The 55690-nt window shown below is 71.9% G+C and carries 58 protein-coding genes and 1 pseudogene (2 of these 59 running past the window's edge); 29 read left to right on the top strand and 30 right to left on the bottom strand.

The features are described from left to right. Both EDD30_RS39740 and EDD30_RS03740 read right to left on the bottom strand, forming a co-directional pair. A protein-coding gene (locus tag EDD30_RS39740) for a hypothetical protein (RefSeq protein ID WP_211277856.1) crosses the window boundary here: on the bottom strand, window positions 1-115 show its start. Its footprint begins 362 nt before the window's first position; the window shows 115 of its 477 coding nt (coding positions 1-115); the start codon lies at window positions 113-115; its stop codon lies beyond the left edge, outside the window. A gap of 204 nt (window positions 116-319) precedes the next feature. Then, the gene (locus EDD30_RS03740; RefSeq protein WP_071806725.1) at window positions 320-1381 is read right to left on the bottom strand and encodes an FAD-dependent oxidoreductase; all 1062 of its coding nucleotides are present in this window, start codon (window positions 1379-1381) and stop codon (window positions 320-322) included. Window positions 1382-1436: 55 nt separating this feature from the next. Here EDD30_RS03740 and EDD30_RS03735 point away from each other — a divergent pair, with 55 nt between their 5' ends. The 3 genes from EDD30_RS03735 (at window position 1437) to EDD30_RS03725 (ending at window position 3698) form a co-directional block, all read left to right on the top strand. Continuing rightward, window positions 1437-2012 carry a TetR/AcrR family transcriptional regulator gene (locus EDD30_RS03735; RefSeq protein ID WP_071806726.1) on the top strand — a complete coding sequence of 192 codons (576 nt, stop codon included), beginning with the start codon at window positions 1437-1439 and terminating at the stop codon, window positions 2010-2012. A gap of 282 nt (window positions 2013-2294) precedes the next feature. Next, window positions 2295-2948, top strand: a complete 654-nt coding sequence (locus EDD30_RS03730; protein ID WP_071806727.1) for a class I SAM-dependent methyltransferase — start codon at window positions 2295-2297, stop codon at window positions 2946-2948. Window positions 2949-3062: 114 nt separating this feature from the next. Then, on the top strand, window positions 3063-3698 hold the full coding sequence (locus EDD30_RS03725) for an RICIN domain-containing protein (protein WP_170047401.1): 636 nt from the start codon (window positions 3063-3065) through the stop codon (window positions 3696-3698). Between the two features lie 6 nt (window positions 3699-3704). On the opposite strand, the gene EDD30_RS03720 is transcribed toward EDD30_RS03725, so the two are convergent. From EDD30_RS03720 to EDD30_RS03700, 5 genes are read right to left on the bottom strand one after another with little or no spacing between them, the layout of a single operon-like run. After that, window positions 3705-4775: an acyl-CoA dehydrogenase family protein gene (locus EDD30_RS03720; protein WP_071806732.1), complete on the bottom strand. Its 1071-nt coding sequence runs from the start codon at window positions 4773-4775 to the stop codon at window positions 3705-3707. An 8-nt stretch (window positions 4776-4783) separates the two neighbouring features. Continuing rightward, window positions 4784-5776: an acyl-CoA dehydrogenase family protein gene (locus EDD30_RS03715; RefSeq protein ID WP_123678051.1), complete on the bottom strand. Its 993-nt coding sequence runs from the start codon at window positions 5774-5776 to the stop codon at window positions 4784-4786. Beyond that, window positions 5773-6900: an acyl-CoA dehydrogenase family protein gene (locus EDD30_RS03710; protein ID WP_123678050.1), complete on the bottom strand. Its 1128-nt coding sequence runs from the start codon at window positions 6898-6900 to the stop codon at window positions 5773-5775. The genes EDD30_RS03715 and EDD30_RS03710 overlap by 4 nt, the downstream gene beginning before the upstream one ends. Beyond that, a complete protein-coding gene (locus EDD30_RS03705) occupies window positions 6897-7733 on the bottom strand; it encodes an enoyl-CoA hydratase (protein ID WP_071810340.1) in 837 nt (278 codons plus the stop codon). The genes EDD30_RS03710 and EDD30_RS03705 overlap by 4 nt, the downstream gene beginning before the upstream one ends. A 24-nt stretch (window positions 7734-7757) precedes the next feature. Next, window positions 7758-9311 (bottom strand): FadD3 family acyl-CoA ligase, encoded by a 1554-nt coding sequence (locus EDD30_RS03700; protein ID WP_071810341.1) that lies wholly within the window; start codon window positions 9309-9311, stop codon window positions 7758-7760. An 82-nt stretch (window positions 9312-9393) separates the two neighbouring features. Here EDD30_RS03700 and EDD30_RS03695 point away from each other — a divergent pair, with 82 nt between their 5' ends. Further along, window positions 9394-10551 (top strand): acyl-CoA dehydrogenase family protein, encoded by a 1158-nt coding sequence (locus EDD30_RS03695; protein WP_394328337.1) that lies wholly within the window; start codon window positions 9394-9396, stop codon window positions 10549-10551. Then, window positions 10548-11318: an SDR family oxidoreductase gene (locus EDD30_RS03690; RefSeq protein WP_123678049.1), complete on the top strand. Its 771-nt coding sequence runs from the start codon at window positions 10548-10550 to the stop codon at window positions 11316-11318. Before EDD30_RS03695 ends, EDD30_RS03690 begins: the two co-directional genes overlap by 4 nt. Before the next feature lie 105 nt (window positions 11319-11423). Here EDD30_RS03690 and EDD30_RS03685 read toward each other — a convergent pair whose 3' ends face one another. After that, on the bottom strand, window positions 11424-12587 hold the full coding sequence (locus EDD30_RS03685; protein ID WP_123678048.1) for a steroid 3-ketoacyl-CoA thiolase: 1164 nt from the start codon (window positions 12585-12587) through the stop codon (window positions 11424-11426). Window positions 12588-12698: 111 nt separating this feature from the next. Between EDD30_RS03685 and EDD30_RS03680 the strand changes: the two genes are divergently transcribed. Then, window positions 12699-13931 carry a cytochrome P450 gene (locus EDD30_RS03680; RefSeq protein WP_071806499.1) on the top strand — a complete coding sequence of 411 codons (1233 nt, stop codon included), beginning with the start codon at window positions 12699-12701 and terminating at the stop codon, window positions 13929-13931. Here the strand turns inward: EDD30_RS03680 and EDD30_RS03675 are convergent. The 3 genes from EDD30_RS03675 to EDD30_RS03665 are packed head-to-tail and all read right to left on the bottom strand — an operon-like array spanning window position 13922 to window position 17108. Beyond that, entirely contained in the window at window positions 13922-15094 is a 1173-nt protein-coding gene (locus EDD30_RS03675; protein WP_071806497.1) for a thiolase domain-containing protein, read from the bottom strand. The genes EDD30_RS03680 and EDD30_RS03675 overlap by 10 nt on opposite strands. Beyond that, window positions 15091-16149, bottom strand: a complete 1059-nt coding sequence (locus EDD30_RS03670; RefSeq protein WP_071806496.1) for a thiolase domain-containing protein — start codon at window positions 16147-16149, stop codon at window positions 15091-15093. The genes EDD30_RS03675 and EDD30_RS03670 overlap by 4 nt, the downstream gene beginning before the upstream one ends. Further along, a complete protein-coding gene (locus EDD30_RS03665; RefSeq protein ID WP_071806495.1) occupies window positions 16146-17108 on the bottom strand; it encodes a Zn-ribbon domain-containing OB-fold protein in 963 nt (320 codons plus the stop codon). The genes EDD30_RS03670 and EDD30_RS03665 overlap by 4 nt, the downstream gene beginning before the upstream one ends. An 88-nt stretch (window positions 17109-17196) precedes the next feature. On the opposite strand from EDD30_RS03665, the gene EDD30_RS03660 reads away from it, so the two are divergent. Then, window positions 17197-18744 (top strand): acyl-CoA synthetase, encoded by a 1548-nt coding sequence (locus EDD30_RS03660; protein ID WP_071806494.1) that lies wholly within the window; start codon window positions 17197-17199, stop codon window positions 18742-18744. On the opposite strand, the gene EDD30_RS03655 is transcribed toward EDD30_RS03660, so the two are convergent. Continuing rightward, window positions 18745-19545: a crotonase/enoyl-CoA hydratase family protein gene (locus tag EDD30_RS03655; RefSeq protein ID WP_123678047.1), complete on the bottom strand. Its 801-nt coding sequence runs from the start codon at window positions 19543-19545 to the stop codon at window positions 18745-18747. Window positions 19546-19610: 65 nt separating this feature from the next. Here EDD30_RS03655 and EDD30_RS03650 point away from each other — a divergent pair, with 65 nt between their 5' ends. Together EDD30_RS03650 and EDD30_RS03645 are read left to right on the top strand one after the other, a co-directional pair. Beyond that, complete coding sequence (locus EDD30_RS03650; RefSeq protein WP_071806492.1) at window positions 19611-21230, top strand: acyl-CoA synthetase; 1620 nt, start codon at window positions 19611-19613, stop codon at window positions 21228-21230. Further along, window positions 21220-22314 carry an NAD(P)H-dependent flavin oxidoreductase gene (locus tag EDD30_RS03645; protein ID WP_071806491.1) on the top strand — a complete coding sequence of 365 codons (1095 nt, stop codon included), beginning with the start codon at window positions 21220-21222 and terminating at the stop codon, window positions 22312-22314. Before EDD30_RS03650 ends, EDD30_RS03645 begins: the two co-directional genes overlap by 11 nt. Window positions 22315-22339: 25 nt before the next feature. Here EDD30_RS03645 and EDD30_RS03640 read toward each other — a convergent pair whose 3' ends face one another. Both EDD30_RS03640 and EDD30_RS03635 read right to left on the bottom strand, forming a co-directional pair. Beyond that, window positions 22340-24169, bottom strand: coding sequence for a hypothetical protein (locus EDD30_RS03640; RefSeq protein ID WP_071806490.1), 1830 nt, complete (start codon window positions 24167-24169; stop codon window positions 22340-22342). Between the two features lie 134 nt (window positions 24170-24303). Then, entirely contained in the window at window positions 24304-25356 is a 1053-nt protein-coding gene (locus EDD30_RS03635; protein ID WP_244945099.1) for an alcohol dehydrogenase catalytic domain-containing protein, read from the bottom strand. Between the two features lie 89 nt (window positions 25357-25445). On the opposite strand from EDD30_RS03635, the gene EDD30_RS03630 reads away from it, so the two are divergent. The 3 genes from EDD30_RS03630 (at window position 25446) to EDD30_RS03620 (ending at window position 28629) form a co-directional block, all read left to right on the top strand. Next, window positions 25446-26603 (top strand): hypothetical protein, encoded by a 1158-nt coding sequence (locus EDD30_RS03630; protein ID WP_071803672.1) that lies wholly within the window; start codon window positions 25446-25448, stop codon window positions 26601-26603. A gap of 61 nt (window positions 26604-26664) precedes the next feature. Beyond that, window positions 26665-27435 (top strand): SDR family oxidoreductase, encoded by a 771-nt coding sequence (locus tag EDD30_RS03625; protein WP_394328217.1) that lies wholly within the window; start codon window positions 26665-26667, stop codon window positions 27433-27435. A gap of 15 nt (window positions 27436-27450) precedes the next feature. Further along, window positions 27451-28629, top strand: coding sequence for a sulfotransferase family protein (locus tag EDD30_RS03620; RefSeq protein ID WP_071803673.1), 1179 nt, complete (start codon window positions 27451-27453; stop codon window positions 28627-28629). On the opposite strand, the gene EDD30_RS03615 is transcribed toward EDD30_RS03620, so the two are convergent. The 3 genes from EDD30_RS03615 to EDD30_RS03605 are packed head-to-tail and all read right to left on the bottom strand — an operon-like array spanning window position 28610 to window position 31702. Beyond that, window positions 28610-29482, bottom strand: a complete 873-nt coding sequence (locus EDD30_RS03615) for a TIGR03619 family F420-dependent LLM class oxidoreductase (RefSeq protein WP_071803674.1) — start codon at window positions 29480-29482, stop codon at window positions 28610-28612. The two genes, EDD30_RS03620 and EDD30_RS03615, sit on opposite strands and share 20 nt — an antisense overlap. Next, a complete protein-coding gene (locus tag EDD30_RS03610; protein WP_071803675.1) occupies window positions 29479-30513 on the bottom strand; it encodes an acyl-CoA dehydrogenase family protein in 1035 nt (344 codons plus the stop codon). Before EDD30_RS03610 ends, EDD30_RS03615 begins: the two co-directional genes overlap by 4 nt. A gap of 10 nt (window positions 30514-30523) precedes the next feature. Beyond that, window positions 30524-31702 (bottom strand): acyl-CoA dehydrogenase family protein, encoded by a 1179-nt coding sequence (locus EDD30_RS03605; protein ID WP_071803676.1) that lies wholly within the window; start codon window positions 31700-31702, stop codon window positions 30524-30526. A 66-nt stretch (window positions 31703-31768) separates the two neighbouring features. Here EDD30_RS03605 and EDD30_RS03600 point away from each other — a divergent pair, with 66 nt between their 5' ends. Beyond that, complete coding sequence (locus EDD30_RS03600; protein WP_244945098.1) at window positions 31769-32899, top strand: acetyl-CoA C-acetyltransferase; 1131 nt, start codon at window positions 31769-31771, stop codon at window positions 32897-32899. Here EDD30_RS03600 and EDD30_RS03595 read toward each other — a convergent pair. From EDD30_RS03595 to EDD30_RS03580, 4 genes are read right to left on the bottom strand one after another with little or no spacing between them, the layout of a single operon-like run. Beyond that, window positions 32883-33932 carry an NAD(P)H-dependent flavin oxidoreductase gene (locus EDD30_RS03595; RefSeq protein ID WP_071803678.1) on the bottom strand — a complete coding sequence of 350 codons (1050 nt, stop codon included), beginning with the start codon at window positions 33930-33932 and terminating at the stop codon, window positions 32883-32885. The two genes, EDD30_RS03600 and EDD30_RS03595, sit on opposite strands and share 17 nt — an antisense overlap. Next, window positions 33929-34657, bottom strand: coding sequence for a CoA-transferase subunit beta (locus EDD30_RS03590; protein ID WP_071803679.1), 729 nt, complete (start codon window positions 34655-34657; stop codon window positions 33929-33931). Before EDD30_RS03590 ends, EDD30_RS03595 begins: the two co-directional genes overlap by 4 nt. Beyond that, the gene (locus tag EDD30_RS03585; protein ID WP_071803704.1) at window positions 34654-35487 is read right to left on the bottom strand and encodes a CoA transferase subunit A; all 834 of its coding nucleotides are present in this window, start codon (window positions 35485-35487) and stop codon (window positions 34654-34656) included. Before EDD30_RS03585 ends, EDD30_RS03590 begins: the two co-directional genes overlap by 4 nt. A 15-nt stretch (window positions 35488-35502) precedes the next feature. Continuing rightward, entirely contained in the window at window positions 35503-36240 is a 738-nt protein-coding gene (locus EDD30_RS03580; protein ID WP_071803680.1) for an enoyl-CoA hydratase family protein, read from the bottom strand. 46 nt (window positions 36241-36286) lie between these two features. On the opposite strand from EDD30_RS03580, the gene EDD30_RS03575 reads away from it, so the two are divergent. After that, entirely contained in the window at window positions 36287-37060 is a 774-nt protein-coding gene (locus tag EDD30_RS03575; RefSeq protein ID WP_071803681.1) for an SDR family oxidoreductase, read from the top strand. 34 nt (window positions 37061-37094) lie between these two features. Continuing rightward, window positions 37095-38603, top strand: a complete 1509-nt coding sequence (locus EDD30_RS03570) for an aldehyde dehydrogenase family protein (RefSeq protein ID WP_071803682.1) — start codon at window positions 37095-37097, stop codon at window positions 38601-38603. On the opposite strand, the gene EDD30_RS03565 is transcribed toward EDD30_RS03570, so the two are convergent. From EDD30_RS03565 to EDD30_RS03550, 4 genes are all read right to left on the bottom strand, one after another. Beyond that, a complete protein-coding gene (locus tag EDD30_RS03565) occupies window positions 38596-39066 on the bottom strand; it encodes a pyridoxamine 5'-phosphate oxidase family protein (RefSeq protein WP_071803683.1) in 471 nt (156 codons plus the stop codon). The two genes, EDD30_RS03570 and EDD30_RS03565, sit on opposite strands and share 8 nt — an antisense overlap. Before the next feature lie 40 nt (window positions 39067-39106). Continuing rightward, window positions 39107-40027 (bottom strand): SDR family NAD(P)-dependent oxidoreductase, encoded by a 921-nt coding sequence (locus EDD30_RS03560; protein ID WP_071803684.1) that lies wholly within the window; start codon window positions 40025-40027, stop codon window positions 39107-39109. Between the two features lie 89 nt (window positions 40028-40116). Then, window positions 40117-40878 (bottom strand): glucose 1-dehydrogenase, encoded by a 762-nt coding sequence (locus EDD30_RS03555; RefSeq protein WP_071803685.1) that lies wholly within the window; start codon window positions 40876-40878, stop codon window positions 40117-40119. A 77-nt stretch (window positions 40879-40955) separates the two neighbouring features. Beyond that, window positions 40956-41564, bottom strand: coding sequence for a TetR/AcrR family transcriptional regulator (locus EDD30_RS03550; protein WP_071803686.1), 609 nt, complete (start codon window positions 41562-41564; stop codon window positions 40956-40958). 101 nt (window positions 41565-41665) lie between these two features. On the opposite strand from EDD30_RS03550, the gene EDD30_RS03545 reads away from it, so the two are divergent. The 7 genes from EDD30_RS03545 (at window position 41666) to EDD30_RS03515 (ending at window position 48685) form a co-directional block, all read left to right on the top strand. After that, window positions 41666-42757, top strand: coding sequence for a Zn-dependent alcohol dehydrogenase (locus EDD30_RS03545; protein WP_071803687.1), 1092 nt, complete (start codon window positions 41666-41668; stop codon window positions 42755-42757). 3 nt (window positions 42758-42760) lie between these two features. Further along, window positions 42761-43819, top strand: a complete 1059-nt coding sequence (locus EDD30_RS03540; RefSeq protein WP_071803688.1) for an LLM class F420-dependent oxidoreductase — start codon at window positions 42761-42763, stop codon at window positions 43817-43819. A 401-nt stretch (window positions 43820-44220) separates the two neighbouring features. After that, window positions 44221-45372 (top strand): serine hydrolase domain-containing protein, encoded by a 1152-nt coding sequence (locus tag EDD30_RS03535; protein ID WP_244945097.1) that lies wholly within the window; start codon window positions 44221-44223, stop codon window positions 45370-45372. Between the two features lie 416 nt (window positions 45373-45788). Then, on the top strand, window positions 45789-46283 hold the full coding sequence (locus EDD30_RS03530; RefSeq protein ID WP_071803691.1) for an SLATT domain-containing protein: 495 nt from the start codon (window positions 45789-45791) through the stop codon (window positions 46281-46283). Between the two features lie 874 nt (window positions 46284-47157). Further along, on the top strand, window positions 47158-47370 hold the full coding sequence (locus EDD30_RS03525) for a hypothetical protein (RefSeq protein ID WP_071803692.1): 213 nt from the start codon (window positions 47158-47160) through the stop codon (window positions 47368-47370). After that, window positions 47282-47839 carry a DUF4262 domain-containing protein gene (locus EDD30_RS41925; protein ID WP_084556169.1) on the top strand — a complete coding sequence of 186 codons (558 nt, stop codon included), beginning with the start codon at window positions 47282-47284 and terminating at the stop codon, window positions 47837-47839. Before EDD30_RS03525 ends, EDD30_RS41925 begins: the two co-directional genes overlap by 89 nt. 33 nt (window positions 47840-47872) lie before the next feature. Continuing rightward, window positions 47873-48685, top strand: coding sequence for an arylamine N-acetyltransferase family protein (locus EDD30_RS03515; RefSeq protein WP_071803694.1), 813 nt, complete (start codon window positions 47873-47875; stop codon window positions 48683-48685). Between the two features lie 164 nt (window positions 48686-48849). Here the strand turns inward: EDD30_RS03515 and EDD30_RS03510 are convergent. Then, window positions 48850-49046: pseudogene (locus EDD30_RS03510) on the bottom strand (IS3-like element ISAar45 family transposase); the annotation flags it as partial. Between the two features lie 161 nt (window positions 49047-49207). Between EDD30_RS03510 and EDD30_RS03505 the strand changes: the two are divergent. Beyond that, window positions 49208-49720, top strand: coding sequence for a DUF3995 domain-containing protein (locus EDD30_RS03505; RefSeq protein WP_084556170.1), 513 nt, complete (start codon window positions 49208-49210; stop codon window positions 49718-49720). A gap of 241 nt (window positions 49721-49961) precedes the next feature. On the opposite strand, the gene EDD30_RS03500 is transcribed toward EDD30_RS03505, so the two are convergent. The 3 genes from EDD30_RS03500 to EDD30_RS38140 form a co-directional block, all read right to left on the bottom strand. Beyond that, window positions 49962-50471: a 2'-5' RNA ligase family protein gene (locus EDD30_RS03500; protein ID WP_084556171.1), complete on the bottom strand. Its 510-nt coding sequence runs from the start codon at window positions 50469-50471 to the stop codon at window positions 49962-49964. Continuing rightward, window positions 50465-50764 (bottom strand): NUDIX domain-containing protein, encoded by a 300-nt coding sequence (locus tag EDD30_RS03495; protein ID WP_071803705.1) that lies wholly within the window; start codon window positions 50762-50764, stop codon window positions 50465-50467. Before EDD30_RS03495 ends, EDD30_RS03500 begins: the two co-directional genes overlap by 7 nt. A 112-nt stretch (window positions 50765-50876) precedes the next feature. After that, complete coding sequence (locus EDD30_RS38140) at window positions 50877-51842, bottom strand: hypothetical protein (RefSeq protein ID WP_143162578.1); 966 nt, start codon at window positions 51840-51842, stop codon at window positions 50877-50879. Between the two features lie 253 nt (window positions 51843-52095). Here EDD30_RS38140 and EDD30_RS03485 point away from each other — a divergent pair, with 253 nt between their 5' ends. From EDD30_RS03485 to EDD30_RS03475, 3 genes are all read left to right on the top strand, one after another. Continuing rightward, on the top strand, window positions 52096-52614 hold the full coding sequence (locus EDD30_RS03485; RefSeq protein ID WP_071803697.1) for a hypothetical protein: 519 nt from the start codon (window positions 52096-52098) through the stop codon (window positions 52612-52614). 173 nt (window positions 52615-52787) lie between these two features. Beyond that, window positions 52788-53126 (top strand): hypothetical protein, encoded by a 339-nt coding sequence (locus EDD30_RS03480; protein WP_084556173.1) that lies wholly within the window; start codon window positions 52788-52790, stop codon window positions 53124-53126. Between the two features lie 105 nt (window positions 53127-53231). Further along, complete coding sequence (locus EDD30_RS03475) at window positions 53232-53717, top strand: hypothetical protein (RefSeq protein ID WP_071803698.1); 486 nt, start codon at window positions 53232-53234, stop codon at window positions 53715-53717. A gap of 132 nt (window positions 53718-53849) precedes the next feature. On the opposite strand, the gene EDD30_RS03470 is transcribed toward EDD30_RS03475, so the two are convergent. Then, complete coding sequence (locus EDD30_RS03470; RefSeq protein ID WP_071803699.1) at window positions 53850-54431, bottom strand: hypothetical protein; 582 nt, start codon at window positions 54429-54431, stop codon at window positions 53850-53852. A 731-nt stretch (window positions 54432-55162) separates the two neighbouring features. Between EDD30_RS03470 and EDD30_RS03465 the strand changes: the two genes are divergently transcribed. The 3 genes in view from EDD30_RS03465 to EDD30_RS39735 are tightly spaced (at most 14 nt apart) and all read left to right on the top strand, a layout consistent with a single transcriptional unit that may run on beyond the window. Continuing rightward, window positions 55163-55417: a radical SAM protein gene (locus EDD30_RS03465; protein ID WP_342353755.1), complete on the top strand. Its 255-nt coding sequence runs from the start codon at window positions 55163-55165 to the stop codon at window positions 55415-55417. Between the two features lie 14 nt (window positions 55418-55431). Next, window positions 55432-55680, top strand: a complete 249-nt coding sequence (locus EDD30_RS03460) for a hypothetical protein (RefSeq protein ID WP_071803701.1) — start codon at window positions 55432-55434, stop codon at window positions 55678-55680. Then, window positions 55656-55690, top strand: partial view of a hypothetical protein gene (locus EDD30_RS39735; RefSeq protein WP_211353738.1) — the 5' portion only. It continues 112 nt past the right edge of the window; only the first 35 of its 147 coding nucleotides appear in the window; its start codon is at window positions 55656-55658; the stop codon falls past the right edge of the window. The genes EDD30_RS03460 and EDD30_RS39735 overlap by 25 nt, the downstream gene beginning before the upstream one ends.

Genomic DNA, 55690 nt, shown 5'->3' with positions numbered 1-55690 from the left:
CCGTCGTCGCCTTCAGCGCCAGATCGGACCCGAGCTCAGCGGCCAGCTCTTCGTACGTCTGAGTCAGGGCGGGCAGCGAGGGATCGCTGTAGAGCCGGGCCTCGGCGTCAACCACCGGGCGATGCTACGAGCCGATGATCGCACCAGCAAGCCGCACTGTTCTGGCCGCAGACAACGCGCGCTTGGTCCCGTCTCGGCCCGCACCCGGCGCGCCAGCCGGCACTCGCTGTAGTCGCTGCTGATGACGCAGCGGCTGGTCCGTGGCGGCACTGTGCTGAAACCGGAGGTTAAACGACAAGCCAAAATGTCCGAGCACGTCTCAGCCGGGCGGTCCGCCGGCCAGGCTTGCGCGTAGCAGCAGGTCACGCAGGCCTACGGCGTGCCGGACGTGAACCAGTCGCGCCGCGGTCGAGGCCACCCGGGCCAGCCGCTGCGCCGGCCGCCGTCGGGCGCGGTCGTAGGCCCGCAGGCCCTGCGGGACCGTCGAGGCCGCTGCCAGGCAGTCGGCGAGCGCGACGGCGTCGATCAGGGCCTCGCAGGCGCCGCGGCCGAGGTCTGGTGTCATGGCATGGGCGGCGTCGCCGATCAGGGCCACGTTGCCGTGGACGAATGTGGGCAGCGGCGGCGTCACGTAGACGTCATGGCGGAGCACGTCTGCCTCTTCGAGAGCATCGAGAACGGTTCCGACCGGCGCCGCCCACATGCCGAAGATCCGTCGGAGGTTTGCCAACTCGGCATCCGGGGCGAAGTCCCGCTCGGTGGCTCTGATGGTGGCGTACCAGTTCGTCCTGCCCCCCTCCTGTGGCGTGACGCCGAACTTGGCCCCCGCTCCCCAGGTCTCGACGAAGGCGTCGGTCGGCATGTTGTCGACGTAGCCGCGCCACGCAGTGCTGCCGGTGAACCGTGCCTGGTACCTGGCCCCGAACAGCCGTTGCCGGGTGGTGCTGAACACTCCGTCGGCGGCAACGACGACGTCCTGGTCCCCGAGTTCGGCGACATCGTTGATCGGGGACCCGAAACGCAGGTCGGTCTGCTCCGCTGCCTGGCGGAGCAGACCGAGCAGGGCCGGCCGGGACAGCAGGTACACCGCGTCCCCGGTACGCCGCTGCATCCTGGCGGTGTCCATGACGCCGATGGTCGAGCCGTCGGGCCGCCGGAACTCCCCGCCTTGCTGGGGCCGGCCCCGGCTGCGGACGTCGTTGCCGATACCCAGGGAGTCCAGCGCGCGCAGGGCCGAGGGCCACATGCCCAAGGCGGTACCCGTACCGGGGATTGAGGCGTCCCGCTCGTGCACGGTGACCTGCCAGCCGAACCGGTGGAGCGCGATGGCGGTGGCGAGTCCGCCGATGCCGCCACCGATGATCGCTGCTGTGCCTCTCATGGCCGCGACCGTACTACAGGAGTAGTTAATTTACTACTGGTGTAGTCTCGCTGTCGTGGCCTCCCGACAGGATCTCCTTCTCGACGCCGCGATCCAGGTACTCGGCAGCCAGGGAATCCGACAGCTCACCCACCGGGCGGTCGACGCAGCAGCCGGCGTGCCGTCCGGATCGACGTCCAACCACTTCCGGACGCGCGACGCCTTGCTGGCCGCCGTCGTGGAACGGTTCGTCGCACGCGAGCGTCACGGCTGGGAAGCGATCGCCCACCTGGTGCAGCCGCGGACACCGGCGGAACTAGCGGCAGCCCTGGCGGCGTTCGTACGCCGGGCCACCGGGCCGGACCGCGTCATGACGATCGCCCGCTACACCCTGTTCGTCGAAGGCGCGTTGCGCCCAGCACTACGCCGGCAGCTCGCCGAGACGGCGACCGCCATCCGCCGGTGGGGTGCCGAATGGCTGGCTGCGCTCGGCGCGACCGAGCCGGAAGGAGCGTGTCAGCTCCTGCTCGACCAACTCGACGGCATCATGCTGCACGAGCTGGTGGCACCCGGTACCACGCGCGACGTAGAACGACGACTCACCGAACTGATCGCCGCCATTCTGCCGGAACGACCGACGCAAGCCACATGACGCAAGCGAGACAGGCGCAAGGCCCACCTCCAGGCTGTTTCACAGGCCTGGTTGCCGGCTGAGATCACAGCCGGGATGTCCGGCGCGCCGAAGCGTACGGGCGGCAATGTGTACGGGAAAGCTGCACGGGGACGGTGGTAGCGACACGCTGCTCGCCTGGCCCCGTCACACCGACTGGATCTGACGGTTGTTGCCAGAACGGCAAGATAGTTTGTGATCCTCATCAGCAATGCGGACGCTATTGGGCACAAGGTCGCCCCAGCACGGGAAGGAAGCCGCCTGATGAGTGAACACAGCCACCAGCCCACCGAGGAAGAAGTGGCTCGCATGTTCGAGCCGGAGGGCTGGGAGGAGCGGTATTCCGGCGAGGAGAAGGTCTGGAGCGGAGACCCCAACCCGCAGCTCGTCGCCGAGGCCGCCCGGCTCACCCCGGGCACCGCGCTCGACGTCGGCTGCGGCGAGGGCGGTGACGTGATCTGGCTGGCCCGCCAGGGCTGGACGGTGACCGGCGCCGACTTCTCCGCCAACGGCCTGGCCCGCGCCGCCCGGCACGCCGAGCAGGCCGGAGTGGCCGACCGCACCGACTGGTGGCAGATCGACGCGCGGGCCTTCGAGCCGGGCGGACGCTCCTTCGACCTGGTCACCAGCCACTTCCTGCATCCACCGGACGGCCGGATGGTGGAGGTGACCCGCCGCCTGGCCGGCGCCGTCGCGCCCGGCGGGCACCTGCTCGTCGTCGGCCATGCGCCGTCCGAGGTGTTCGCCCACCTCAGCGCCGCCCAGCACAAGGCGATGTTCCTCGCCGAGGAGCTGCTGCCCGGCCTGCCGGAGGACTTCAAGGTCCTCGTGGCCGAGCAGCGCCCGCGGACGATCACCCGCGGCGAGAGGACGATGGACGTGGAGGACGCCACGCTTCTCGCCCGCCGCCGGCCCTAAGACGGCGCTCCCGGACCGCCCTCACGATGTGTTTCGACGATGCTCGAAAGTCTCCGTCCCGGCGACCGTCCGGCGTCGAGGCTGACGGGAGTCGATACAGAGGGGTTGGTCAATGTGAATCGCAAGGGCTCACTCAAGCTGGCCGCGGGCGCCGTCGCCGCGCTCCTCGTGGCGTCCCTCGCCGTGGCGACGCCCGCCGCGGCGGCACCGAGCGCGGAGAAGGTCACCCACGTCTCCAGCCTCGCCGACTACATGCGGGCACGTGCCGCCGGCACCGCGGCCGACGTCGTGACGCTGGTGTACGGCTCCGTGCACAGCCGCGGCCCCAACGGACAGGAAAGCCACGTCCTCGACGTCAAGAACTGGGGAACCGCGGACCGCTCCGTCGTGCATCTGTGGGAGTACCGGACCTCCGGCAACGTCGACAACCAGCGGTGGGACCTCCTCGACGCCGGAACCTCGGGCGGTGACCCGCTCGTCGCGCTGTCCGACCGCAACTCGACGAACAAGTGCCTCGACGAGTCACGCGACCACCAGGCGGGCAACGGCACCGCCGTGTACATCTACGAATGCCACTTCGCGGCGAACCAGTTGTGGCGTCTGCAGCCGCATCCGCTCGGCGGGGGCTACGTCTGGATCAGGAACCTCTACGACGGGCGGTGCCTGGACGTGAGGCAATACAACTACACCAACGGCGCGACCATCCAGGTCTGGGACTGCCACGGCAACTGGAACCAGGCCTGGGCCTGACCGCGGTCAGGACCCCGGCGCACCCGGCAGCACGAGTTCGGCAAGCCGGCCGACGTGCCGGCCGGGTGCGCCGAAGAGCTGGGCCGAGGCGTACGCGCGGCGTACGTACAGATGGGCGTCGTGTTCCCAGGTGATGGCGATGCCCCCGTGCATCTGGACCATCTCGGCGGCGATCGCCTGCAGGGACTCCGTGCAGGTGACCTTGGCGACCGCGGCCAGCAGCGGGGCGTCGGCGGCGGCGGACACCAGGGCGTCGGCGGCGGCCGCGGACGCCGAGCGGGCGGCCTCCAGCCGGACGTGGGCCTCGGCCAGCCGGTGTTGCAGGGCCTGGAAGGTGCCGATCGGGCGACCGAACTGCTCCCGGACCTGCACGTACTCGACGGTGGCCGCGAGCGCCTGTGAGGCGACGCCGGCCTGTTCGGCGCTCAGCGCCACGCAGGCCACATCCCGCAGTTCCTCGAGGGAGGGACCGACGCCCAGGCGGCGGGCGGGCGCGTCATCCAGCCGGAGCACCCCCAGCCGGCGGGTCGGGTCCAGCGGGACCGTCGCGTGGCGGGCGACGCCGGGAGCCGTCGCGTCCACCTCGTACAGTGCCGTGCCGGTCCCGGCGCGGGCCGGGACCAGCAGGGTGTCGGCGGACGCCAGGTCGAGGACGTGGGGCACCTCGCCGGTGAGCCGGCCGGCCGCCGTGGCGGTGCAGGGCAGGTCGTCCGGATCCCCGCCCCACGCGAGGGTGGCGAGGTCGTCGCCGGCGCAGATGCCGGGCAGCAGACGTACGCAGGCGTCCGTGTCGCCGGAGCGCAGCAGTGCCTGTGTGGCCAGGACGGCGCAGCCGAGCATGGGGCCCGGCGTGAGCGTGCGGCCCAGCTCGTCGAGCACGATCAGGGACTCGCGCAGGGTGGCGCCCTCGCCGCCGTACGCCTCGGGCACGGCCAGGCCGGCGACGCCGATCTCCTTGCACAGCCGGGCCCAGAGGCCGGTGTCGTAGCCGGCCGGCGTGTCGATCGCCGCCCGCGTCGAGGATCCGGCCAGCAGGCCGCGCAGGGCGTCGCGCAGCGCCTTCCGTTCCGCGGTCAGGTCCATGGTCACCTCGTCAGCTCCGCCATCACCCGCGCCCGGTGCTGCGCCGCCGTGCCCCATGTCAGCGTCAGCACCCGGACCTTCGTCAGCCACCGGCCCAGCCCGTGCTCGCGGGTGTAGCCGATGGCGCCGTGCACCTGCAGCGCCGCGCGGGCGGCCTGGTGCGCGGCGCTGCCGCAGGCCACCTTCGCCGCCGAGACGTCCCTGGCGGCTGTGTCCGCGCTGCCGACCGTCACTGCGGCCGCGTGCAGCAGCGGGCGGGCGAACTCCAGCGCGACCGCCACCTCGGCGAGCTTGTGCTGGACCGCCTGGAACCGGCCGATCGGGCGGCCGAACTGGACCCGGGTCCGGGCGTGCGCCACGGCGGCCTCGAGCAGCGCGCACCCGGCGCCCAGCAGTTGCGCGGCGGCGGCGAGCACGCCCAGGTCGAGGGCGCGGGCCACCGCCGCGGCCGCGTCGGGTCCCGTGGCGAGAACGCCGCCGGGGGACACCTCGAACAGCCGCCGGGTGTAGTCCATCGAGGCGTGCGCCGCCCCGGTCCGGGCCAGCCGGACGGCGTCGTCCCCGGCGAGCAGGACCAGGTCGGCGGCGTGCGCGTCGGTCGCGTACGGCAGCCAGGGCGGCGCGGCGAGCGCGGCGACCACCCGCCCGGCGGCCAGCTCGGGCAGCCATTTGTCGCACAGCCGGTCGTCACCGAGGGCGAGGAGCAGGGCCGGGACGGCAGCCAGGGTCTCGGCCACCGGTCCGGGCACCGCGTGGTGGCCCAGCTCCTCGGCGGCGATGACGAGGTCGGCCGCCCCGGCGTCCGTGCCGCCCCAGCGTTCCGGCACGGCGAGCCCGGCGACCCCGGCGTCGGCCAGCCGCGACCAGACGGCCCGGCCCGGCGCGGCGTCGCCCTGCGCCCAGCGCTCCGCCACTGCGGGCACGTCGGCGGCGCTGAGCAGGTCGTGCAGGACCGCCGCGAACCGGTCCTGCTCCGCCGTGGGCACCAGCCTCATCGCGCCACCTCGCGGGGCAGGCCCAGCATCCGTTCCGCGACGATGCCGCGGTGGACCTCGTTGGTCCCCGCGTAGATCGGGCCGGCCAGCGCGAACAGATAGCCGTCGGTCCAGGCGGCGTCCGTCTCGGCGCGCGCGCCGAGCACGTCGAGGGCGGTCTCGTGCAGGGCCACGTCCAACTCGGACCAGAACAGCTTGGTGGCGCTGGCGGCGAACGGCCCCGCGGGCGCGTCCAGCGCGGCGAAGGTGTGCATGCGGTACGCCTGCGCGCCGATCCACGCGTCCACCACCCGGTTCCGCGTCGCCGCGTCGCGCCCGTCGCCGGAGCGCCAGAGCGCCACGAGCCGCTCGGCGGCCGCCAGGAACCGGCCCGGACTGCGCAGCGTCTGCCCGCGTTCGTGGCCGGCCGTGCTCATCGCCACCCGCCAGCCGTCGCCGGGCTCGCCGATCACGTCGGAGTCCGGCACGAACACGTCGTCCAGGAAGATCTCCGCGAAGCCGGGGTCGCCGTCGAGCTGGCGGATCGGGCGTACGGTCACGCCGGGCGCGCGCAGGTCGAACATCACACAGGTGAGGCCGCGATGGCGCGACGCCTGCGGGTCGGTGCGGAACAGCCCGAACGCGCGGTCCGCCACGGCCGCCCGCGAGCTCCACGTCTTCTGCCCGGACAGCAGCCAGCCGCCGTCCGTACGCCGGCCGCGGGAGCGGATCGCGGCCAGGTCGCTGCCCGCCTCCGGCTCGGACCAGGCCTGCGCCCACACCTCATCGGCGCGGACCATCGGGGGCAGGATCCGGTCGCGCTGCGCGGGTGTGCCGTGCCGCAACAGCGTCGGGGCGAGCAGGAACAGGCCGTTCTGGCCGATGCGGGCCGGTGCCCCGGCGGCGTGGTACTCCTCCTCGAACAGCAGCGCGTGCAGCGGCGGGACCGCCCGCCCGCCGTACTCGAGAGGCCAGGACACGACGGCGAGGCCGGCGTCGGCGAGCCGGCGCTCCCAGGCCCGGTGGGCGGCGTCGCCCTGCGGCGTGTCCACGCTGGGCAGCCGGCCGGCGGGGACGTTCGCCGCGAGCCAGTCGCGGACCTCGTCCCGGAAGGCGCACGCGGCCGCGTCGAGGTCGAGGTTCACGGTGCGGCCCGCTTCATCGCCGCCGGATCGAGCCCGGCGAGCGGGTCCTTGCTGACCTCGACGTTGTGGGCGTGCGCGACGTGGTGCAGTCCGAAGACGGAGTCCATCCCCGCGCGCATGCCCATCTCGTCCTCGCACTGGTTCACCGCGCGCTTGGCCAGGGCCAGCCCGAACGCCGGCATCTCGGCGATCCGGGCGGCCAGGGCGAAGGTCGCCGGCTCCAGCTCGGCGCGGGGCACGACGCGGTTCACCATGCCGATTTCGTACGCCCGCCGCGCATCGAACCGGTCGCCGGTGAACAACACCTCGCGGGCGAACCGGGGTCCGAGCACCCACGGGTGGGCGAAGTACTCGACGCCGGGAATGCCCATCCGCAGCACCGGATCGGCGAAGAACGCGTCCTCGGCCGCCACGATCAGGTCGCAGACCCAGGCCAGCATGAGGCCGCCGGCGACGCAGGCGCCCTGCACCATGGCGACGGCCGGCTTGGGCATCTCCCGCCACCGCCGGCACATGCCGAGGTAGACCTCCAGCTCCCGGGAGTAGCGCCGGTCGGCGCCGGCCTTGCCGGTGTGGTCCCACCAGAGCGCCGCCCGCCGGGGGAACGACGTGTCGGCGTCGCGCTCCGGGGTGCCGATGTCGTGCCCGGCCGAGAAGTGGTCGCCGGCGCCGGCCAGCACGATCACCGCGACGTCGTCGTCGTCCACGGCCCGGGTGAACGCCGCGTCGAGGGCGTACGTCACCGCCGAGTTCTGCGCGTTGCGGTAGCGGGGACGGTTCACGGTGACCAGGGCGACCCGCTCGCGGCGCTCGTACAGGACGACTTCAGTCATCGTTTCCTCCCGGAGTGGATACAGTCATCCGTTCTCCTCCCGGAGCAGATACTTGAGGACCTTGCCCGAGGCGTTGCGGGGCAGCTCGGCGCGCAGCTCGACCGCGCGCGGCACCTTGTAGGCCGCGAGCCGGCCCCGGCAGAACTCGATCACCTGATCGCCGGTGAGCTCGTACCCCGGCCGCGGGATGACGTAGGCCTTGCCGACCTCGCCGAGGCGCGGATCGGCCACCCCGACGACCGCGGAGTCGGCGACCCCGGGCAGGTCGGCCAGGGCCCGCTCCACCTCGGCCGGGTAGACGTTGAAGCCGCCGCAGATGAACATGTCCTTGAGCCGGTCGGTGATGCTCAGGTAGCCGCGCTCGTCCAGCCGGCCGATGTCGCCGGTGTGCAGCCAGCCGTCGGCGTCGATCGCCGCGGCGGTGGCGTCCTTGTCGTCGAGGTAGCCGAGCATGACGTTCGGGCCGCGCAGCAGCACCTCGCCGGTGGGCTCGCCGATCGCGACCTCGAAACCGGCGGCGGCCCGGCCGCAGGTGTACGCCACGGTCCGGTCGTCGTCGCCCGGCCGGCACATCGTGGCCACCACCGCCTCGGTCAACCCGTACGCCGTCAGCACGGTCCGCACGCCCAGCTCCGCGCGCATGCGCGCGATCAGCGCGGGCGGCACCGTGGCCGCCCCGGTCACCGCGAGGCGCAGCGAGGACAGGTCGTGCCGAGACCGCTCGGGATGGTCGAGCAGGCTGATGTAGAGGGTGGGCGGTCCGGGAAGCACGGTGATGCGCTCGGCGGCGATCAGCGCCATGGCAGACCCTGCGTCGAAGACCGCCTGAGGCACCACTGTGGCGCCGCTGACCAGGCAGGCGAGCAGGCCGGCCTTGAGCCCGAAGCTGTGGAAGAACGGGTTGACGACCAGGTAGCGGTCGTCCGGGACGAGCCCGCCGATGCCGGCCCACGCGGCGGCCACGTCCAGCGACTGCCGGTGCGCGCTCATCGCGCCCTTGCTGCGTCCGGTGGTGCCCGAGGTGAAGAGGATGTCGCTCACGTCGCCCGGCGTGACGGCGTCGGCGCGGGCATCGGCCGCCCGTGGCGGCACGTCGGCGGCGCGGCTGAGGAAGTCCGGCCACTCGAGCACATAGGGCTCGGGTGGGACCGGAACGTCGGTGGGCGTCCGGACGACGAGGTGGGGCAGGGGCAGACCGGCGTGGCCGGCGGCGGCCTGCAGCGCGGCGAGCCGGTCTTCGCCGAGGAACGGGCCGGTGACGACCAGGCCGCGGGCGTCGCTGCGGTGCATCACGTCCAGCGCCTCGACGGCGGTGAACCGGGTGTTCACCGGCACGAGGGTGGCGCCGGCGTAGCTCGCGCCCAGCGCGGCCAGCACCCAGTGGGAGGTGTTCGGTGCCCAGACGGCGAGCCTGTCGCCCGGGCGCAGGCCCTCGGCGATCAGCGCGCGGGCCATGATGCGCACCTGGGTCAGCAGCTCCGCGAAGCTCAACCGTTCCCCGCCCGGCTCCACCAGGGCCGGTGCCGGCCCGAAGGAGCGGGCCGCGCTCACCACGGCCGCCGGGATGGTCGGTTCCACGGTGACCTCCCGCGCGACGACGTAGCGTACCAAGCAAGTGCTTGGTAGGGTGACTTTACCCGCGGCCCGGGAGGTGGCGCCAGTGGACGGTGACGAGGAGTTCCGGCGCGAGGTCCGGGACTGGCTCGCGGCAAACGTGACGGACGAGCTGCGCGGCGTGGGCGGCCCGGGCCGGGAGAACGAGGCCTATCGGCAGCGTCTCGCCTTCACCCGCCGCCTGGCCGCGGCGGGGTGGACCACGCTCGCCTGGCCGGTGGCGCACGGCGGCCGCGGTGCGTCGCTCGGGCGGCAGATCATCTTCCACGAGGAGTACGCCCGGTCCGGCGCGCCGTCCCGCGTCGACCACATCGGCACCACCATGGTCGGGCCGACCCTCATGGCGCTGGGGACCGAGCGGCAGCGCCACCGGTTCCTGCCCGGTATCGCCGCGGTCGACGAGCTGTGGTGCCAGGGCTACTCCGAGCCGGGCGCCGGCTCCGACCTGGCCGGCGTCACCACCCGCGCCCGCCTCCACGGCGACCACTGGGTGATCACCGGGCAGAAGGTGTGGACCTCGCTCGCGCAGGTGGCCGACTGGTGCTTCATGCTGGCCCGCACCGAGCCGGTCCCCGACGGTGGCCCGCGGCACGCCGGGCTGTCCTATCTGCTGGTGCCGATGCGCGCGCCCGGCATCACGGTGCGCCCGATCCGGCAGCTCACCGGCGACAGCGAGTTCAACGAGGTCTTCTTCGACGACGCCCGCGCCGACCGCGACCTCGTGGTCGGCGAGCCCGGGCAGGGCTGGAGGGTGGCGATGGCCACGCTGGGCTTCGAGCGGGGCGCCGCCACGGTCGGTCAGCAGATCGGATTCCAGCAGGACCTGGAGGAGCTGATCGAGCTGGCCCGGCGCACCGGCGCGATCGCCGACCCGATGCTGCGCGAGCGGCTCACCCGGGCCTGGATCGACCTGTCCGTGCTGCGCTCACACACCCGGCGCGCCCTGAGCGAGCCGGCCTCGACCGGGACCGCCTCGGTGATCAAGCTGCTCTGGTCGCGGTGGCGGCAGGGCCTCGGCGAGCTCGCCATGGCGGTGCTCGGGCCGGCCGGCGCCGCGGCCGGCCCCGGCGACCGCGACGTCGAGCGCTGGTGGCGGCTCTTCCTCTTCAGCCGGGCGGACACGATCTACGGCGGCTCCAACGAGATCCAGCGCGGCATCGTGGCCGAACGGGTGCTCGGGCTGCCCCGCCAGAACCGCCGATGACGGCGCCGGCCGGACACGGCCTGCTGGCCGGCAAGGCGGTGGTGGTCACGGCGGCCGCCGGCACCGGGATCGGCTCCGCCGTCGCCCGGCGGTGCCTCGACGAGGGCGCCCGGGTGGTGCTCAGCGACAGCCACCGGCGCCGGCTCGGCGAGGCCCAGGAAGACCTGGCCGCAGCGTATCCGGGCCGGGTGTGGTCCGTGCCCTGCGACGTCACCGACGAGGCGGACGTCCAGGCGCTGGTCGGCGCCGCGACCGTCCACTGCGGGCGGATCGACGTCATGGTGAACAACGCCGGGCTGGGCGGCACCCGGCCGGTGACCGAGATGACCGACGACGAGTGGCGGCGGGTCCTGGACGTCACGCTGACCGGCACCTTCCGCTGCACCCGGGCGGCGCTGCGGCAGATGATCGCGCAGGGCGGCGGCGGTGCGGTGGTCAACAACGCCTCGGTGCTGGGCTGGCGCGCCCAGGCCGGGCAGGCGCACTACGCCGCCGCCAAGGCCGGGGTGATGGCGTTCACCCGGTGCGCCGCGATGGACGTGGCCGGACACGGCATCCGGGTCAACGCGGTGGCGCCGAGCCTGGCGACACACCCGTTCCTGGCGAAGGTGATCGCCGAGCAGGAGTTGGCCGGCCTCGCGCTGCGGGAGGCCTTCGGTCGGGCCGCCCAACCGTGGGAAGTGGCGACCGTGGTGGCGTTCCTGGCCAGCGACTACGCCTCGTACCTCACCGGAGAGGTGATCTCGGTCAGCAGCCAGCACCCGTGAGTGCCGGCGACCCCGCGGGCGCGGTGGTCCGACGGTCGGTCAAGATTGCCGGGTGCTGATGTCCGTCGGGAGATTCGCTCCCCGGATGCGCCGTAGGACGGGCACTCAGATCCGTTCGAGGATGCTCGCGGTGGCCATCGCGCCGCCTGCGCACATCGTGACGAGGGCGGTGCCTTGCCCGGTGCGTTCCAGCTCGTGCAGCGCGGTGACGAGTAGCCGGGATCCGGTGCTGCCGACCGGGTGGCCCAGCGCGATCGCGCCGCCGTTGACGTTGACCCGGTCCGGGTCCGCGCGGTGCACGCCCAGCCAGGACAGCACCACGCTGGCGAACGCCTCGTTCACCTCGCACCGGTCGACGTCGTCGATCTTCATGCCCGTACGCGCCAGCACCCGCTCGGTGGCCGCGATCGGACCGTCCAGATGGTAGTAGGGCTCGGCGCCGACCAGGCACTGGGCGAGGATCCGGGCACGCGGCCGCAGGCCCAGCTTCTGCGCCCGGTCGGCGTCCATGAGCAGCAGGGCCGCGGCGCCGTCGGAGATCTGCGAGGCGGTGCCGGCCGTGTGCAGGCCGCCGTCGAGGACGGGGCGCAGGCCGGCCAGGCCCGCCGCGGTCGTCTCGCGCAGGCCCTGGTCCCGCTCGACGGTGCGGATCTCGCCGGTGGGCCGGCCGTCGGCGTCGAGCACCGGAGCGTCGACCGGCGTCACCTCGGCCGCGAAGCGCCCCTCGTCCCAGGCCCGGGCGGCGTGCCGCTGCGAGCGTACGCCGAAGCGGTCGAGGTCGGCGCGGGTCAGTCCGCGCCGGGCCGCGATGCGGTCCGCGGCCACGTACTGATTGGGCAGGTCGATGTGCCACGACTCGGGCCGGGGGAGTCCGGCGTCTGTGCCGAGGTTGGCGCGCAACGGGACCCGGCTCATCGACTCGACCCCGCACGCCATGCCGACCTCGATGGCGTCGGCGGCGATGAGCCCGGCGACGAGGTGGGCGGCGTGCTGCGCCGATCCGCACTGCGCGTCGACGGTCAGGCACCCGGTGGCGTACGGCAGCCCGGCGTGCAGCCAGGCGGTGCGGGTGATGTTGTTGGACTGCTCCCCGCCCTGCGTGACGCAGCCGCCGGCGACCTGCTCGACCAGGGCCGGGTCGAGGCCGGTGCGGGCGAGGACCGCGCGTTGCGCCGCGCCGAGCAGCTCGGCGGCGTGCAGCCCGGCCAGCCAGCCCCCGCGGCGGCCGATCGGCGTACGGACCGCGCCGACGATCACCGGTACGCCCACGACGGCCTCCCTGGCTCTAGAACGTGTTCTAACGACACCGCATCAGAGGTATACCACAGCGGACCTCGACGTGTTTCAATCGGGTGGAACCTGTTTCTCCGAGGAGGAGCCGTGGCCACGCCCCGCATCCCCGAGGGTTTCGACCTCACCGATCCCCAGATCTACATCGACGGCATACCGCACGCCGAGTTCGCCGAGCTGCGGCGCACCGCGCCGGTGTGGTGGATCCCGCAGGTGCGCGGCAGCGCCGGTTTCGACGACGAGGGCTACTGGGCGGTGACCCGGCACGCCGACGTGATGACCGTGTCACGCGACAGCGACACGTTCTCCAGCTGGGAGAACACGGCCATCGTCCGATTCCAGGCGGATCTGCCCCGGGACCGGATCGACATGCAGCGGCTGGTGCTGCTCAACATGGACCCGCCGCAGCACACGAAGCAGCGTGCCATCGTCGCGCGCGGCTTCACCCCCCGCGCCATCAACGGCCTGCGCTCCGCGTTGGCCGCCCGCGCGGAGCGGATCGTGCGCGAGGCGTCCGGCGCGGACGGCGGCGACTTCGTCACCGAGGTCGCCTGTGAACTGCCGCTGCAGGCCATCGCCGAGCTGATCGGCGTGCCGCAGGACGACCGCCGGCAGGTCTTCGACTGGTCGAACGCGATGATCGGGTACGACGACCCGGAGTACAGCGGCGGCGCCGACGCCATGGAGCCGGCGATGGAGCTGCTCGGCTACTCCATGAAGATGGCCGAGGAGCGCCAGACCTGCCCGCGCGACGACATCGTCACCACGCTGGTGAAGGCGGAGATCGACGGCGAGCACCTGTCCGCGGACGAGTTCGGCTTCTTCGTACTGCTGCTGGCGGTCGCCGGCAACGAGACCACTCGCAACGCGATCTCGCACGGGATCCTGGCCCTGCTCGAGCACCCCGAGCAGTGGGAGCTGTTCAAGGCCGAGCGGCCGCGGACCGCCGTGGACGAGATCGTCCGTTGGGGCACCCCGGTGAACGTCTTCCAGCGCACCGCGGTGCGGGACACCGAGCTGGGCGACCGGCAGATCAAGGCCGGCCAGCGGCTGGCGCTCTTCTACGGCTCGGCGAACTTCGACGAGGAGGTCTTTGACCACCCGGAGCGTTTCGACATCATGCGCAGCCCCAACCCGCATCTCGGCTTCGGCGGCAGCGGTGCGCACTTCTGCCTGGGCGCCAACCTGGCCCGTCTGGAGATCGACCTGATCTTCAACGCGATCGCCGACCACATGCCGGACATCAGCCTGGCCGGCCCGCCGCAGCGGCTGCGCTCCGGCTGGCTCAACAGCATCAAGCACCTGCCGGTCCGCTACCGCTGACCGGCGGGCCGGTCCGGCTCCGCCGCGACCACCCAGAGCGAGAAGAACTGCGAGCCTCCACCGTACGCATGCCCGACCGCGGTGCGCGCGCCGGCGACCTGGTGCCCGCCGGCCCGGCCCATCACCTGCATGGCCGCCTCGGCGAAGCGCAGCAGCCCGGAGGCGCCGATCGGGTTGGAGCACAGCACGCCGCCGGACGGGTTGACCGGCAGCCGCCCGCCGATCCGCGTCTCGCCGGCCTCGGTGAGCTTCCAGCCGTGCCCGGGCCCGGCGAAGCCGAGGTTCTCCAGCCACATCGGCTCGAACCAGGAGAACGGCACGTACAGCTCGGCGACGTCCACCTCGTCCAGCGGATCGGCGATGCCCGCCGCGTCCCAGAGAGCCCGGGCCGCCTCGGCGCCGGCGCGCGGGTGCACGTGGTCCTTGCCGGCGAAGAAGGTCGGCTCGGTGCGCATCGCGGTCGCCCGGATCCACGCCACCTGACGGTCGCTCGCCTCGGCCGCCGCCTGGTCGCCGAGGACGACGGCGCAGGCGCCGTCCGAGGAGGGGCAGGTCTCGTCGTAGCGGATCGGGTCCCACAGCATCGCCGAGGACCGCACCGACTCCAGCGTGATGTCCGGCTGCCGCAGATGCGCGTACGGGTTGAGCGCCCCGTTGCGCCGATCCTTGACCGCCACCAGCGCCCCGATGTGCTCCGGCGCCGAGCACCGCCGGATGTAGGCGCGGATGTGCGGCGCGAAGTAGCCGCCGGCCCCGGCGCCGATCGGCGCGCTGAACGGCGGCTGGATCGACAGCGCCCACATGGCGTTGGACTCCGACTGCTTCTCGAACGCGACCACGAGCACCCGCCGGTGCACCCCGGCGCGGATCAGGCTGGTCGCCACGTTGGCGGTGGCGCCGCCGACCGAGCCGGCCGTGTGCACGCGCAGCAGCGGGCGCCCGGCGGCGCCGATCGCCTCGGCGAGGAACAGCTCGGGCATCATCACGCCCTCGAACAGATCCGGCGCCTTGCCCAGCACGACCGCGTCGATCTGCGACCAGTCGGTGGCGGCGTCCTCCAGGGCCCGGTCGATGGCCTCCCGGCACAGTCCGGCCATCGACACGTCGGTGCGCCGGGTGCGGTGGTGCGTCTGCCCGGTGCCCAGTACGGCCGCCCGTCTCATCGTCCCGCCTCCAGCACGCAGACCAGATTCTGTTGCAGCGCCGGGCCGCTGGTGGCGTGCGCGGCCACCCGCCCGGCCTGTCCGGACATGACCAGCGTGGCCGCGGCCCCGATCCGGTTCAGGCCGGCCGAGAACATCGGGTTGCCGCACAGCGCACCGCCGGACGGGTTGATGCGTACGCCGTCGCCGAGCCCGAGCGCCGTACGCAGCAGCAACTCCTGATGGGTGAAGGGAGCGTGCAGCTCGGCCGCGTCGAGGTCGGCGGGCAGCTCCGCGGCGGCGGCCGCGGCGGTCGCCGAGGGTACGGCGGTCAGGTCACGTTCGCCGAGTGTCTGAGGATCGATCCGGTGCGCCGCGCCGGTGATCCAGGCCGGCCGCTCGTGCTGCCGGCGGGCGCGGTCGTCCGCGGCCAGGACCAGCGCCGCGGCGCCGTCGCCGACGGGTGCGCAGTCGTGCACGCGCAGCGGGTCGGCGAGATACGGCTCGGCGAGCAGGCGCTCGGCCGTGGTCTCCCCGGCCACCTGGGCGTACGGGTTGGTGGCCGCGTCGGCCCGGCTGCGCACCGCCACCTCGGCCATGTCCCGTTCGCTGAGGATCCCGGCGTCGAGGGCGAGGCGTGCCTGCAGCGCGGCGATGCTCACCGAGTCGGGCCACAGCGGCGCGGTCGCGTACGGGTCGAGCTGCAGCGCCAGCACCCGCCGCAGCCGGCCGGCCGAGGACTTGCCGAAGCCGTAGACCAGCGCGGTCTCCGCCTCGCCCGCGAGGATCTTGACGTACGCCTCGTAGAAGGCCCAGGCCGCGTCCATCTCCACGTGCGACTCGCAGATCGGTGGAAAGGCCCCGATGGCGTCGACGGCGTTGACGAACGAGAACGCCCGCCCGGCCAGGTAGTCGGAGGAACCCGAGCACCAGAAGTCCACCTCCCGCCGGTGCAGCCCGGCGCCGGCCAGCGCGTCCCGCAGGACCGGCACGAGCGTCTCGACGCCGCTGGTCGTGCCGGCCTCGCTCAGGCACGGTGACTGGGCGAACCCGATAACGGCGACGCGGCGGTTCACAAGTGGTCCGCGTAGGACTCGTAGGGCGCGTCGGGCTCGCCGGCCGGCGCGAAGTGCGCGATGTTCTCCGGCGTGGTGGACCAGCGCTCGGGCTCGCGCCAGACCGCGGCGACCCGCATGCCCATCCGGACCTCCTCGGCCGGGCAGCCGACGATGAGGTGGGGCAGCGGGATGTCGGCGCCGTCCAGCAGCACCTGCGCGACCACGTACGGCGGGTCCAGCCGCTGACCGGCGAACGGGACGTTGACCACGCAGAACGTGGTGACCGTGCCCCGGTCGGCCACCGCCACCTCCTCGTCCGGCGGCACGCCGTCGGCGGGGCAGACCCGCGGCGGGACGTAGACCTTGCGGCAGACCGGGCAGCGCTGGCCGAGCAGCCGTCCCTCGGCCAGCGCCCGCAGATACCGGCTCTCCTCGGCCGAGGTGGTGTGCCGGTAGTGCAGCCGGATCGGGGTGGTCATGGTGGTTACCGGGGTGGAGGCCGCGGCGGCGGGGGAGGCGGAGAACGGCGTGTCACCGGGTTCGAAGCACGCGATGTCGCGGATGTGGCCGACCGGCTCGGCGGCCCAGCGGATCCGCACCCGCATCCCGGTCCGCATCCGGCCGGGATCGCCCGCGTCCACGGCGTGCAGCAGGGCCGTGTCCGCGCCGTCGAGCCGGATCAGCGCCCAGCCGAACGGGAGGTCCAGCGGCTGCCCCTCCAGCGGTCGGCTCATCCAGCTCCAGCTCACCACGGTGCCGGTGGGACTCACCTCCACCAGGTCGGTCACCGGGGCGTGGGTGAGCGGATCGTATTCCAGCGGGGGGACGTGGACGCGCCCGTCCGAGGTTCGGCCGCCGTACACGCGGCGGTCGCGCAGGCCGGTCATGAATCGGCCGAGGACCGGGCCGAGCGAGCGGGTGTAGTCGAAGGCGATGTCCATCGGGGCGGACAGCGGCGGCGCCTGCGCGATATCCACGAGCGCAGTGAAACATGTTTCCGTACATGAGGGCAAGGTCGTTCGGCAGCACGCTTCCCATCGATAGAACGCGTTATAGGATCGCGTCATGACGGACATCGGCCTGTGGGCCATCGCGGAGCAGTCGGCGCGGCGCGCCGCCATCGTCGACGCCGACGGGCGGACCGTGACCTACGGCGAACTGGCCGGGGAGGCCGACCGGATCGGGCGCGGACTGCGCGACCTCGGCCTGGAGCCCGGTGACACGGTGGCGGTCCTGCTGCCCAATGGCGCCGACATGCTTGCCGCCTTCTTCGCCGCCTTCCAGACGGGCCTCTACCTCGTGCCGGTGAACTGGCACCTCACCGCTCCCGAGATCGCCTACATCCTCCGCGACAGCGGCGCGCGGATCTTCGTCGCCCATGAGCGGTTCTCCGCCGCGGCGGCCGCGGCGGCGGACGAAGCACAGATAGCGTCCGGTGGCCGCCTCGCGGTGGGGGAGATCCCCGGCTTCCGCCCGCTCGCCGCGCTCGGCGCCGGCGGGTCGGGCCGTCCACGGTCGCGGACGGCCGGCGCCCTGATGGTCTACACCTCGGGCACCTCGGGCCGGCCCAAGGGGGTGCGCCGGCCGCTCACCGGCGCCGACCCGGACGACGTGCCGGAGGCCTCGACGCGGTTCTTCGACCTGTTCGGCCTGGGCCCGTTCGGTGATCATGTGCATCTCTGCGGCTCGCCGCTCTACCACACGGCCGTCATGAACTTCGCCGTCATCTCGATCCTGCTCGGGCACACCGTGGTGGTGATGGACCGGTGGGACTCGCACGAGGCGCTGCGCCTCATCGAGCGGCACCGGGTCACCCACAGCCACATGGTGCCGACCCAGTTCGCCCGCCTGCTCGCGCTGCCCGGCAAGGTGCGCACGGCGTACGACCTGTCCTCGATGCGGGCGGTGATCCACGGTGCCGCGCCCTGTCCGCAGCACGTCAAGCGGGAGATGCTGGACTGGTGGGGACCCGTGGTCGTGGAGTACTACGCGGCCTCGGAGGGCGGCGGCACCCTGATCGCCGCCGACGAGTGGCGCGAGCGGCCCGGCTCGGTGGGCCGCCCCTGGCCCGGTTCGCTGATCCGGGTGCTGGACGCCGACGGCGACGACGTGCCGGTCGGCGAGCCGGGACAGGTCTACATGCAGATGGGCGACGCGAGGTTCGAGTATCTCGGCGATGCCGAGAAGACCCGCGAGTCCTGGCGCGGCGCCATGTTCACGGTCGGCGACATCGGCTACCTGGACGACGAGGGCTACCTGTACCTGTGCGACCGCAAGAGCGACGTGATCATCTCGGGCGGCGTGAACGTGTATCCCGCCGAGATCGAGGGTGAGCTGGCCGGTCACCCCGCGGTCGCCGACGTCGCGGTGTTCGGCGTTCCGCACGAGGAGTGGGGCGAGGAGATCAAGGCGGTGGTGCAGCCGGAGCCGGGCGTGCCGGCCGGGGACGAGCTGACCGCCGAGCTGCTGGCGTACCTGTCCGGCCGGGTCGCCGGCTTCAAGCTGCCGCGCAGCATCGACTACGTCGACCAGCTCCCGCGCGACCCCAACGGCAAGCTTTACAAGCGACTGCTGCGGGATCCGTACTGGGCCGGGCGGGAGCGCGCGATCTGATCAGTGGCCCTGGAAGAGGGGGGTGCGCTTCTCGGCGAATGCGCGGGGGCCCTCCTTGGCGTCCGCGCTCGTGAAGACCGCGGCGCCGAGGCGGGATTCCACGGCGAAGGCGTCGTTCTCCGGCATCCCCTCGGTCTCTCGCATGGTGCGCAGGATGGCCTGGACCGCAAGCGGGCCGTTCGCGGCGATCCTCTCCGCCAGCTCGAGCGCCTTGGCCAGCGCCTGCCCGTCCGGCACGACGTGCCCGATCAGCCCGATGCGCCGGGCCTCCTCCGCGCTCAGGTGCCGGCCGGTGAGCAGCAGTTCGGCCGCGATCGTGTACGGCAACTGCCGCGGCAATCGAACCGCCGAGCCGCCCAGCGGGAAGAGCCCCCAGCACGCCTCGGAGACGCCGAACCGGGCGCTCGCGCCGGCCACCCGGACGTCGGTGGCCTGCAGGATCTCGGTGCCTCCGGCGACGGCCGGTCCCTCCACGGCGGCCACCAGCGGCTTGGTCAGCCGGCGCCCCTTGAGCAGCGCGTCGATCCGGGACAGGTCGGTGCCGCCGGAGCGGAAGCCGTCGCCGGGGTGGTCGCGGGTCATCGCCTTCAGGTCGGCGCCGGCGCAGAAGGCGCCGCCGGCGCCGGTGAGCACGCAGACGCGGATCTCCGGATCCTCGTCCACCCGGTCCCAGGCGTCGCGCATGATGGCGAGCATCTGCGCGGACAGCGCGTTGCGGGCCCGCGGCCGGTTCATCGTCACGATGAGGACGGGACCCCGCTGCTCGACGAGGGCGTGCGGTTCCCGGGTCTCGGCTTCCACGCCCGTCTCCTCCTCATCCTGATCCAAGGCTTGCCCGGCACAGTAACACGTTCTACTTTCGAGGGATGGCGGCCAATATTGCGGACCTCTTCGAGCACGCGGCGGACGCGTTCGGCACGCGCGTCGCCGTGGCCTGCGGCGACCAGACGGCGACCTATGCGGATCTGGAGGCGGATGCCAACCGCCTCGCGCATTTCCTCCAGTCGCGTGGGGTCGGCGCGGGCGACCACGTCGGCCTGTACGCGGGCAACTCGATCGAGGCCGTGACGGCCATGATCGCCGTGTACAAGCTGCGTGCCGCGGTCGTCAACATCAACTACCGGTATGTCGAGAACGAGTTGCAGTTCCTCTTCGCCGACGCCGACCTGACGGCCCTGATCCACGACCGCAAGTACGCGCCCCGGGTCGCCGCCGTGTTGCCCAGCGCGCCGGACCTGCACACCGTGGTGGCCCTGCCGGACGGCACGGACACCGACATCGCCGCGTACGGCGGGGTGACCTACGCCGCGGCACTGGGCGCCGGCGACCCCGTCCGTGACTTCGTGGAGCGCTCCGGCGAGGACCTCTACCTGCTCTACACCGGCGGCACCACCGGCTACCCGAAGGGCGTGATCTGGCGCCACGAGGACGTCTGGCGCGTCCTCGGCGGCGGGGTCGACTTCATGTCCGGCATCCCGCTGGAGGACGAATGGGCGCAGTCCCGGCGCGGCGTCGAGACGGGCGGGATGGTGCGGCTCTGCCTGGCCCCGCTGATCCACGGCAACGCTCAATGGGCGGCGCTCGCCGCCCTGTTCGGCGGGGACACCGTGGTGATGCTGGCGCACTTCGACGCCGACGACGCCTGGCGGGCGATCGAGCGGCACCGGGTCAACGTGGTGGTGCTCATCGGCGACGCGATGGCCCGTCCGATGATCGAGGCGTACCTGTCCGGAGGCTATGACGGCTCGTCGCTGTTCGCGATCTCGTCGAGCGCCGCGCTGTTCTCCCCGGTGGTCAAGCGGCAGTTCCTGGAGACGCTGCCGGACGTGCTGATCACCGACGCGGTCGGCTCGTCGGAGACCGGCTTCGCGGGCTTGGGCGTGGTTGCGGAGGTCGAGGGCGGCGCGGTGGACGGGCCCCGCTTCACGCCCGGTCCGAACACCATCGTCATCGACGAGCACGGCCGGCCCGCCGATCCCGGCGTGATCGGCCGCCTGGCCCGCGGTGGCTATCTGCCGCTCGGCTACCACAAGGATCCGGAGAAGAGCGCCGCGCTGCTGACCGAGGTGGACGGCGTGCGCTACGCCGTGCCGGGCGACCTGGCCCGGCTCGAGAAGGACGGCACCATCACGCTGCTCGGGCGCGGCAACACCTGCGTCAACACCGGCGGCGAGAAGGTCTTTCCGGAGGAGGTCGAGGGCGCGCTCAAGGCCCACCCCGACGTCTTCGACGCGCTCGTCATCGGCGTGAGCGACGAGCGGCTCGGGCAACGGGTGGCGGCGCTGGTGCAGCCGCGCCCCGGCCACCGGCCCGACCCGGCGGAGCTGGACGAGCACCTGCGCCGGCGGATCGCCGGATACAAGGTGCCCCGGGAGCTGTGGTGGGTGGACGAGATCACCCGCACGCTGAGCGGCAAGGCGGACTACCGGTGGGCGCACCGGTACGCCGAGAGCCACCGGGGCGAGGCCGTGAGCCATGCGGACTGACCTGTGCGACCTGCTCGGCGTCGCGTACCCGGTCCTCGCCTTCAGCCCCTCCGAGCACGTGGTGGCGGCCGTCAGCCGGGCCGGCGGCCTCGGCGTGCTGGGCTGCGTGCGCTTCAACGACCCCGCCGAGCTGGACGCCACCCTGTCGTGGCTGGACGCCGAGACGGCCGGCCACCCGTACGGCGTGGATGTGGTGATGCCCGGTCACGTCCCGGCCGAGGGCGCCCCGGCCGACCTGGAGCAGCTGATCCCACCGGGTCACCGCGACTTCGTGGAGCGGACCCTGCTGCGGCTCGGCGTGCCTCCGCTGTCCGTCGGGGAGCAGAGCCGTTCCGGCGTGCTCGGATGGCTGCACTCGGTGGCGCGCTCGCACGTCGAGGTGGCGCTGACCCACCCGGTGCGGCTGATCGCCAACGCCCTCGGCCCGCCACCGGCCGACGTCGTCGCCCGCGCGCACGAGCGCGGGCTGCTGGTCGCCGCGCTGGCCGGGCGGGCGGACCACGCCCGCAGCCACGTGGCCGGCGGCGTCGACCTCGTCGTGGCCCAGGGGTACGAGGCCGGCGGGCACACCGGCGAGATCGGCAGCATGGTGCTGGTGCCGGAGATCGTCGACGCGGTAGGGGAGCAGGTACCGGTCCTGGCCGCGGGTGGCATCGGCAGCGGCCGGCAGATCGCCGCCGCACTGGCCCTCGGTGCGAGCGGCGTGTGGACCGGCTCGGTCTGGCTCGGCACCGAGGAGTATCGCAGCCCACCCGCCCTGCGCGAGGCGCTGCTGCGGGCCGGCTCCGGCGACACGGTCCGCAGCCGGGTCTACTCGGGCAAGCCGGCCCGCCTGCTGCGCAACCGCTGGACCGACGCCTGGACCGAGCCCCAGGCGCCGGAGCCGCTGCCGATGCCGCTGCAGAACATGCTGGTCGCCGGCGCGCACTCCCGGCTCATGGCGGCCGGGGACCCGAGCGTCGTGCCGATGCCGGTGGGTCAGATCGTGGGCCGGATGAACCGGGTCCGGCCGGTCGCCGAGGTGCTGGCCGACCTGGTCGCCGAGGCGGACGAGACGCTGAACCGCCTGCGGAAACTCGGTTAGCCGGGGCGACCGGCCGGACCGGGGGTCAGGACGCGGTGGTGAAGATCGCGACCCCGTTGGCCGCGACGCTCAGTTCCTTACCGTTGTCGAAGCTGGCGGTGAGGCGCTCGGCAGCCTTCGGGAAGCCGTCCGAGTCGACCGGCGCGTTGCCCTCGGTGTAGACGTACTTGTCCAACTCGATCCGTCCGGTCGGCGCGGTGATGGACACCCGGGCCGTGGTGCTGTTGCGGTTGACCAGGACGAACGTCCAGCCCTTGTCGCCCGGCAGCTTGGCCTTGAGCACCCGCACGCCGGTCGGCTGCGGCGGCGCGTACATCTCGGTGCCGGCCGGCAGGTAACGGCAGAGCAGGCTCCAGGTGTAGAACCAGGGCCGCAGCGTCGTGGGGTCGAGGGGCTCGTAGTGGTCCCACATCCCGCACGAGGTCTTCTCGGCGTACCCGTCGAGGCACCACGCCATGGCGCCGTCCACACCGGCCCGCGCCTCCTGCACCGCGAGGTCGGCCATGCGCACGGCCTGGGCCGGTTCCTTGGCGAAGTTGTAGTCCTTGTCGGGGTCGTCGCCGGGCGCCTTCATGCCGGTCTCACCGAGGATCACGGATCCGCCGCCGCTGGCCTCCTTGAGCTGCTTCACCGCCTCGGTCAGCGTCGCCTCGGGGTATTCGGGCGGCGAGCCGGGGATGTCCACCTCGTGCACGTAGAAGTGGGCCTCGTACTGGGCGACCTCGCGGTCCATCGCGGACTGCAACCACCAGTCCTGGACCGTGGTGCCGCCGCCCGGGAAGGTCCAGCCCGAGCTGTGCGAATGGGTCAGGGCGAGGTCGTTCATCGGATCCGTGGTCGCGCCGGACGCGGTGAACAGGGTGACCTTGGAGACGGCCCGCTCGATGCCCTGGACCGGCGGCATCGTCAGCCGCAGGAACTTGGTGCCGTCCGGGAACGCGCGCGGGGAGACGTCGACGCGGTACCACGGGGTGGTGGCGTGGGTCTTGACCGGCGCGGTCTCCTGCACGTCGATGTCGGTCCAGTCGGTGCCGTTCTTCGAGGCCTGGAACGTCCAGTGGACGCCGCGCGCGTCGGGCGTGCGGTAGAAGCGGGCGGAGAAGCCTGTCAGGCCCACTCTCTTCCAGACGAGGTTCTGGGGGGTCCCGGCGTTCGCCTTCGGCACGGACATCGAGCCCAGGTCGCCCTCCTGGGCGGCGATGCTCGCCTCCGCGGTGTCCGGACCGCCGATCAGGTCGGGCTCCAGGCCGGCGCGGTCGAACGCCGCGCGCAGGTTCGCGGTGGCGGTGACCCAGTTCGCGTACTTGAGACCCTTGTCGTTGTTGGGCTCGTTGATGCCGTTGTACCGGACGACGTTGGTGAAGCCCTTGTCCTTGACGAGCTTGCGCATCAGGTCGGCCTGGAGCGTGGCGGCCTCGGGCGAGGTGTAGAAGTCCGGGCTGTTCAGACCCCACATGCCGGTCACCACCTTGGTGCCCTGCTTCTTGTAGTGCTCCAGGATCCGGAAGGCGTTCCTCATCTGGAAGGTGTCCCAGTTGTACTGGCCGACCTTCTCGGACGGGTTGAACCACGGGCGGTTGAACATGATCCGCACCAGGCCGGGGTTCATGTAGTCGGTGCGCTTGGTCAGCTTCCTGAACTCGGAGTCGGGCCACTCGCCGTTGCCGGGTGGGATGTCGTGGCGGCCGCGGTACAGCGGGTCCTGGTTGTACCCGAAGCCGAGCCAGTTGCTGCGGACGGCGTCGTCGACAGGGGCGGCCTGGATCGGCGCGGCCGGTGCCAGCACCGTGCCGGCGAGGGCCACGGCGACCACCGGCACGGCGAGCGCGCGTCGGAGGGTCAGTCTGGTGTGCATGGAGTCTCCTGCGGGGTGGGCAAAAAAAGACGAACCGGGGGTTCGCCTGGGACAGCAAACCCGGTTCGGGTCAGGACTTTACGCGGATACTGTTCGCGTTCGGTAAGGGCTCCACTCCGGACCGAAGATGAGTGCTAACGATCAAAAACGATCACGGCGCGACCGTCGAGGGTCCCGGCCGCGAGCCGGGCGTACGCCTCGTCGAGTGCGTCGAACGCGAACTCCTCGACCCGGTTGTGGATCAGACCGGCACCGGCCAGGGAGATCACCTCACTCGCGTCCGCGATCGTGGCGCCCTGGAAGGTGTAGACCTCGCCGTCGCGCGGCAGCGTGCCGAACCAGGGCTTCGTGAGCCGGCCGCCCGCCGATCCCACGAGCCCGTACGCCCCGCCGGCCCGGACCGCCGCGACGCCCGCGGCGATGGTCTCGTCGGTGCCGACGAAGTCGAGCACCGCGTCCGCGCCGGTGCGCCCGGTGAGCTGCCGCAGGCGTCCGGCCGTCGAGGCGTCCACGCCGTCCAGCGGCACGGCCCCGGCCTCCTCCGCGAGGGCGCGCCGGTCGCTGCCGGGATCCACGGCCACCACCCGGGCCGCGGTCAGCACCCGCAGGAACTGCACCGCGAACAGGCCCAGCCCGCCCGCGCCCAGCACCGCCACGGTGCCGCCGGCGGTGATGCGGGGCAGCGCCCGCCGGACCGCGTGGTAGGCCGTGGCTCCCGCGTCGGTGAGCGGGCCGGCGTGTGCCGGGTCGAGGCCGCCCAGCGGCAGCAGGCCGCGGCGGCCGCTCACCAGGACGTAGTCCGCGAGGCCGCCGTCGCGTCCGTATCCGCGGCCGGCGAGCCCGTGCGGGCAGCCGTTGTCCAGTCCCCGGACGCAGAACCAGCAGGTGCCGCAGGAAGCCGAGGCGGCCAGCGCGACCGGGTCACCCTCGGCGAGGCCGCCGACGCCGGCGCCGAGTGCGGCGACCCATCCGGCCGTCTCGTGGCCCAGGGTGAACGGCATCGTCCAGCCCAGCCGCTCGCCGCCCGCCCGCGGCATCCGCCGCATCGTCAGGTCGGACCGGCACAGCCCGCAACCGGCCACCCGCACCAGCACCTGCCCGGCGCCCGGTGCCGGCACCGGCACCTCGACCGCCCTCGGCGCGCGGTCCCACTCGATCATCCGGTACGCCCGCATCGTCTCGTCCACGTGCCAAGACTGAAACACGTTCTTCGTACGGTCAAGCGGACACTCCACCGTACGTTGACCACAGAATAGAACGCGTTCTAGCATGAGCCGTGCTTACCCAGCGGTTCACGGAAGCGATCCACGACGCGGAAAAGATCATCGTCGGGGCCCCGCACGTCCAGAGCGACCAGGACCTGGTCGAGGGGTACGACTACCTCGCGGGCAGCATCCGGGCGTCGCTGCAGATGGCGTGGGCCTACGACCGCGACTTTCCGTACTTCGTCCGGTCCACCGGGCCCTACACGAAGCTCGGGCTGGACAACCCCGACACCCTGTACTTCCACGCCTGGCTGCGCGCCGACGCGGAGTACGTGGTCACCGGGCGCCGGGGAGGGACGAGCGACCTGAGCTTCCAGATCCTCGACGGTGACTACACGCCGCTCGAGGTCCCGGGCAGTCTCGCCGCCTTCGACGACCGGGACATCCGCCTCGACCCCGACGGTGCCTTCCGGCTCCGGTTCGGTCCCGGCGTCTCGGGCGCCGACGCGTTCCCGCTCGCCCCCGGGTCGGCCATGCTCGTCGTGCGCGAGGTGTTCAGCGACTGGGCCGGCGAGGAGCCCGGCACGATCCGCATCCACCGCGCCGACCGGATCGGCCAGGCCCCGCCGCCGCCCACCCACGCCACCCTCGGTAAGCGGTATGCGGTGGCCGGCAAGATCCTGCTGAGCCGGTTGCGCACTTTCCTCGCCTTCGCCGAGCGGTTCTACCTTGGACTACCGGTGAACACCCTGACCCCGCCCCGCCCGACGCCCGGCGGTCTGGCCACCCAGTATTCGTCGGTGGGCCACTACGACCTCGGCGACGACCGGGCGATGGTGGTCACCGTTCCCGCCTCCGACGCGCCGTACCAGGGCATCCAGTTGGGCAGCATGTGGTACGTCTCGCTGGACTACATCAACCATCAGACGAGCCTCACCGTGTCCCAGGCGCGCGTCGATCCGGACGGCATGATCCGGTACGTCATCAGCGAGCGTGACCCGGGCGTGGCGAACTGGCTGGAGTGCACCGGCCACCGCCGCGGCTACATCCAACTGCGCTGGCAGCGGCTGTCGCGCGCGTTGACCGCCGAGGACGGGCCGCAGACGGAGGTCGTCGCCGTGGAGGACCTGCCCAAGGCGCTGCCGTACCACGAGCCGATCGATCCGGCCGCCTACCGGGAGCGGATCGCCGCCCGGCAGGCCGCGGTGGCGTTCCGGATGCTGGGGTGAGCGCGATGCTGCCGGCGTTCCGGTCGTGGGGGTGGAAGTCGTGGGGGTGGAACCGGTGTTGATGGCGGACAGAGTCGTGCTGGTCGCCGGGGTCGGGCCGGGGCTGGGTCAGGCCGTTGCCGTCCGGGCCGCGCAGTCCGGCGCCGACGTGGTCCTCGCCGCCCGCACGGAGTCCTACCTGGCCGAGGTGGCCGGGAAGGTGACCGCCGCGGGCCGCCGGGCGCTGGTCGTGCCCACCGATCTCACCGACGACGCGGCCGCCCAGCGGCTGGCCGACGCCGCGCTGGCCGAGTTCGGCCGGGTGGACGCGCTGGTGAACAACGCGTTCGTGATGCCGCCGATGCGCAGCCTGGGCCGGGTGGACCTCGACGACCTGCGGGCCGGCTTCGAGACCAACGTGCTCGCCGCGCTGCGGCTGACCCGGCTGCTCACCCCGGCCCTGGTGGCGGCCGGCGGCTCGGTGGTGATGGTCAACTCCGCGGTGCTGCGGCACTCCCGGCGCCCGTTCGGCCCGTACAAGCTCTCCAAGGTGGGGTTGCTCGCCGTCGCGCAGAACCTGGCCGGCGAGCTCGGCCCGCACGGCGTACGGGTGAACTCGGTGGCCCCCGGCTGGATCTGGGCGGACAGCCTGCGGGCCTGGTTCGAGTACCAGGCCGCCGAGCGGGGGGTGCCGGCGCAGCAGATCTACGACGAGACCGCGGCCACCACCGACCTGCGCCGGCTGCCGGAGCCGGACGAGATCGCCGACGCCGTCCTCTTCCTCGCCTCCGACCTCGCCCGCGGCATCACCGGCCAGTGCCTCGACGTGAACTGCGGAGAGTTCCACCACTGAGCGAGGGGGACCGGCATGCACACCACCCGCACCGACGTGGGTACGGTCGAGGACCTGCACGCCTCGGCCACCCGGCTCACCGGCCTGGACGACTTCGGCGACGACGACTACCTCGACGGTCTGCGGGTGCTGCTGGCCTCGTACGCGACGGAGAGTGCTTTCACCCCGGCCGGCAGCAGGGCGACCCGGGCGATGGTGCGCACGGCGCTGGTGTCGCGGCTGCTCAGTGAGGCGGCCTGGCGGCAGCATCCGGAGCACGCGTCGGTGGCCGTGACCCGGCCGATCTTCGTGACCGGCCTGCCGCGCACCGGTACGACGGCCCTGCACCGCCTGCTCGCCGCCGACCCGGCGCACCAGGGCCTCGAGCTCTGGCTCGCCGAGGCACCGCAGCCCCGGCCGCCCCGCCAGGACTGGGAGTCCCATCCCGTCTATTCCGCGCTGCAGGCCGGGTTCGGACGGCACCACGAGTCCGACCCGGAGTTCATGGGCATGCACTACACCGCCGCCGACCAGGTCGAGGAATGCTGGCGGCTGCTGTGCCAGTCGATGAGGTCGGTGTCCTTCGAGTGCCTGGCGCACATCCCGGCCTACTCCGGCTGGCTGGCGACGCAGGACTGGACTTCGGCCTACCGCCGGCACCGGCGGAATCTGCAGCTCATCGGCCTGCCGGACCGGGACCGCCGCTGGGTGCTGAAGAACCCCAGCCACCTGTTCGCCCTGGACGCGCTGCTCGCCGCCTATCCCGACGCCGTGGTGATCCAGACCCACCGGGCGCCGCGCACCGCGATCGCGTCGGTGTGCAGCCTCAACGCCCGGGCCGCACGCGGCTGGTCCGAGCGGTTCGGAGGCGAGACGGTCGGGCGCGGCCAGCTCGCGCTCTGGTCGCGCGGCGTACGCCGGTTCCTCGCCGACCGGGAGCGGCACGCCCCGGAGCACTTCATCGACGTCGGCTACGACGACTTCGTGGCCGATCCGATCGGGATCGTCGCGGCGATCTACGACCGGCTGGGCCGCCCGCTCAGCCCGCAGGCGCGGACCGCGATGCTGGCCCTGCACGCCCGGAGCCGCTCGGGTCTCGCCCGCCCCGCGCACCGGTACGAGCTCGCCGACTTCGGGCTTACCGCGGCCGAGGTCGACGAGGCGTTCGGTGACTATCTGGCCACCTACCCCGGCGTCAGCCCATCCGGCCGATGATCTGATCCGCGAACCGGCGCAGAGCGTCCTTCTTGGCGGCCACCGGGGCGTCGAACCCGGTCCCCTCCGCGATCCAGGGCATCACGATCGCGTCGGTCACCCCGATGTCGGCCTGCCGGCGGAAGCCGTCGAGCCCGGCAGCGTCCACGCATACCGCCTGGATCTCGAACGGCTCGCCGTCCCGGCCGTACTCGGTGCGCAGGCGCGACAGGCGCGCGATGATCTCCGACAGGTCGTCGAAGCGGATCATGGCCGAGGTCCAGCCGTCGCCGGTGCGCGCCGCGCGGCGCAGCGCCGGCTCGGCGTGGCCTCCCACGTAGATCGGGACCGGCTCGCTCGGCGCGGGGCTCATCTGCAACCGGCCGAAGTCGAAGTGCTTGCCGTGGTACTCCACCATGCCGCCGCCGAGGATGAGCCGCAGCACCTCGATCGCCTCGTCGGCCCGGCCCGCCCGCTCGGTGAACGGGGCGCCGCACCACAGCGACTCCTCGGGATTCCAGCCGAGCCCGACGCCGAGGCCGAACCGGTTGCCGGTCAGGTTCGCCACCGAGCCCACCTGGCGCGCCAGCAGCACCGGATTGCGCGGCCCGAGCTTGAGCACCTGGGTATAGAAGCGGATCCGCTCGGTGACCGCGCCCAGCGCCCCGGCGGTGACCATCGGGTCGGCCCAGGGCGTGTCGGCGGTCCAGAACCGCCGGCCGTCCGAGGTGTACGGATAGGCCGCGCCGGCGTGCTCACCGTAGAAGAGGGAGTCGGGCAGGGCGATCGCCGAGAAGCCGCACTCCTCGGCGGTCCGGGCGAGCTCGATGAGCTGGTCCAGTGGGTTCAGCGCGATGCCGAGGGTGAACTTCATTCGAAAACTCCCACGCGTTCGACCGGCGACCGCAGGGTGTCGCCGAGGGCCAGCAACTGCGCCGTGGCACCGCCCAGCAGGAACTCGTGGTACTTCGCGGCGAGGAAGTACCGGTGCAGCGGGTATTCGACGTCGATGCCGACGCCGCCGTGGACGTGCACCGCGGTGTGCGCCACCCGATGCCCCGCCTCGGCGGCCCAGAAGCCCGCCGTGGCCACCTCGGCGGCGGCGCCCGGATGCTCGGACAGCCGCCAGGCGGCCTGCCAGAGCGCGACCCGTAGCGCCTCGACGTCGATGTAGGCGTCGGCCAGCCGCTGCGCGACGGCCTGAAACGCCCCGATCGGCCGCTCGAACTGGACCCGGGTACGCGCGTACTCCGCGGTCATCTCCAGGGCCCGTTCCACCACGCCGAGCTGGGCCGCGCACGTGCCGACCGTCGCGTACGCGCCCAGCCAGGCCCTCGGTGCCGGGTCCGCGAGCAGCCGGTCGCCGGGCACGACCGTGCCGTCGCACCGCAGCAGGCCCGCGCCGGGGCCGCCGGCCACGTGCTGTTCCTCCACGGCGACACCGTCGTCGTCCGGCCTGACCAGGAAGATCCCCGCCTCCGTCGGCACCAGCAGCATGCTGGCGGCGATCGCGGCCGGGACGGCCGGGATCGTGCCGTCCAGCCGCCAGCCCTGCTTGACCCGCTCGGCGCGGACCGTGCCGGCCGTGGCGGTGAGCACGACCTCGCCCCGGCTCGCCGGAACGGCCCACTCGGTCACCTGCTCCTCGGTGCCGAACCGGGCCAGCGTGCCGGCCGCCACCACGATCGACGGCAGGTACGGCACGGCGGCCGCGGCCCGACCCAGCTCGATCAGGATGGCGCACTGCTCCAGCAGCCCGTACCCCTCGCCGCCCGCCCGCTTGGGCAGGGCGGCGGCGAGCACGCCGGCGTCGGCCAGCGCCGGCCACAGCGGACGGCCGGAGGCCGCCAGGTCCCGCGTCAGGGCGGCCAGCTCCCGCGCCTCGTCGCTCAATGAGAAGTCCACGTCAGCACCCCTATCGGCGCACGGGCAGGCCGAGCGGCCCGGCCGCGATGATGTCCCGCTGCACCTCGTTCGTGCCGCCGCCGAAGGTGAGGATCAGCGACGCACGGTGCATGCGCTCGATCCGGCCGTGCAGCAGCGCGCCGGGCGAGCCGGCCCGGACCGTGGCGGCCGGCCCGAGCACCTCCATGAGCAGGCGGTACGCCTCGACCGCCAGCTCGGTGCCGTACACCTTGCCGGCCGAGGCCCCGGCCGCGGCGAGCGTGCCGTCGCCGTCGGACGCCGTGCGCCAGTTGAACAGCTTCAGCACCTCGGTCCGCGCGTGCACCCGGGCGAGATGCAGCCGCACCCACTCCTGGTCGATCACCCGCCGGCCGTCGCCGAGCCGGGTCTGGCCGGCCCAGTCGGCGACCTCGCGCAGCGCCCGGCGCAGCGGGGCGGCCGAGGTGAGCGCCACCCGCTCGTGGTTGAGCTGGTCGGTGATCAGTCGCCAACCCTGGTTCTCCACTCCCACCAGCGCGGTCGCCGGGACCCGCACGTCGGCGTAGTAGGTCGCGCTGGTGGTCGGTCCGGCCACGGTGCGCACCGGCGTCCAGGAGAAGCCGGGCGCGTCGGTGGGCACGATGAGGATCGACAGACCCTTGTGGCGGGGCGCCTCCGGATCGGTGCGGCAGGCGAGCCAGACGTAGTCGGCGTACTGGATGAGGCTCGTCCACATCTTCTGGCCGGTGACGACGTAGTGGTCGCCGTCGCGGACCGCCCGGGTGCGCAGCGCCGCGAGGTCGGTGCCGGCGTCCGGTTCCGAGTAGCCGATCGAGAAGTGGACCTCGCCGGCGGCGATCCGCGGCAGCAGCTCGGCGCGCTGCTCGGGCGTGCCGTGTCGCATGATCGTCGGACCGACCGTGAAGAGGGTCAGGAACGGCACCGGCACCCCGGCCATCGCGGCCTCGTCGGCGAAGACGAGCTGCTCCATCCGCGACCGCCCGCCGCCGCCGTGCTCCACCGGCCAGCCGAGCGCCAGCCAGCCGTCGCGGCCCAACTGGCGCACCACCGTCCGGTACGCGTCGCCGTCGCCGTATTCGCCGTCCTGGTCGGTCAGTGCTTCGCGCAGCGACGGCGTCATCAGGTCGGCGAAGTATGCCCGAAGCTGCCGGCGCAGCTGCACGTGCGCCGGCGTGTATCCGACGTGCATGGGTGGCCCCGATCCGTTAGATTAGAACAGGTTCTAGTAGAGACGATGGGGCGGAGGGCGTCAACCGTGGAGGCGTTTCTGGTCGGTGCTGTCCGTACCCCCGTCGGCCGCCGCGGCGGCGGGCTGGCCGCGGTCCACCCGGCGGATCTCGGCGCGCACGTCATCTCCGCGCTGCTGACGCGCACGGGGGCCGATCCGGCCGCCGTCGACGACGTCGTCCTCGGCTGCGTGGACACGATCGGCCCGCAGTCCGGCGACATCGCCCGGACGAGCTGGCTCGCCGCGGGCCTGCCCGAGCACGTGCCCGGCGTGACGGTCGACCGGCAGTGCGGCTCCGCCCAGCAGGCGGTCCACTTCGCCGCGCAGGCGGTCCTGAGCGGCACCGCCGACCTGGTGGTGGCCGGCGGCGTGCAGAGCATGAGCCAGGTGCCGATCGGCAGCGCCATGGCGCCGCACGGGCCGTACGCGGGTTCGGCCGGATGGGCCGCCCGCTACGGCGACCAGGAGATCTCGCAGTTCCGCAGCGCCGACGAGATCGCCGCGAAGTGGGGCCTGACCCGCGGCGACCTCGACGAGTACGCACTGACCAGCCACCGGCGGGCGATCCGCGCGATCGACGAGGGCCGGTTCGCCGCCGAGATCGCGCCGCTGGGCGGGTGCGGCACCGACGAGGGCCCGCGCCGGGACACCTCGGCCGCGCGGATGGCCGCGCTGGCACCGCTGCGCCCGGACGGCGCCACCACCGCGGCCACGTCGAGCCAGCTCGCCGACGGTGCCGCCGCGCTGCTCGTCGCCTCCGAGGCCGCCGTACGCACGCACGGCCTGCACCCCCGCGCCCGGATCCACCACATCTCCGCCCGCGGCGGCGATCCCGTGCTGATGCTCACCGCCCCGTTCGAGGCGACCGCCCATGCGCTGCGCCGCGCCGGCATGGCGATCGCGGACATCGACCTGTGCGAGGTCAACGAGGCGTTCGCCGCCGTGGTGCTCGCCTGGCTGCGGGAGACCGGCGCCGACCCGGAGCGCGTCAACGTCAACGGCGGCGCGATCGCGCTCGGGCATCCGCTCGGCGCCACCGGCGCCCGGCTGCTCACCTCCCTGCTGCACGAGCTGGAGCGCACCGGAGGGCGCTACGGCCTGCTGACCATGTGCGAGGGCGGGGGACAGGCGAACGTCACCGTCATCGAGCGCTGCTGAGCACGGCGAGCCGGTCGTCCGCCTCCTTCATGATGCGCTCGATGAGCTCGGCGCAGGACGGCAGGTCGTCGATGAGCCCGGCCACCTGACCGGCCGGCATCACCCCGGACTCGGGCCGGCCCTGCACCATCGACGTCCGCAGCAGCGCCGGGGTGTTGGCCGCCATCACCGTCTGCGCCCACGACAATCCGCGGTCCCGCCGGGTGGCGCGACCGGTCCGCAGCAGCGCCGCCCACGACAGGCCGGTCTCGCGCCGGAACGCGCGCGCGTGCCGCAGCGACCGGGCCAGGCCGTAGACCCGCCCGGAGCGTTCGAGCGCCTCGACGAACGGGGTGCGCAACACCCGGTGCGGCACGCCGTCGACCCGGGTGGTGACCACCGTGCCGGTGACCGACGCGGCCAGGTAGTGGCGCTTGACCGCCGCACCGACCGGGCTGTCCGAGGTGAGCAGAAACCGCGTGCCCATGGCGATGCCGGCGGCGCCGTACGCCAGCGCGGCCACCAGCCCCCGGCCGTCGAAGAAGCCGCCGGCCGCCACCACGGGCACACCGACGGCGTCGACCACCTGCGGCAGCAACAGGGTGGTGGGCACCGGCCCGGTGTGCCCGCCGCCCTCGCCGCCCTGCACCAGGACCGCGTCCACACCCCAGCCGCTCACCTTCTCGGCGTGCCGCAGCGCGCCGACCGAGGGCATCGTGAGCACGCCGCCGTCGGCGCAGCGGCGGATCAGCTCGCGGCTCGGCGCGAGCGCGAACGAGGCCAGCCGTACCCGCTCGCGGACCAGCAGGTCGATGCGGTCCGCGGCGTCCGGGATGTCGGCGCGGACGTTCACCCCGAACGGCGCGTCGGTGTGCCGCCGCACCTCGCGGACGGCGTCGCGCAGCTCGTCGAGGCTCATGGCGGCGGAGGCGATGATCCCGAAGCCGCCCGCGCCCGAGGTGGCTGCCACCAGCGCGGGTGTGGACACGAATCCCATGCCGGTCTGCACGATCGGGTGCCGGCAGCCGAGCAGCTCGGTGAGGCGGGTCCTCATCGCAGTTCCCTCTCCCGCAACCCGTCCGGGTCCAGACGGTCCCGGATCAGCGCCAGCTCCTCCGTGGTGGGCGGCCGGGTCTGCGGCACGTCGGCCGGCGCGGCGAGCGGGAAGCCCGTGGCCCGTGCGACCTCGGCCGCGGTGACGCCGGGGTGCACCGAGCGCAGCCGCATGCGGCGGTCCGGGGTCGCGAAGTCCAGGACGGCGAGATCGGTGACCACCGTACGGATCTCGTGGAACCGGTTGGCCGGCGCGCCGAGTTCCGCGGCCCGGTCGTAGCCGATGCCGCACACCATGTCGACCCGCTCCACGAAGATCCGCGGGGAATGCCGCGGCACCCAGTAGCTGACGACGTGGTTGACGGTGTTGCCGGGCGCGCCGCGAACGCCGAGGAGTTGACGGCTCGGCCGGGACCAGTCGCCGATGCAGGAGATGTTCTGGTTGCCGTGGCGGTCGAGCTGGCTCGCCCCCATCATCGCGTGCCGCCGGCCCGAGGCCACCACCTGGAACACCGCGCGGTACGGCAGCCAGCCCTCGACCGCGTCGCCGTGCACGAGGGCCGCCTCACCGTCGCTCAGCACGAGGTCCGGGGCGAAGGTGAGCTGCGCCAGCCGGGCGCCGAGGCGGGGGATGAGCGCCATGGGGCCGGCGAGGATCGCGCCGTCGCCGCGCCAGGTCTCCGCGCACGCGACCACGCAGACCTCCGCGCGGGTCGGTGCGCTCATCGTGCCCGCACCGCCTTCTGGTAGCCGGCCTCGTCGCCGTCCAGGTAGGTCTCGCGGAACCGGTCCCACTCCGGTGGGCTGGCCGCGGCGGCCGCGTACTCGCGCTGGAACGCCTCGTCGCGGCCGTAGTCGGGCACGCAACTCGTGAAGTGCGCGCCGTTCGGGGTGGCCACCACGCCGTCCACCATCATCCGGTTGACCAGCAGCCCCTGCGGCGGCCCGCCGTCCACCAGCTCGGTCGTGCCCACCACACGCTCGCAGGACAGGTAGCGGCGCCGCGCGGCCAGGCAGAACAAGTCGTCGAAGTAGGGATCGGGGCCGAGATAGCGCCCGTTGCCCCGCTCGTCGGCCCGGTTGAGGTGGATCAGCGCGGCATCCAGCGGCAGCGCCGGCACCGCGAGAAACTCCTCGCCGTCGGGGTACGGCGAACGGACGGTCCGCAGCTCCGGGCCGACCCGCGGCACGTCGGAGCCGAGCCCGGCCCGCATCGGCAGGAACGGCAGCCGGTTCGCGGCGGCCAGCAGTCCCCAGTAGAGCATTCCCTCGTCCAGCTCGGTCAGGGTCACCGTGCCCTCCTGCCGTGCCCGGCGGAAGTGCGGCTCCAGCGGGATGCTGTCCAGCGAGACGAAGCCGGTCACCACCCGGCGTACGCAGCCCGCCGCGATCAGCAGCCCGACGTCCGGCCCGCCGAAGCTCACCACGGTCAGGCCGGTCAGCCCGGACCGGGCGATCGCGCGGATCAGCGCCATCGGCTTGCGCCGGGAACCCCAGCCGCCGATCCCGATCGTCATCCCGGACCGCAGTTCACCGACCACGTCCGCGACGGACATCTGCGTGCCCACGCCTCACCGCCCCTCGACGAAGCGCTGCCGGGCGCGGTCGCCGGCGCCGCTCAGGTTCAGCTCGAAGGTGAAGCCCTGCTCGAACCGGTACGACCGCTTGACGTCGACCGGATCGATGCCGTTGAGGGCCTCCTTGGCCCGTCGGATCACCACCGGGTCCTTGGCCGCGATCTCCTCGGCCACCTCGCGGGCCGCCTTGCGCAGCTCGGCGGCGGGCACCACCGAGAGCACCGTGCCGTACCGGTGCAGATCGTGGGCGGACACCGTGCGGCACGTGTAGACCATCGTCCGCATGAGCTGGGGCGGCACCAGCCGGGACAGGTGGGTGGCCGCGCCGAGCGCGCCCCGGTCCACCTCGGGCAGGCCGATGACGGCGTCATCGGCCGCCACGATCAGGTCGGCGTTGCCCACCAGGCCGACGCCGCCGCCGAGGCAGAAGCCCTGCACCGCGGCGATCACCGGGACCGGGCACTCGTACACCGCGGCGAACGCCGCGGCGCAGCCCCGGTTGGCGGCCAGCAGCGCCTCATGCCCCGGGGAGCGTTGCATCTCTTTGATGTCCACGCCGGCGCAGAAGCCGCGGCCCTCGGCCGCCAGGACCACCACGCGGGTGTCCGGCTCGGCGCCGGCCGTGGCGAGGGCCTCGGCGAGCTCCGTCCAGCCGGCCGCCGGCAGCGCGTTGACCGGCGGGAAGTCGAAGACCACCTCGGTGACGGTTCCGGAGTGCAGGTGTACGCCCACGGCCGCAGCGTAACCTAGCGCTTGCTTGGTGGTCTACGATCGACGGATGGACCCCCTGGACCTCGCCGGTCGTTGCGTGGTCGTCACCGGTGGGACGCGGGGCATCGGGGCCGCGATCGCCACCGCCTTCCTGGCCGCCGGCGCCCGGGTGCTGGTCTGCGGGCGCCACGAACCCACCGAGCTGCCGCGGTCGGGCGAGGGGACGGCCGAGTTCGTGCGGGCCGACGTTCGTGACTCGGAGCAGGCCGCCGCGCTCATCGCCGCGGCGGTCAAGCGGTTCGGCGGCGTCGACGTGCTGGTGAACAACGCCGGGGGAGCGCCGCCCGCCCCGGCGGACTCCGCCTCGCCCCGGCTGCACGCGAAGATCCTCGAGCTCAACCTGCTCGCGCCGTTGCACGTCTCGCAGGCGGCCTGCCCCGTCATGCGGGAACAGTCCGGCGGCGGGCTCATCCTCATGGTGGGCAGCGTGAGCGGGGCGCGCCCGTCGCCCGGCGCCGCCGCGTACGGCGCGGCCAAGGCCGGGCTGCACCATCTCGCGACGAGCCTGGCCATGGAGTGGGCCCCGAAGGTGCGGGTGAACACCCTGGTCGTCGGTCCGGTCGACACCGCGGCGGGGCCGCTGGTGGACCCGGAGGCGGTGGCGCGCACCGTGCCGCTGGGCCGCGCCGCGACGCCCGCCGAGGTCGCCGGCGCCTGCCTGCTGCTCGCCTCGCCGCTGGCCGGCTATGTGAGCGGCTCCGCGCTGGCCGTGCACGGCGGCGGCGAATGGCCCGGGTATCTGGCAGACCCGCGGGCCGCGGCGTACCCTCCGCAGAAGTAGAACGTGTTTCAATCCCTTCTGCCGGAGGTGTCTCATGGTTCTCTCGATCAAGTCGAGGCGGGACGAGGTCGGCCTGACCGCCGGCGAGCTGCTCATCGGGGACGCGTGGCGCCCGGCCGCCGACGGTCGTACGTGGACCCATGCGCACCCGGCGACGGGGGAGCAGGTCGGCGAGTTCGCGGTGGCCGCCGCCGCCGATGTCGACGCCGCCGTGCGCAGCGCCCGCCGCGCGTTCGACGAGGGACCGTGGCCCCGCTCCCGCGCCAAGGAGCGGATCCGGGTGCTGCACCGCATCGCCGAGCTGATCCGCTCACACGCCGGCGAGCTGGACACCCTGCTGGCGCTCGACAACGGCATGCCGCTCACCTTCGGCCAGGCATACGCGATGTCGACCGAGTGCGTGGCCGACGTCTTCGACCACCACGCGGGCTGGGTCGACAAGCTGGGTGGCGAGACGCTTCCGGCCTATCAGGGCGGTGAGCACGCCGTGCTGACCCTGCGCGAACCGGTCGGCGTGGTGGCCGCCGTGGTGCCGTGGAACGCGCCGCTGCTGCTGGCCGCGCAGAAGCTGGCGCCGGCGCTGGCGGCCGGCTGCACGGTGGTGCTCAAGCCGTCGGAGTTCGCGACGTTCGCCCTGCTGCGGCTCTCCCGGCTGATCGAGGAGGCCGGCCTCCCTCCGGGCGTGCTGAACGTGGTGACGGGCCCGGGCGAGACGACCGGCGACGCGCTGATCAACCACCCGCTCATCGACAAGATCACCTTCACCGGCAGCCGGACCGTGGGCCGCCGGGTGATGGCCGCCGCGGCGGAGGGCACCAAGCGGGTCAGCCTAGAGCTCGGCGGCAAGAGCCCGTCGATCGTCTTCCCCGACGCCGAGGTGTACGCGGCCGCGACGGTCACCATGGGCACGGTCACGCTGGGCCTCTCCGGTCAGGCGTGCGTGGCGCAGAGCCGGGCCCTGGTCCACCGCGACGTCTACGACGAGTTCCTGGCGATCGCCGAGGGGATGGCGGGCCTGGTCACCTACGGCGACCCCTTCGACCCGGGCACCACCGCGGCGCCGATGATCAACGAGCGCCACCTGCACCGCGTCCTCGGCTACATCGAGCGCGGGCAGCAGGAGGGCGCCCGGCTGGTCTGCGGCGGGGACCGGCCCGACGGCGAGCTGGCCGCCGGCAACTTCGTGAACCCCGCGGTCTTCGCCGACGTCAGCAACGACGCCACCATCGCGCGGGAGGAGATCTTCGGCCCGGTGCTGGCCGTGGTGCCGTTCGCCGACGAGGACGAGGCCGTCCGGCTCGCCAACGACACGTCCTACGGTCTGTCCGCCACGGTGTGGACCGGCGACGTCAAGCGGGCCTGGCGAATGACCCGCGCGGTCCGGGCCGGCACGGTGGGGATCAACGGCTACCAGCTCGAGCCGCACGTGGCCTTCGGCGGGTTCGGCCGGTCCGGGCTCGGCAGGGAGGGCGGCCGGGGCTCCATCGAGGCCTACACCGAGGTGAAGACCGTGCTGCTGCCCACCACCGACGAGCTCATGTGAGCAGCCGCCGGTGGTCCCAGCTCACCGTCCGGCGAGGCTCGACCAGATAGGCCACGCGCTTTCCGGCCGCCCGCTCCACGTACTCCTCGATGACCGCGGTTTCGCCCGGTGGGCCACCCGGCCCGCCGGGCATCCGCGACGCGACCAGCTTGCCGATCTCCGTCACCCCGGCCAGGTCGTCGATCTGCCGCACTACACCGCTCACCTGGACGCCGCGCAGCTCGAAGTAGTCCTCGCCGTCCTCGACCAGGCAGGTCAGGCGGGGGTCGCGGGCCAGGTTGCGGGCCTTCTGCGAGTCGCGGTAGGTCCAGAAGGCGATTCGCCCGCCCCGCAGCCCGTAGAACATGGTGACCAGATGCGGCGTGCCGTCCGGGTTGATGGTGGCCACCTGCAGCTTGCGCCCGGCGGCCAGCAGGGCCGCCACCTCGCCGGCCGGCATGTGCACCGCGGTGCGCTGGTTCACGATTCCCCGCCCGAGGTGCCCGGGGCCGGCGGTCGCAACTTCACGCTTCCTCCCCGAACGTTGCGGGGGCCAGCGGCAGCGTCTCCTCGCAGACGAAGCCCGGCTGCGGCGGATAGCCGGAGAACAGCGGCGCCAGCGCGGCGTCCAGCGCGGCCGCCGACCACTGCCCGTCCGCGGCATGGAACGCCGCCCGGACGGTGGGCGGCCCGAGCACCGCCACCACGTCGCTGTGCACCACGAACACCTCGCCGGTGATCCGCGCCCCGGCCGGCCCGGCGAGGACCGTCACCAGCGGCGCGACCCGCTCCGGGGCCATCGGGTCCGGTCCCTGCGGTGCCGGGCCCATCAGGTCGCCGGTCATCGCGGTGCGGGCGCGGGGGCAGATCGCATTGGCGCGTACGCCGTACCGGGCGCAGCCACGCGCGGTGGACACGGTCAGCGCGACGATGCCGCCCTTGGCCGCCGCATAGTTGGGCTGGCCGGCCGAGCCGAGCAGGAACGCCTCGGACGACGTGTTGACGATCCGGGCGTACACCGGGGCGCCGGTCGTCTTGCTGCGGTCCCGCCAGTACGCCGTCGCGAACCGGGTGGTGACGAAGTGCCCGCGCAGATGCACCCGGATCACCGCGTCCCACTCCTGCTCGGACATCGAGAAGACCATGCGGTCGCGCAGCACGCCGGCGTTGTTGACCAGGATGTCGAGGCCGCCGTACGACTCCACGGCCCGGCGTACGAGCTCCTGGCCGGTCGACCACTCGGCGACGTCGCCGGGGCAGAGCACCGCCTCGCCGCCGGACGCCCGGATCTTGTCGGCCACGCCGTCCAGGGCCGCGCCGGGCAGGTCGTTGAGGACCAGCCGGGCGCCGGCGGCGGCGAGGGCGGCGGCCTCGGTCGCGCCGAGGCCGTTGGCCGCGCCGGTCACCGCCGCGACGCGGCCGGACAGTGGCAGTTCTTCGTTCATGTCTGTACTCCGGTCCACGTCGTCGGTCGTCCGTCGTCGATTGCGTTGGCGTTCCGGTCCACGTCGTCGGTCGTCCGTCGTCGATTGCGTCAGTAACCGGGTCCGCTGAGGAGGCCGCCGTCCGCGACGAACTCGGCACCCGTGCTGTAGGAGGACTCGTCCGAGGCGAGGAAGGCGACCAGCCGCGAGATCTCGATCGGCTCGGCGAACCGGGCGATCGGCAGCGACTTGAGGAACGCGTCCGGCTCGACCCCGGTCATGCTCTCGCCCGCGGCGACCGCCATCGCGGTCAGCACCCCGCCCGGATGCACCGAGTTGACCCGGATGCCGAGCGGCCCGAGCTCCTGCGCCGCCGACTTGGTGATCCCCCGGACGCCGAACTTGCTGGCGCTGTACGCCGACAGTCCCGCCGCCCCGACCAGGCCCTCGATCGACGAGACGTTGACGATCGACCCGCCACCGGACGCGGTCATCGGTGCCACGACGTGGTGGATGCCCAGCCAGCAGCCGACCAGGTTGACGTCGATCACCCGGCGGAACTCGTCCGGCGCCATCTCGCCGATCGGCGCGTGCCGGAAGATGCCGGCGTTGTTCACGAGCACGTCGAGCCGCCCGAAGGCGTCCAGCGTGGTGGCCACGGCGGTGGCCCAGCCGGCCTCGCTCGTCACGTCGTGATGCACGAACCGGCACGTCTGCGCGCCGAGTCCGTCGGCGACGGCCTGACCGCGATCGTCGAGCACGTCGCCGATCACCACCCGCGCGCCCTCGGCGGCGAAGTGCCGCGCATGGGACTTGCCCATGCCACGGGCGCCGCCGGTGATGAGTGCCACCTTGCCGTCCAGCCGCCCCATCGGGCCTCCCTGGCAGCCGCAACCAAACGCTTGCTTGGGTAGGGTAACAGGACGCGCCGTGATCGGCCTCGGTCGATTCAGGGGCGGGTGGTGATGCCGTCGAAGAGCAGGCGCAGGAGGCCGTCGGCGATCTGGCCGGAGCTCCAGCCGGTGCCCCGTCCCTGCCGCCAGAAGGTGGGAATCCAGAGGATGTCGCGCAGCAGCCGGTAGGTCAGCCGGGCGTCCAGATCGGCGCGGAACTGCCCGGTCTCCTTGCCCCGTTCGAGCTGCTGCACCCAGGTCTTCTCGATCTCCTTCATCGCCTTGCGCAGGTATGCGAACCGCGGCTGGCCGCTGAAGTAGCTCCAGTCGTTCTCCAGCATGGCGAGGGCGGCCCGGTGCCGGTGGAGGGTCTCGGCGCTGGAGCGGACGATCCGCTCGATCGCGGCGCGCGCGTCGTCGGTGTCGGCCACCGCCGCGCGGTAGCCGGTGAGCACGTCGTCGAGGAACGCGCTCAGGATCTCGTCACCGATCGACTCCTTGGAGTCGAAGTGGTGGTAGAGGCTGCCGGAGAGGATGCCGGCCGCGTCGGCGATCTCGCGGACCGTGGTGGCCCGGTATCCCTTCTCGGCGAAGAGATCGCCGGCGAGCTGGATCAGATGCGCGCGGCGCTCCGAGGGCAGCGCGGCCTTCCTGGAGGTCGTCACCCGGGCATTATGGCGACCGTCGGGCCCGGTTGCCCAATCGCTTGCTCGCCTCGGGTGTCGCCCGTTAGCGTAGAACGCGTTCTAATTTTAGGGGAGGCGCGATGCGGGCTGCTGTGCTCCACACGATCGGTGCCGAGAAGTTCGACATCCGCGACGACGTGACCGTGCTCGGGCCCGGCCCCGGCGAAGTGCGGATCCGGGTGCGGGCGGCCGGCGTCTGCCACTCCGACCTGTCCGCCCGCGGCGGGACGCTGCCCCAACCGGTCCCGGCGGTGCTCGGGCACGAGGCGGCCGGCGACGTGGTCGAGACCGGCGACGGTGTCGAGGGCCTCGTCCCCGGCGACCGGGTGACCGTCAACTGGCTGCCGTCCTGCGGCACCTGTTCCTCCTGCCGCCGCGGCGAACCCCACCTGTGCGTCACCCACGTGATGGCCGGCTATGCCGCACCGCGCTTCATGGCCGGCGACACCCCGGTGTTCGCGATGGCCGGCTGCGGTGCCTTCGCGAGTGAGATCGTGGTGCCCCGCCCGGGCGCCGTGAAGATCGCCGCGGATGTTCCGTACGAGGTGGCCGCCCTGGTCGGCTGCGGTGTCATGACCGGTGTGGGCGCGGTCGTCAACACCGCCGCCGTCCGGCCCGGCGACACGGTGGTGATCATCGGTTGCGGCGGGGTGGGCATCGCCGCGATCCAGGGAGCCCGGCTCGCCGGTGCGGCTCTCATCGTGGCGGTGGACACCGTGCCGGCCAAGCACGACGTGGCCCGGCGGTTCGGCGCGACCCACGCGGTCACCCCCGACGAGCTCGGCGACCTGTCCGTCGAGCTCACCGGCGGCGAGGGCTTCGACTACGCGTTCGACGTCGTGGCCGTGCCGCCGACGCTGCGCACCGCGTGGACCGCGGCGCGCCGCGGCGGCACCGTCGTCGTGGTCGGCGCCGGAAGCGCCGAACACCGGGTCGAGTTCAGCCCCTTCGAGCTGCTCTTCGAGGGCAAGCGGATCATCCCTTCGCTGTACGGCTCCGCCGACCCGCCGCGCGACTTCGACCGCCTGCTCGCCCTCTGGCGCTCCGGCCGGCTCGACATCGAGGGCATGATCAGCCACCGGCTGCCGCTCGACCAACTCGACGACGCCCTGGGTTCACTCGGCCGCGGCGACGTGATCCGCCAGGTGATCGTCCACGACACGGACCTCTGACACATGCGCCTGGGAATCCAGCTCGGATACAGCGGCGAGGGCTTCGCCGCCGCCGTCGAGGAGGTCGTCGAGCACGAGGCGGCCGGCGCCGAGATGGTCGTCGTGCCGGAGGCGTACAGTTTCGACGCGGTCAGCCAGCTCGGCTACCTCGCGGCCCGGACCCGGCGGATGACGCTCGCATCCGGAGTCATGCAGCTCTACACCCGGACCCCGGCGCTCACCGCGATGACCGCGGCGGGGCTCGACTACGTCTCGGGCGGCCGCTTCTCGCTGGGGCTGGGCGCCTCCGGCCCGCAGGTGATCGAGGGCTTCCACGGGGTGCCCTACGACGCGCCGCTCGCCCGTACCCGGGAAGTGGTCGAGATCTGCCGGCGCGTCTGGCGCCGCGAGACGCTGGTCTTCGAGGGGGAGAAGTATCAGATCCCGCTGCCGGTGGAACGGGGGACCGGCCTGGGAAAGCCGCTCAAGCTGATCAACCGGCCGGTGCGGGACCGCATCCCGATCCTGCTGGCGGCGATGGGCCCGCGCAACGTCGCCCTGGCCGCCGAGATCGCCGAGGGCTGGCAGGCGCTCTTCCTCGCCCCCCGCATCGCGTCGCGGGTCTTCGCCGAGCCACTCGCCGAGGGCCTGGCCCGACGCCGGCCCGACCTCGGCCCGCTCGACGTGATGGTCCCCGTCCCGTTCGCCGTGGCCGAACCCGACCCGGCGCTGCTCGACCGCCACCGCGCGCAGCTCGCGCTCTACATCGGCGGGATGGGCGCCCGCGGCCGGAACTTCTCCAACGACCTGGTCCGCCGCTACGGCTATGCGCGCGAGGCTTCGCGCATCCAGGATCTCTTCCTCGGCGGCCGCCGGGCCGAGGCTGTGGCGGCGGTCCCGGACGATCTCGTCCGGGAAACCTCGCTGGTCGGCCCGGCCGACGAGATCCGGGACCGGCTGACCGAGTTCGCCGCGGCCGGAGTCACCACGCTGCTGGCGTCACCACTGGCGGCCACCCGCGCCGAGCGCGTCAAGGACGTCGCCGAACTCCGCCACCTCATGTCGCAGCTCCCGACGAGCTAACTATCTCGTCTGCGATGTGTACATCACCGAGGAGAGCGCCGCAGAGCCACCGTCACATCACCGCGAGGCGGGGGAAGCCGGCCGCGGAGCACTTCGCGTATGGCCCGGACGACGTCTGGCAAGGTGCCGGCACGCTCACCGCCTTCGCCGACCAACTGGTCGATGCCCCGCTCGGGCGCTTCGGGTGGGGCTGACGACGGAGGGCATGACCGACGGGCGGCCTGCCGGTAGCGGCTTGAGAAGCCGTCGTCACGCTCGGCGAGCGGCATCAGGGTTGTGCCGGATGCAAAACCAGGGTCAGGGGAGGGAATCCGCCGGAGTGATCGTCCAGTGAGGACGGGCAGAGTGCGGATATGCGTAAACGTACTCGTATCTTCGCTGTTGTCGCCGCGACGGCAATCGTGGCCGGTGCTGTCGGCGTACCGTCGGCGGCGGCTGCCGAACCACAAGAATGCCCTCTCCCGCCCTCCGCGCCGACGACATTGCCCTTGTTGTCCGAAAGCAAGCTCAAGGCGGCGATCGGAGATGCGTCCGCCGAGACAGGCCGCTTGCCGGATGCGGAAGCGAGCGGCGCGCTGGTGCAGATCCGTGGCAGCGCGGGATGCTGGCAGGGCACCGCCGGCGTGGGCGACGTGCGCACCGGGGCGGGCGTGCCGCAGAACGGGCGGTTCAGGATCGGCTCGATGACCAAGGCCTTCACCGCGGTGGTCGCTCTCCAGCTCGTCGCTGAGGGACGTCTCGACCTGGAGCGTACGGTGCAGCACTATCAGCCGGGATTGCTACCGGCCGATTATCCGCCGATCACCGTGCGGCAGGTGTTGACGTACACGAGCGGGCTCAACGGCGTGGGGGTGCCGCACAAGACGCCGGATTGGTTCTTCGAGCACCGCTACGACCACTGGGCGGACGGTAGCCAGCTCGATCTGACGGTCCCGCTCGCGTTCGATCCGGGAAAATACCAGCGGTACGGCAATGCCGACTACTGGATGGCCGGCCTGCTGATCCAGAACGTCACCGGGAACAGTTGGGAGAAGGAGATCCACGACCGAATCATTCGCCCGCTGCGCCTGCGCGGCACGAGTACGCCCACGGACAATGCTCGGATCGCCGGTCCGCACGCACACGGATACGAGGCCACCGACGACGGCTGGGTGGATGTCACGGCGGCCAACCCGTCGCTGCAGTGGTCGGCCGCGGGGATCGTGTCGACCGCGGAGGACCTGGATCGCTTCATGGTGGTGCTGTTCGGCGGAGGGCTCCTGCCACCCGCACAGCTCGAGCTCATGTTCACCGTTCCGCCGAACACCACCACCTACGACGGCGACAAGGATCCGAACAACAACCCGCCCGCGGCGTACGGTATGGGGCTCGGCAAATTCCAGGTGGGCTCGCTGACGCTGTGGGGGAAGACGGGCGACCGGCCCGGCTACACGAGCGGGATGGGTGCCACGCGCGACCTGAGCCGCCGGCTCGTCTACTCGGTGAACACCTTGCACATGGGCGGCAAACTGCCCGGTCGCGTCGAGCAGATCATCGGTGCCGCATTCGGCTGAGGGCGGCGGCAGGCCGCGCTCTGAGTGAGGTGCGGGCCCTCCGCGGCGCCGGCGGCTCGATCAGCCACCCTGACAGCCTGCCGGCCTTGAGATGCTTCGAGGTCACTGTCCGCTGCCGGGGTGGACCGGCCGTCGCCGCGTCCGACTCGGGCAGGCCGGAGGTCGCCGTGGCCGTCGTTCTCCGCTCTCGTCTCCACCGAGGCGGGCACGAGCAGCACCCCGGACTCCACCTCCATCCACGGCGCCTCGCTCGGCTTGTCGCTCGTCCAGCGCACCGCCCCGTCGCGGGCGCCGTACACGGTGAGCTTGCGATCCGGGCCGCCCTGCACGAAGACCATGCCGGACCCCACGATCCACAGCGGTCCATAGTCGACTTCTCTCGATAGGCGTCGCTGCGAGCGGCTACCATCCGCCGCATGAATGACAAGGGCTCACCCATCCAGTCGGCCGTCCCCGCGCCCGGGCTTGCACCCATCGAGTTGGCACAGGACCTGCTGTCGCGAATTGAGCGAGCCAATACGTACGCGCGGACCCGTAAGAGGCGCTTTCGGCGAAGCTCAGCCGTTGTCCGCCTCACGACCCTGGCGTTGCTCGTGGCCTCTACCATCATTCTTGGTTTGCAAGATCTGGATTTCTGGGCCGGCCTCGGGTTTTCCCTCGTTGCCGTGGTGACAGTGGTCAACACGCTCGAACCGTTCTTTGCGTGGCGGTCCAGATGGGTTTTGATGGAGGAGACTCAGTATCAATTCTATCGGTTGCGCGATGAGCTTACCTACTACATTGCCTCCACTGAACCGAGTCAAGTCGATCCCGCAAAGATCAAATCGATGTTTGACGAGTACCAAAATATATGGGATCAGCTTGGCAAACGCTGGCAAGAATTCCGGCAGTCCTCCGCTGCGGCGCAGTAATACGCCTGAACGCGACCGGAGGCTTCACGCCAACGCACATCTGCCCCGATCGCGGTTGCCGGCTTGGCCGTGGTGACGGTCCGTGACACCGGTTGAGGTCGGGTGTGCGACTTTGCTGAATTGAGTGCGGTGGCGATTCGTACAGCCAGTGGTCAACAATGCCATTCAAATCCCCTGTATCTCGACCATTCGAGAAGGCGATAGGTTGCTCCCGCCTGCCGCGCTTTCCCCCATATGGAGCCGTCGATCAGTCCGACTTGACGACGTAGCTCCCTAGCGGCACGAGAGGGCAACATCACGATGGCTTGGTGAAGTGTCGAACGCCCTCGGTCGGTGGCGTCGCAGCAGGGGCAACGGAAATCGTCGGCGAAGGTGTCGCAACCGTCCGCTGCTACGGCCTGTTCCCACTCGGAGAGCGGCCCCGTAGCCGTCCGACGCCAAAGCCAGTAGGCCGATCCGATCTCGCCAGGATCGAACCGGTCTCGTTCCAACGTTGCGATGGCACTCTCACCCGCGCTGGACAGGCCTGGGATGCGGCGCTGTACTGACGGATACCAGGTGTATGGGAGGAGTTCCTGTCGCAAACTCGCTGGCGGCTTACGCGGCATGGCTCCTGTCGATACGCATTCCGTCATGATCACGCAGGAACACTGGCTTGGCAAGGGCGCCGGGCTCGGTCGGCGATCTGAAAGGCGGCAGTTGCGGGTCCCGTTGCGAAGGCGATCAATGCAGACGGGTATCGGACTGGTTATTGATCGAGCCGCCCGGATCCTGATCCCACGCACTGATCTGGCTCCGTGCTCGCCGAGCAGCGCAGGCCGTCACACGCCGTGATCAGCGCAAGTGGCGCGCCGCGCCCGGCCGGTTGACGCCGATGCTGACCACTTTGCTCAGCGAGAAGCCGTCCGAGGCTCGGTCGGCGGCGCTGCGCGCGGTGGCGGCGTCCCTGACCGCGTCCCGGCTGGCCGCCGACGAACTCGCGGCGGTGCTGGACGACCCTGAGCTCGGCGCGGTGGCGGCCCCCGACGCAAGGCGCCACGCTCGCGCTTCTCCAAATCACGTCGGACCGGGTCGGTTGGAACGTTAACGGAATCTCGGGCTGGTCGACGCCGGACTGGGCGTACTCCATCGGAATCTGGCACACCCTACGCAGTCCTGAGGTGTGTGTGTTCGGGCTGCCGGCCGAGACCGCGATGAGCATCGTCAACGTCGTAGGTGATCTGCTCCGGGACGGCGAGCGGCTGAGCGACGGGCAGCCTCATCGTCATCGATGTGGAGAAGGGACGCCGGAACGTCGCTACCCTGCGCGTACCGCAGTGTCACGACGCTTCGGACTGCCTCGTATGCGTCCTGCCAGTCCTGGATGTCGTCATCGATACGGTCGAGCAGGCACATTCTTCAGCGAAGAGCGGCAGCACCTCCTCGAATCCCTCTCGGCGGTCGACGCGTGCGTGCGACCACGGGAAGTTGACACCAGTCGCCACCAGATCGGCGAGGCATTCCGCCTCGCAGCCATGACGGCTCGCGCAGGGCGGCGGCACAGCAGACGGACTTGACCTCAACCAGGGTTCAACTCGCAGGCTGACTGCATGATCGATAGGAATGCAGTGGCGGCGTACCTGGACCGGATCGGCGGCGAGCCCCCGGCGGTCGTGGACGCCGCCGCGCTGCGCCGCCTGCACCGGGCGCACCTCACGGCGGTCCCGTTCGAGAACCTGAGCATCCACCTGGGCGAGGCGGTCTCCCTGGACCCCGACGCGCTGGTCGACAAGCTGGTACGCCGGCACCGCGGCGGCTTCTGTTACGAGCTCAACGGCGCGTTCGCGCTGCTGCTGGAGGCGCTGGGCTGCCGCGTCACCCGCGTGGCGGCCCGGGTGTTCGACGGCGACCAGCTAACGCCGCCCTTCGACCATCTGGCGCTGGTGGCCCGGCCCGTCGACGGCAGCGGCCCCTGGCTGGTCGATGTCGGGTTCGGCCGGCACAGCGTGTACCCGCTGCACTTCGCCGAGCGGGCGGAGCAGCACGACCCGGGCGGCCAGTTCACGCTCGTGGAGCGCGACCACGGCGACGTCGACGTGCTCCTGAACGGCACGGCGCAGTACCGCGTGGAGCGGCGCGAACGCACCCTGGCCGACTTCGTCCCCGCCTGCTGGTGGCACGCGACGAGCCCGGACTCGCACTTCCGCCGCGGCCCCGTCTGCTCCCGGCTGACGGCCGACGGGCGGGTCTCCCTCAGTGGGCGTCGCCTGACGGTCACCGGCGTCGGCGGCCGCGCCGAGCACGATCTGGCGGGCGACGACGACGCGCTGGTGGCGTACCGGGAGCATTTCGGCATCGACCTCGCCGCCCCGCCGGCCGTCGCGCCGGGCGACCGGAGAGAGGCAAGAACGAGCGCCGCATAATCGGCCCGCTATCCTCCGCCCACGAACGTGAAGGCCGCCCGCTGCACCAGCTCAGGAAGATCTTCAGGTCCGAGCCGGTGTGCAACCGGGACTCACCCCGGTACCGAGCCAGGTAAGCGGCCAAGCCAATGAGGCGTGAAGGCAGCTCCTTGCGTGAGAGCCGCGGATTCCATGGCGGCATTGTCGCCGGCGGCACCGACTCTGCCCATTGATCCGATCAGGTGGTGCTGGTGGAGGGCGCGAAGATTTTCCGGCTGCGAAATTGCGCCCCGCGGTCGGTGTGCAGCACGCAGCCCGCCACGTAACCGCGTCGGGCTACGGCGTTGTGCAGGGCGTTGACGGCCAGCCTCGATTTCATACGATGTCGACGGTGGTCACCTCGAAGGTGACCTCCCGGTGGACGCGGGCGGCGGCGAAGGCCTGGTCGATTTGGGCCCGACCGCCGTTCCCATGTTGCTATAAGAGGGTCAGTTCAGAATGAGCGGATGTCTGCTCCGGGATCGTTCCTTGTAGCCTCTGCTGATGAGCCTTCCCAGCGTTGTAGCGCGAGCTGTCTGGTACCGACGTTGCGCCTGGGCGGCAACTGTCTGGGCCGGCGCCTTCGCCGTGCTGCACTTCTACTGGGCACTCGGCGGCAATCTAGGACTGGCGGTATCCGCCGGCCCTGAGCTCGCGGCCGAGCGTCCGGCATGGTTCGTCGCTGGAGGCCTCTGGGGCATCGGCATGCTGTGCGTGGCGGGAGCGATCGTGGGGCGTGAACTCACGCGAAGCCGACTCCGCGGCTTCGCGAGGGTGCTGGCCAGAAGCGCTGGCTGGTTTGCGGGCCTGATCCTCCTAGTACGCGCCGCCTCTGTGGAGATTCTCCTGCTCGTGGGGCCGACTCTGGACGACACTGTGGGCCCGGCGCACAGGTTCTGGACCCTCGTCCTGTGGAATCCCTGGTTCGCGGTTGGTGGGATCACCTTCCTGGTGGCCAGTTACGGCCACAAGGCCAAAGAGACGGCCGAGACGGTGTCGGATCGTACGACGGCATGAGTTGACTGAGTGCTTCCATCGGCGCATCCACTCATTGAGCTCGATGTGTGATGTGCTGACCTGCCGCAGTCCGGGTGGGGAAAGCCCGCCTCCACTGCCTCCGGCTCATCCGCCCGACCACGATACCTAGTGGAGGCTGGATAGCGAAGCGCGTTTGCCTACCGCGGCACTGGGCTGGAGCCAGAGGCTAAACGGCGAACTGGGCGGGTGAGCCGCATGCCTACTCGCCACCAGGTGGCTGCTATCCGGCGGTGGTGGCCAGTCGGAAGCGGCGCAGGATGGTGAATGTGTCGGCGGTGGTCTCGGTGTAGAGCACCTCCGGTATCCGAAATTCGTTGTTGAGGCGCTGGCCGGCGAGCGCCCGGTGGCACTTCTCGCCTCGCGTGCAGGTGCGGGGATGGGCCATCGTCACATGGGGCGGAAAGTCAAGGGCGGTCATGGGTGCGGTCAGCAGCAGTCGTCTGAGGCGGGACCATCCCCCGTCAATGTCGTTGACCGCGAGGAAAACCCCACCACGTCCATGCTCGGCGGCGAAGACCTCGCCCAGTCGGAGCCGAAACGGCGCCACCTGACCGAGCTGGGACTGCGCGCGGCGCAGGAACAACTCCTCATCCACGATTTCCTCGGGGTAGGCGACGGTGACGTGGGCCGGCACGACGGCCGCCATTACCGGGTCCCAGGCGCGCCGCCACCGTTGCACCCGCGCGGCCGCCGGCCCGGCCAGAACCACGCACAGATGGCGTCTCAGCATGGCCCGGCACCCCAGGCGCTGTCCGGTGCCAGCGTCGCGACCACGGCCGCCAGGTGCGGCGGCTCGACCCGGTCCGGCAGGCCCGGTATCGACCGGTCGCGCACCGAGGCTGGGTCCAACCCGGTCTCCTCGGCCAGCTCACGCCGGGCCGCCTGCAGCGGTGTCTCCCCGGCGTCGATACCGCCTCCCGGCGGCTCCCACAGTGAGGACCCGTCGAACGGATCCCGCCAGTGCAGCAGCAGAACCCGATCAACGGCGTCCAGGCAGACCACCCGCGCGGCGGGCCGATGCATCGTCTCCACCCCTGGACCCTAACCGCGTCCGGTACGCCGCCCGGCCGCGCCGTCACCCGAGCGCGTCACCGCGCGGCCCTCGCCCCAGCGCAGCGCATGGGGCGGTGACCGTTTACCCCGTCCGCTGCGCCTGGGCTACCCGTCGACGGATGCCGCGCAGCCACTCGCGGCGCACCAGCCCGCCCGGCAGGCGGATGCTCAGCCAGTACAGCCGAAAGAGCCACCGCGTGCGGGCATCGGTGACCAGCACCCGCGTCTGCGTGCTCAGCTCGCCATCGCGGTACCGAAAGTTGAATCCCACCTTGGCGTGTCGAGGCTCGGCGAAGCCGGTGAACTGCTCCGGCGCCATCCGGACCAACGGCGATCCGTCGCCGTCACGCTGCAACCGGTTGACCCAGCCGAAGACGATCTCGTCGTCGGCGCGGGCCAACGCCGGACCGGTACCGAGGAAGTCGTCGAAGACCAGACCGTCACGCGGTGGGCGCCAACGACCCAGCGACGCCAGCGTCATCAGCGTGCGGAGCATCGGAAAATCCCGCCACGTCGCCGACTCGATGGCCTGCAGCACGTCGCCTGGGGCGGCATCGAAGGCCAGCCGGTGCACCTCACGGAACTGCCACCGGGGGAACAGGATGTCGAAGAGCATGGCCGCATTCTCGACCATCCACCGGTCGACGTGGACCGGTGCCAGCGTCTGACCCGTCGACCGGGCATCGCCAGACACTGAGTCGACTATTTTTGAACCGACCTCTTTCGACCGAACGATCCGGGTACGGCCCCCACGACGGTTAACAGCTCCGTGATGAAGGACTGGGTCAAGGTCGGCCAGTTGTTGAACACCTTGGCCGGAGCGCCGACAGGGGTTCGCGAGATCCCGCCAGTGCTCGGGATGTGGCTCCAGCACCGAGAACCAAGCGGGACCAGGGCTCCAGTGACTCGGTTGCAGAAGGTCATCCCGGTTGGGGCTGGCGACGATGACGCCGCGGGACAACAGAAATTCCGTCAGCTTCCCGGCGAGGGCTTCGATGTCAGCGCTGTTGAGGTCCAGCCGCACCATCGTTTCCGCGCTCTCACCCATGGGGGCAAGGTGACGCGCAGGACAGGCCGGCTTAGCATCGGTCAACTTCGCGAGATTCCTGGCCGGGTTCCGCGGCATCTGATCACCAGAACGAGGCGCCGCCGTACCGGCTGCTGCATGGCGTGGTTGGCGAGGCGTGGCACTCACCGTGCCTACGCCCCAACATGCCGAGTTGAGTGCGTCGGAAGTACGACTCCCGTAGATGGCACTCACTACGCTCGCACTCTCATCCCACGATCCGAGGGCAGGCGACATGAACCATAACCGGCACAGGTTTGAGCAGAGCGACGACTCCGGGTTTCTGGCGCTCCTGGATCCCGATGCCTACGCGGGCTTCGTCGCCGAGAATTGGACATACGACTCGATCTTCGAGCATTTCCGGAAGGCCATGATGAGGCAGTCTCTATTGCTTTGGGGCACCGGCAGGGAAGACACATGGACGGTCGACGTCCTCATCGGCGAGCCGGCGCCGCCCAGTGGCTTCCGGCGTGCCGCCGGGCCGATCCGGGTGAGCGGCGGCCGGCTGTACCTGGCCAACTACGAGGCACTGACGATGGCGGCGCAATTCCCCGATACGCGCTTGCCCGAGCCGCATGACCTGCACCTGAGCTTCGAGGTCCCAGCGGATGACTGGCACTGCGAGATCGTGCAGATGCGCGATCCGGACCTCGATGAGGAGGGCGAGCGCATTCTGCCGGACTTCGTCCTGGCGCTCACGCCGTCCAGCGGCGGCGAGCATGCCTGGACCCAGCCAGCGTGGCATGACGCCTGAATCCCGCTCCACACAGACGCGCGTGCCAGGTGGCCTGCCCATCCCGCGGCAGGGTGGTCCTCGCGCTTGGGGACCCGGGGGCCCCTCATCCTCCGGTCGAAGCCTTGCTGCCCGGAGGTGGCCACGCCTTCAGGGACGCCGGTCTTTTGCCCTCTTGCATAGACTGCGCGGCTGTGGGGATCTTGGACATCACGAACAGCTATGCGGGATGGCTCACGCTGTGGCTCGAGCCCTTGGGGGAAGATCGGTGGCTGCGGCCCGGAGAGACGTTCCGGATCCGGTCTGACTACGACGGCGAAGAACGGGACTTCGTGGTCGACTTCTGGGTCGATGACGAAGATCGCGCGGCCGGCATCGCGAACGTGACGGTCAGCATCGAGCGCGGAAACCCCGATGCCGAAGTGACTGACGACAATGGAGGTCTCGTCGAGTGCGGCCATCAGCGTCCCCCGGAGATTGACCAGAAATGGGCCAAAGCGCGTGAAAAGTGGGAGAGACGCGCCACGCCATAAGCCCGGACCTCGCCTGCTCCGGATCACAGCAACGCCGTCTGCCGGGCCCGTCACGCCGACCGCGACGCGCCGGGATGAGATGAGGCCGCGGCCCTGCTGGAGCAGGTGCTGCAGCGGCTACGCGACGCCGGCGCGGACCGCGACGAGCAGGCGGCGGCGCAGTTCGCTACCCGGCTTCGGGAGGAGATGTTTCCGGAGCCGGAGCCGTTCACCTGGGCGAACCGGGTCGCCCCCGAGCGCCGGTGGCAACGGCGGGTGTGGGTACACGCCCGGCTGCGGTGGCGGCGGCAGCCACCACCGCATCCCGGCGCCCATCAGCTGCTACTTCTCCGTCTGGGCGCGGCGACCGTGGGCAGGCTGGACTACCAAGTGTGCGACCAATGCCGATGCGGGTACGTACGCCAGCTCGACGTTAGCGACCGATACCGCGGTCTCGGCCTGGGCACGCGAGCGATCCGCGTCGCCCGCCGCGGACGTGACGGGTACCGGTGGTCCACCACTGCTCAGTACCCGACCAACGGCACCTTCTGGGCCGCGGTCCGGCTCCCCGAGGACCACGAGGGGGCCTGCCCCCACATGCAGCGCCCTTGAAACTGCTGTCGCTCAGTTTCGGCGCCACAGTCCGAACCGCCGGGGGCCCGGGACCTGGCGACCCAGCGCTGCTCGGCGCGAGCGTGCGGAAATACCGTACCGCCGGCGCTGAGGCACCGCGACAGTGGTCGGTCAGGGCTGCGGCCAGCCGGCTGGCAGCTGACCGAAAAGCACCTCACTCTCAGCGAGGTGCCGCAGCGCCGCGGCGGCGTCCCCGTGCTGGCCGGTCGTGTACCGGGCTGAAACGGCTGCGGCGAGCGCCCGCAGCTGTCGTGGCGGCAGCATCTGGCCGCTCGGATCATGCAGCCCGAGCACCTGCCAGTCGTCGTCGCCCTGGCCGCGGTAACGCAGCACGGGTGCCTGGCCGACGACCGACTGCGCGATCGCGAAGCCGTTCGGGGTGCTCTGGTGCGTGCGGTTGATCGCCGCGACGGAGTCGATCCGCACCTCGCAGCTCGACAGGTCCCAGTCGCGGTGGTTCAGTGCCCGCACGACTCGCAAGACCGTGCCGTCGAGCACGACACCGAGCCGCACCGCCTCAATGATCTTGTATCCGCTCGCCAGCACGAAGAACAGGCTGACCAGCAGGCCGAAGACGCCGATGAAGATGTTGGCGCCGGGCATCATCAGGTCCACGAAGAACAGGGGAACGCTGGCGGCCATCATGCCGATCCCGATCACGCCCATCAGGCCATAGAGGGCGCCCTGCTGCACCCGCTGGGCTTGTGGTGATCCGACGCGGAGTCTTATGGGTGGAGCGGACAAATCGGCCTCCGGGCACAGTGAAATATGGAGCTGCGTCATTCTGAACTACCGGCGCAACCTCGCTGCTGCATGCTCGTCCGGTTCGGTGGCCGCCGACCTAAGCGCGACGTTGAGATTCATCGAAGCGGCCAGCCGTCGTCGCGGCGGCCCGGGCCAGACCCATCACCGGCGGGCCAAGATAGCTGATGGGGCGCCGTGCCGCAGCGGCCGCTGGCGATCCGGGGTTGGGGCAGTATCCCGGACCCATACGGTCTGCTGTTCGACGGTAACGACGGCCAGGCACCGATCCCGCGCCTCCGCACGAGCCGTGGCCGTACGCCGATCCTCCCGAGCCGAGCGTGGTGGCCGAGTCGGCTCTCGGGCGGTACACCCGTACCCGCGCCCTGGAACGCCTCGGCTGCCGACGAACAAAGCCGAAGCGGTGAGCGACTCCTAGCTCGATGTGTGCCGATCATGCAATGACCTTGGTGGGGGTATCCACTGGGCCGGCGCCGCCGCTTCGGCGCCGTGACGCCGGTCGAAGGGCGAGGTCGGTGACCTGTTCGGCACAGTAAGCGTGGCGGAGATCGACGACGTCGGTTTGTAGGGAGATTCCTTATACCCGCGCGTGGCACCCTTCGGCACTCTGGAAACGCCGGTACGCACCTCTCGTTCCGGTCCTGTGAGGAATGCTCGTGGAGATGGTCTGCGTCCCGTCGGACGTCATTTGGGACATCACGTACGCGTGCCCGTTGCGCTGTATCCACTGCTACTCCGAGTCCGGCCGCCGCCCCACCCGCCAGCTCGGAGCGCCTGACCTCTTGCGGGTCGCCGACGCCCTCATCGCCATGCGCCCGAGTGACATCGCCATCGCGGGCGGTGAGCCGCTGGTCGTCCCGGACCTCTTCGCGGTCGCGGAACGCTTCTCCCGGTCCGGTATCTCGGTCACGCTCTAGACGTCTGCCACGGCATGGCCGGCTGCGGTTTCACGCTGCTCCGGGCGTACGAAATCACCGGGGTCCCGGCCTTCCTGGAGCGCGCCCCGCAGGTCGCCGTCGCTCTCCTGGGCATGGCCGACGACCGTGACGACCGCCTGGTCTGGCCGATTCCCACCGACTTCAGCTCGACGCTGGCCGGTCTCTTTCACTACGGCTTCGCCCACGGTGTCGCCGGCATGCCCTGCGCGACGGGCGGATGCTCGCCCCGGACGAGGTCCTGAACGCGGTGAC

Source organism: Couchioplanes caeruleus, assembly GCF_003751945.1.
GTDB classification, from domain to species: domain Bacteria; phylum Actinomycetota; class Actinomycetes; order Mycobacteriales; family Micromonosporaceae; genus Actinoplanes; species Actinoplanes caeruleus.
This window is presented reverse-complemented; position numbering and strand designations above follow the sequence as displayed.

Bases quoted from the DNA above. Each gene is read 5' to 3' on its own strand.
- EDD30_RS03460 (WP_071803701.1), top strand. From the start codon at position 55,432: ATGGCCGGCTGCGGTTTCACGCTGCTCCGGGCGTACGAAATCACCGGG.
- EDD30_RS03540 (WP_071803688.1), top strand. From the start codon at position 42,761: ATGCGCCTGGGAATCCAGCTCGGATACAGCGGCGAGGGCTTCGCCGCC.
- EDD30_RS03595 (WP_071803678.1), bottom strand. From the start codon at position 33,932: ATGAGGACCCGCCTCACCGAGCTGCTCGGCTGCCGGCACCCGATCGTG.
- EDD30_RS03715 (WP_123678051.1), bottom strand. From the start codon at position 5,776: ATGAGGCTGGTGCCCACGGCGGAGCAGGACCGGTTCGCGGCGGTCCTG.
- EDD30_RS03605 (WP_071803676.1), bottom strand. From the start codon at position 31,702: ATGCACGTCGGATACACGCCGGCGCACGTGCAGCTGCGCCGGCAGCTT.
- EDD30_RS03620 (WP_071803673.1), top strand. From the start codon at position 27,451: ATGCACACCACCCGCACCGACGTGGGTACGGTCGAGGACCTGCACGCC.
- EDD30_RS03500 (WP_084556171.1), bottom strand. From the start codon at position 50,471: ATGCTGAGACGCCATCTGTGCGTGGTTCTGGCCGGGCCGGCGGCCGCG.
- EDD30_RS03625 (WP_394328217.1), top strand. From the start codon at position 26,665: ATGGCGGACAGAGTCGTGCTGGTCGCCGGGGTCGGGCCGGGGCTGGGT.
- EDD30_RS03740 (WP_071806725.1), bottom strand. From the start codon at position 1,381: ATGAGAGGCACAGCAGCGATCATCGGTGGCGGCATCGGCGGACTCGCC.
- EDD30_RS03555 (WP_071803685.1), bottom strand. From the start codon at position 40,878: ATGGGGCGGCTGGACGGCAAGGTGGCACTCATCACCGGCGGCGCCCGT.
- EDD30_RS03660 (WP_071806494.1), top strand. From the start codon at position 17,197: ATGACGGACATCGGCCTGTGGGCCATCGCGGAGCAGTCGGCGCGGCGC.
- EDD30_RS03575 (WP_071803681.1), top strand. From the start codon at position 36,287: ATGGACCCCCTGGACCTCGCCGGTCGTTGCGTGGTCGTCACCGGTGGG.
- EDD30_RS03560 (WP_071803684.1), bottom strand. From the start codon at position 40,027: ATGAACGAAGAACTGCCACTGTCCGGCCGCGTCGCGGCGGTGACCGGC.
- EDD30_RS03645 (WP_071806491.1), top strand. From the start codon at position 21,220: ATGCGGACTGACCTGTGCGACCTGCTCGGCGTCGCGTACCCGGTCCTC.
- EDD30_RS03650 (WP_071806492.1), top strand. From the start codon at position 19,611: ATGGCGGCCAATATTGCGGACCTCTTCGAGCACGCGGCGGACGCGTTC.
- EDD30_RS38140 (WP_143162578.1), bottom strand. From the start codon at position 51,842: ATGGGTGAGAGCGCGGAAACGATGGTGCGGCTGGACCTCAACAGCGCT.
- EDD30_RS03585 (WP_071803704.1), bottom strand. From the start codon at position 35,487: ATGTCCGTCGCGGACGTGGTCGGTGAACTGCGGTCCGGGATGACGATC.
- EDD30_RS03530 (WP_071803691.1), top strand. From the start codon at position 45,789: ATGAATGACAAGGGCTCACCCATCCAGTCGGCCGTCCCCGCGCCCGGG.
- EDD30_RS03545 (WP_071803687.1), top strand. From the start codon at position 41,666: ATGCGGGCTGCTGTGCTCCACACGATCGGTGCCGAGAAGTTCGACATC.
- EDD30_RS03690 (WP_123678049.1), top strand. From the start codon at position 10,548: ATGACGGCGCCGGCCGGACACGGCCTGCTGGCCGGCAAGGCGGTGGTG.
- EDD30_RS03590 (WP_071803679.1), bottom strand. From the start codon at position 34,657: ATGAGCGCACCGACCCGCGCGGAGGTCTGCGTGGTCGCGTGCGCGGAG.
- EDD30_RS03505 (WP_084556170.1), top strand. From the start codon at position 49,208: ATGAGCCTTCCCAGCGTTGTAGCGCGAGCTGTCTGGTACCGACGTTGC.
- EDD30_RS03485 (WP_071803697.1), top strand. From the start codon at position 52,096: ATGAACCATAACCGGCACAGGTTTGAGCAGAGCGACGACTCCGGGTTT.
- EDD30_RS03705 (WP_071810340.1), bottom strand. From the start codon at position 7,733: ATGACTGAAGTCGTCCTGTACGAGCGCCGCGAGCGGGTCGCCCTGGTC.
- EDD30_RS03465 (WP_342353755.1), top strand. From the start codon at position 55,163: ATGGTCTGCGTCCCGTCGGACGTCATTTGGGACATCACGTACGCGTGC.
- EDD30_RS03570 (WP_071803682.1), top strand. From the start codon at position 37,095: ATGGTTCTCTCGATCAAGTCGAGGCGGGACGAGGTCGGCCTGACCGCC.
- EDD30_RS03495 (WP_071803705.1), bottom strand. From the start codon at position 50,764: ATGCATCGGCCCGCCGCGCGGGTGGTCTGCCTGGACGCCGTTGATCGG.
- EDD30_RS03730 (WP_071806727.1), top strand. From the start codon at position 2,295: ATGAGTGAACACAGCCACCAGCCCACCGAGGAAGAAGTGGCTCGCATG.
- EDD30_RS03525 (WP_071803692.1), top strand. From the start codon at position 47,158: ATGCTGACCACTTTGCTCAGCGAGAAGCCGTCCGAGGCTCGGTCGGCG.
- EDD30_RS03675 (WP_071806497.1), bottom strand. From the start codon at position 15,094: ATGAGACGGGCGGCCGTACTGGGCACCGGGCAGACGCACCACCGCACC.
- EDD30_RS03615 (WP_071803674.1), bottom strand. From the start codon at position 29,482: ATGAAGTTCACCCTCGGCATCGCGCTGAACCCACTGGACCAGCTCATC.
- EDD30_RS03515 (WP_071803694.1), top strand. From the start codon at position 47,873: ATGATCGATAGGAATGCAGTGGCGGCGTACCTGGACCGGATCGGCGGC.
- EDD30_RS03640 (WP_071806490.1), bottom strand. From the start codon at position 24,169: ATGCACACCAGACTGACCCTCCGACGCGCGCTCGCCGTGCCGGTGGTC.